Source organism: Devosia pacifica, assembly GCF_014652635.1.
Classification (GTDB): domain Bacteria; phylum Pseudomonadota; class Alphaproteobacteria; order Rhizobiales; family Devosiaceae; genus Devosia; species Devosia pacifica.
The window spans coordinates 565,610-622,643 of the sequence record NZ_BMZE01000002.1; the positions used below are offsets into that span (position 1 = coordinate 565,610).

General features: G+C 61.0%; 56 protein-coding genes (2 of these 56 cut by a window edge). 21 read left to right on the top strand and 35 right to left on the bottom strand.

What is annotated here, in order from left to right; genetic code table 11:
• From IE127_RS09870 to thpR, 5 genes are all read right to left on the bottom strand, one after another.
• Nucleotides 1–260 carry the 5' portion of an HNH endonuclease family protein gene (locus tag IE127_RS09870; RefSeq protein WP_189425510.1) on the bottom strand. Its footprint begins 79 nt before the window's first position, so 260 of the gene's 339 nt are visible here — the first part of the coding sequence; it begins with the start codon at nt 258–260; its stop codon lies beyond the left edge, outside the window.
• Nucleotides 261–361: 101 nt separating this feature from the next.
• Complete coding sequence (gene rlmN / locus IE127_RS09875) at nt 362–1,567, bottom strand: dual-specificity RNA methyltransferase RlmN (protein WP_189425511.1); 1,206 nt, start codon at nt 1,565–1,567, stop codon at nt 362–364.
• Nucleotides 1,568–1,645: 78 nt separating this feature from the next.
• Complete coding sequence (locus IE127_RS09880) at nt 1,646–2,155, bottom strand: invasion associated locus B family protein (protein WP_189425512.1); 510 nt, start codon at nt 2,153–2,155, stop codon at nt 1,646–1,648.
• A gap of 89 nt (nt 2,156–2,244) precedes the next feature.
• Nucleotides 2,245–2,784, bottom strand: a complete 540-nt coding sequence (locus IE127_RS09885) for an invasion associated locus B family protein (protein WP_189425513.1) — start codon at nt 2,782–2,784, stop codon at nt 2,245–2,247.
• A gap of 207 nt (nt 2,785–2,991) precedes the next feature.
• Nucleotides 2,992–3,531 (bottom strand): RNA 2',3'-cyclic phosphodiesterase, encoded by a 540-nt coding sequence (gene thpR, locus IE127_RS09890; RefSeq protein ID WP_189425514.1) that lies wholly within the window; start codon nt 3,529–3,531, stop codon nt 2,992–2,994.
• 231 nt (nt 3,532–3,762) lie between these two features.
• On the opposite strand from thpR, the gene IE127_RS09895 reads away from it, so the two are divergent.
• Together IE127_RS09895 and IE127_RS09900 are read left to right on the top strand one after the other, a co-directional pair.
• Complete coding sequence (locus tag IE127_RS09895) at nt 3,763–4,488, top strand: Bax inhibitor-1/YccA family protein (RefSeq protein ID WP_189425515.1); 726 nt, start codon at nt 3,763–3,765, stop codon at nt 4,486–4,488.
• 75 nt (nt 4,489–4,563) lie between these two features.
• Nucleotides 4,564–5,064 (top strand): GNAT family N-acetyltransferase, encoded by a 501-nt coding sequence (locus tag IE127_RS09900; protein WP_189425516.1) that lies wholly within the window; start codon nt 4,564–4,566, stop codon nt 5,062–5,064.
• Here IE127_RS09900 and IE127_RS09905 read toward each other — a convergent pair.
• From IE127_RS09905 to acnA, 4 genes are all read right to left on the bottom strand, one after another.
• Complete coding sequence (locus tag IE127_RS09905) at nt 5,061–5,531, bottom strand: GNAT family N-acetyltransferase (RefSeq protein WP_189425517.1); 471 nt, start codon at nt 5,529–5,531, stop codon at nt 5,061–5,063. The genes IE127_RS09900 and IE127_RS09905 overlap by 4 nt on opposite strands.
• A gap of 6 nt (nt 5,532–5,537) precedes the next feature.
• Nucleotides 5,538–5,927, bottom strand: a complete 390-nt coding sequence (locus IE127_RS09910; protein WP_244640091.1) for a DUF2794 domain-containing protein — start codon at nt 5,925–5,927, stop codon at nt 5,538–5,540.
• A 300-nt stretch (nt 5,928–6,227) separates the two neighbouring features.
• Nucleotides 6,228–6,959 (bottom strand): DUF1223 domain-containing protein, encoded by a 732-nt coding sequence (locus tag IE127_RS09915; RefSeq protein ID WP_189425519.1) that lies wholly within the window; start codon nt 6,957–6,959, stop codon nt 6,228–6,230.
• Between the two features lie 135 nt (nt 6,960–7,094).
• Nucleotides 7,095–9,773 (bottom strand): aconitate hydratase AcnA, encoded by a 2,679-nt coding sequence (gene acnA / locus IE127_RS09920; RefSeq protein ID WP_189425520.1) that lies wholly within the window; start codon nt 9,771–9,773, stop codon nt 7,095–7,097.
• A gap of 191 nt (nt 9,774–9,964) precedes the next feature.
• Between acnA and ccmA the strand changes: the two genes are divergently transcribed.
• From ccmA to IE127_RS09945, 5 genes are all read left to right on the top strand, one after another.
• Nucleotides 9,965–10,558, top strand: coding sequence for a heme ABC exporter ATP-binding protein CcmA (ccmA, locus tag IE127_RS09925; RefSeq protein ID WP_373297320.1), 594 nt, complete (start codon nt 9,965–9,967; stop codon nt 10,556–10,558).
• A complete protein-coding gene (gene ccmB, locus IE127_RS09930; RefSeq protein ID WP_189425522.1) occupies nt 10,555–11,223 on the top strand; it encodes a heme exporter protein CcmB in 669 nt (222 codons plus the stop codon). Before ccmA ends, ccmB begins: the two co-directional genes overlap by 4 nt.
• Before the next feature lie 64 nt (nt 11,224–11,287).
• Nucleotides 11,288–12,043 (top strand): heme ABC transporter permease, encoded by a 756-nt coding sequence (locus tag IE127_RS09935; RefSeq protein WP_189426085.1) that lies wholly within the window; start codon nt 11,288–11,290, stop codon nt 12,041–12,043.
• Nucleotides 12,043–12,207, top strand: a complete 165-nt coding sequence (gene ccmD, locus IE127_RS09940; RefSeq protein ID WP_189425523.1) for a heme exporter protein CcmD — start codon at nt 12,043–12,045, stop codon at nt 12,205–12,207. The genes IE127_RS09935 and ccmD overlap by 1 nt, the downstream gene beginning before the upstream one ends.
• The gene (locus IE127_RS09945) at nt 12,204–12,746 is read left to right on the top strand and encodes a DsbE family thiol:disulfide interchange protein (RefSeq protein WP_189425524.1); all 543 of its coding nucleotides are present in this window, start codon (nt 12,204–12,206) and stop codon (nt 12,744–12,746) included. The genes ccmD and IE127_RS09945 overlap by 4 nt, the downstream gene beginning before the upstream one ends.
• On the opposite strand, the gene IE127_RS09950 is transcribed toward IE127_RS09945, so the two are convergent.
• Nucleotides 12,743–12,976, bottom strand: coding sequence for a DUF1674 domain-containing protein (locus IE127_RS09950; RefSeq protein WP_189425525.1), 234 nt, complete (start codon nt 12,974–12,976; stop codon nt 12,743–12,745). The two genes, IE127_RS09945 and IE127_RS09950, sit on opposite strands and share 4 nt — an antisense overlap.
• A 107-nt stretch (nt 12,977–13,083) precedes the next feature.
• Between IE127_RS09950 and htpX the strand changes: the two genes are divergently transcribed.
• The 8 genes from htpX (at nt 13,084) to IE127_RS09990 (ending at nt 23,327) form a co-directional block, all read left to right on the top strand.
• The gene (htpX, locus tag IE127_RS09955) at nt 13,084–14,049 is read left to right on the top strand and encodes a zinc metalloprotease HtpX (RefSeq protein ID WP_189426086.1); all 966 of its coding nucleotides are present in this window, start codon (nt 13,084–13,086) and stop codon (nt 14,047–14,049) included.
• Between the two features lie 9 nt (nt 14,050–14,058).
• Entirely contained in the window at nt 14,059–15,360 is a 1,302-nt protein-coding gene (locus IE127_RS09960) for an RsmB/NOP family class I SAM-dependent RNA methyltransferase (protein ID WP_189425526.1), read from the top strand.
• A gap of 120 nt (nt 15,361–15,480) precedes the next feature.
• On the top strand, nt 15,481–17,127 hold the full coding sequence (locus tag IE127_RS09965) for a heparinase II/III family protein (protein WP_189425527.1): 1,647 nt from the start codon (nt 15,481–15,483) through the stop codon (nt 17,125–17,127).
• A 64-nt stretch (nt 17,128–17,191) separates the two neighbouring features.
• Nucleotides 17,192–18,784, top strand: coding sequence for a bifunctional phosphoribosylaminoimidazolecarboxamide formyltransferase/IMP cyclohydrolase (purH, locus tag IE127_RS09970; RefSeq protein WP_189425528.1), 1,593 nt, complete (start codon nt 17,192–17,194; stop codon nt 18,782–18,784).
• Between the two features lie 100 nt (nt 18,785–18,884).
• Nucleotides 18,885–20,228 (top strand): lipopolysaccharide biosynthesis protein, encoded by a 1,344-nt coding sequence (locus tag IE127_RS09975; RefSeq protein ID WP_189425529.1) that lies wholly within the window; start codon nt 18,885–18,887, stop codon nt 20,226–20,228.
• Complete coding sequence (locus IE127_RS09980; protein ID WP_189425530.1) at nt 20,229–21,404, top strand: GNAT family N-acetyltransferase; 1,176 nt, start codon at nt 20,229–20,231, stop codon at nt 21,402–21,404.
• Between the two features lie 92 nt (nt 21,405–21,496).
• On the top strand, nt 21,497–22,906 hold the full coding sequence (gene leuC / locus IE127_RS09985; RefSeq protein WP_189425531.1) for a 3-isopropylmalate dehydratase large subunit: 1,410 nt from the start codon (nt 21,497–21,499) through the stop codon (nt 22,904–22,906).
• Between the two features lie 4 nt (nt 22,907–22,910).
• A complete protein-coding gene (locus IE127_RS09990; RefSeq protein ID WP_189425532.1) occupies nt 22,911–23,327 on the top strand; it encodes a metallopeptidase family protein in 417 nt (138 codons plus the stop codon).
• Between the two features lie 9 nt (nt 23,328–23,336).
• Here IE127_RS09990 and IE127_RS09995 read toward each other — a convergent pair whose 3' ends face one another.
• Complete coding sequence (locus tag IE127_RS09995) at nt 23,337–23,729, bottom strand: hypothetical protein (RefSeq protein ID WP_189425533.1); 393 nt, start codon at nt 23,727–23,729, stop codon at nt 23,337–23,339.
• Nucleotides 23,730–23,801: 72 nt separating this feature from the next.
• Here IE127_RS09995 and IE127_RS10000 point away from each other — a divergent pair, with 72 nt between their 5' ends.
• Both IE127_RS10000 and IE127_RS10005 read left to right on the top strand, forming a co-directional pair.
• Entirely contained in the window at nt 23,802–24,398 is a 597-nt protein-coding gene (locus IE127_RS10000) for a DUF4893 domain-containing protein (protein WP_189425534.1), read from the top strand.
• 57 nt (nt 24,399–24,455) lie between these two features.
• Nucleotides 24,456–25,679, top strand: coding sequence for a GGDEF domain-containing protein (locus tag IE127_RS10005; protein ID WP_189425535.1), 1,224 nt, complete (start codon nt 24,456–24,458; stop codon nt 25,677–25,679).
• On the opposite strand, the gene IE127_RS10010 is transcribed toward IE127_RS10005, so the two are convergent.
• The 7 genes from IE127_RS10010 to IE127_RS10040 all read right to left on the bottom strand — a co-directional run bounded on the left by IE127_RS10010 (nt 25,649) and on the right by IE127_RS10040 (nt 31,494).
• Entirely contained in the window at nt 25,649–25,957 is a 309-nt protein-coding gene (locus IE127_RS10010; protein WP_189425536.1) for a hypothetical protein, read from the bottom strand. The two genes, IE127_RS10005 and IE127_RS10010, sit on opposite strands and share 31 nt — an antisense overlap.
• 99 nt (nt 25,958–26,056) lie before the next feature.
• Nucleotides 26,057–26,860, bottom strand: a complete 804-nt coding sequence (locus IE127_RS10015; protein ID WP_189425537.1) for a COG3904 family protein — start codon at nt 26,858–26,860, stop codon at nt 26,057–26,059.
• On the bottom strand, nt 26,857–28,242 hold the full coding sequence (locus tag IE127_RS10020; protein ID WP_189425538.1) for a hypothetical protein: 1,386 nt from the start codon (nt 28,240–28,242) through the stop codon (nt 26,857–26,859). The genes IE127_RS10015 and IE127_RS10020 overlap by 4 nt, the downstream gene beginning before the upstream one ends.
• 222 nt (nt 28,243–28,464) lie before the next feature.
• Nucleotides 28,465–29,178: a purine-nucleoside phosphorylase gene (deoD, locus tag IE127_RS10025; RefSeq protein WP_189425539.1), complete on the bottom strand. Its 714-nt coding sequence runs from the start codon at nt 29,176–29,178 to the stop codon at nt 28,465–28,467.
• 81 nt (nt 29,179–29,259) lie between these two features.
• A complete protein-coding gene (locus IE127_RS10030) occupies nt 29,260–30,318 on the bottom strand; it encodes a D-TA family PLP-dependent enzyme (RefSeq protein ID WP_189425540.1) in 1,059 nt (352 codons plus the stop codon).
• On the bottom strand, nt 30,318–31,097 hold the full coding sequence (locus IE127_RS10035) for an SDR family oxidoreductase (protein WP_189425541.1): 780 nt from the start codon (nt 31,095–31,097) through the stop codon (nt 30,318–30,320). Before IE127_RS10035 ends, IE127_RS10030 begins: the two co-directional genes overlap by 1 nt.
• Before the next feature lie 4 nt (nt 31,098–31,101).
• Nucleotides 31,102–31,494: a RidA family protein gene (locus IE127_RS10040; protein ID WP_189425542.1), complete on the bottom strand. Its 393-nt coding sequence runs from the start codon at nt 31,492–31,494 to the stop codon at nt 31,102–31,104.
• Between the two features lie 187 nt (nt 31,495–31,681).
• On the opposite strand from IE127_RS10040, the gene IE127_RS10045 reads away from it, so the two are divergent.
• Entirely contained in the window at nt 31,682–33,142 is a 1,461-nt protein-coding gene (locus IE127_RS10045) for a M81 family metallopeptidase (RefSeq protein ID WP_189425543.1), read from the top strand.
• 51 nt (nt 33,143–33,193) lie between these two features.
• On the opposite strand, the gene IE127_RS10050 is transcribed toward IE127_RS10045, so the two are convergent.
• The 7 genes from IE127_RS10050 to IE127_RS10080 form a co-directional block, all read right to left on the bottom strand.
• Complete coding sequence (locus IE127_RS10050; RefSeq protein ID WP_189425544.1) at nt 33,194–35,146, bottom strand: beta-N-acetylhexosaminidase; 1,953 nt, start codon at nt 35,144–35,146, stop codon at nt 33,194–33,196.
• 57 nt (nt 35,147–35,203) lie between these two features.
• A complete protein-coding gene (locus IE127_RS10055; protein ID WP_189425545.1) occupies nt 35,204–36,097 on the bottom strand; it encodes a MurR/RpiR family transcriptional regulator in 894 nt (297 codons plus the stop codon).
• A gap of 25 nt (nt 36,098–36,122) precedes the next feature.
• Nucleotides 36,123–37,202, bottom strand: a complete 1,080-nt coding sequence (locus IE127_RS10060; protein ID WP_189425546.1) for an ABC transporter ATP-binding protein — start codon at nt 37,200–37,202, stop codon at nt 36,123–36,125.
• A gap of 89 nt (nt 37,203–37,291) precedes the next feature.
• Nucleotides 37,292–38,470, bottom strand: coding sequence for an extracellular solute-binding protein (locus tag IE127_RS10065; RefSeq protein WP_189426087.1), 1,179 nt, complete (start codon nt 38,468–38,470; stop codon nt 37,292–37,294).
• 142 nt (nt 38,471–38,612) lie between these two features.
• Nucleotides 38,613–39,455: a carbohydrate ABC transporter permease gene (locus IE127_RS10070; RefSeq protein WP_189426088.1), complete on the bottom strand. Its 843-nt coding sequence runs from the start codon at nt 39,453–39,455 to the stop codon at nt 38,613–38,615.
• Nucleotides 39,456–39,547: 92 nt separating this feature from the next.
• Complete coding sequence (locus tag IE127_RS10075; RefSeq protein ID WP_189425547.1) at nt 39,548–40,435, bottom strand: carbohydrate ABC transporter permease; 888 nt, start codon at nt 40,433–40,435, stop codon at nt 39,548–39,550.
• Nucleotides 40,432–41,601, bottom strand: coding sequence for a Gfo/Idh/MocA family protein (locus IE127_RS10080; RefSeq protein ID WP_189425548.1), 1,170 nt, complete (start codon nt 41,599–41,601; stop codon nt 40,432–40,434). The genes IE127_RS10075 and IE127_RS10080 overlap by 4 nt, the downstream gene beginning before the upstream one ends.
• A 333-nt stretch (nt 41,602–41,934) precedes the next feature.
• On the opposite strand from IE127_RS10080, the gene IE127_RS10085 reads away from it, so the two are divergent.
• From IE127_RS10085 to argC, 3 genes are all read left to right on the top strand, one after another.
• Nucleotides 41,935–43,101, top strand: coding sequence for an MFS transporter (locus IE127_RS10085; RefSeq protein WP_244640092.1), 1,167 nt, complete (start codon nt 41,935–41,937; stop codon nt 43,099–43,101).
• A gap of 100 nt (nt 43,102–43,201) precedes the next feature.
• Entirely contained in the window at nt 43,202–43,690 is a 489-nt protein-coding gene (locus IE127_RS10090; protein ID WP_189425549.1) for an SRPBCC family protein, read from the top strand.
• 54 nt (nt 43,691–43,744) lie between these two features.
• Nucleotides 43,745–44,692, top strand: a complete 948-nt coding sequence (gene argC, locus IE127_RS10095; protein WP_189425550.1) for an N-acetyl-gamma-glutamyl-phosphate reductase — start codon at nt 43,745–43,747, stop codon at nt 44,690–44,692.
• 69 nt (nt 44,693–44,761) lie between these two features.
• Here argC and lpdA read toward each other — a convergent pair whose 3' ends face one another.
• The 10 genes from lpdA to IE127_RS10145 all read right to left on the bottom strand — a co-directional run.
• Complete coding sequence (gene lpdA, locus IE127_RS10100; RefSeq protein ID WP_189425551.1) at nt 44,762–46,171, bottom strand: dihydrolipoyl dehydrogenase; 1,410 nt, start codon at nt 46,169–46,171, stop codon at nt 44,762–44,764.
• A 112-nt stretch (nt 46,172–46,283) separates the two neighbouring features.
• Nucleotides 46,284–46,730 (bottom strand): hypothetical protein, encoded by a 447-nt coding sequence (locus IE127_RS10105; RefSeq protein WP_189425552.1) that lies wholly within the window; start codon nt 46,728–46,730, stop codon nt 46,284–46,286.
• A gap of 163 nt (nt 46,731–46,893) precedes the next feature.
• Complete coding sequence (gene odhB / locus IE127_RS10110; RefSeq protein ID WP_189425553.1) at nt 46,894–48,249, bottom strand: 2-oxoglutarate dehydrogenase complex dihydrolipoyllysine-residue succinyltransferase; 1,356 nt, start codon at nt 48,247–48,249, stop codon at nt 46,894–46,896.
• Between the two features lie 21 nt (nt 48,250–48,270).
• Nucleotides 48,271–51,270: a 2-oxoglutarate dehydrogenase E1 component gene (locus IE127_RS10115; RefSeq protein WP_189425554.1), complete on the bottom strand. Its 3,000-nt coding sequence runs from the start codon at nt 51,268–51,270 to the stop codon at nt 48,271–48,273.
• A gap of 160 nt (nt 51,271–51,430) precedes the next feature.
• On the bottom strand, nt 51,431–52,339 hold the full coding sequence (gene sucD, locus IE127_RS10120) for a succinate--CoA ligase subunit alpha (protein WP_189425555.1): 909 nt from the start codon (nt 52,337–52,339) through the stop codon (nt 51,431–51,433).
• Between the two features lie 81 nt (nt 52,340–52,420).
• A complete protein-coding gene (sucC, locus tag IE127_RS10125; protein WP_189425556.1) occupies nt 52,421–53,614 on the bottom strand; it encodes an ADP-forming succinate--CoA ligase subunit beta in 1,194 nt (397 codons plus the stop codon).
• Between the two features lie 17 nt (nt 53,615–53,631).
• Complete coding sequence (locus IE127_RS10130; protein ID WP_189425557.1) at nt 53,632–54,216, bottom strand: hypothetical protein; 585 nt, start codon at nt 54,214–54,216, stop codon at nt 53,632–53,634.
• Between the two features lie 23 nt (nt 54,217–54,239).
• Nucleotides 54,240–55,202 carry a malate dehydrogenase gene (gene mdh, locus IE127_RS10135; RefSeq protein ID WP_189425558.1) on the bottom strand — a complete coding sequence of 321 codons (963 nt, stop codon included), beginning with the start codon at nt 55,200–55,202 and terminating at the stop codon, nt 54,240–54,242.
• Nucleotides 55,203–55,304: 102 nt separating this feature from the next.
• Nucleotides 55,305–56,459: a cell division protein ZapE gene (gene zapE, locus IE127_RS10140; RefSeq protein ID WP_189425559.1), complete on the bottom strand. Its 1,155-nt coding sequence runs from the start codon at nt 56,457–56,459 to the stop codon at nt 55,305–55,307.
• A gap of 10 nt (nt 56,460–56,469) precedes the next feature.
• Nucleotides 56,470–57,034, bottom strand: the 3' portion of a protein-coding gene (locus IE127_RS10145) for an AprI/Inh family metalloprotease inhibitor (RefSeq protein ID WP_189425560.1). It continues 65 nt past the right edge of the window; only the last 565 of its 630 coding nucleotides appear in the window; its start codon lies off the right edge, out of view — the gene reads right to left on this strand; the stop codon is at nt 56,470–56,472.

The following is a 57,034-nucleotide window of genomic DNA, read 5'->3' on the forward strand; positions in this document are numbered from 1 at the left end:
CAGGCGATGAACCGTGCAATTTCCGGATCGGCCTTCAGATCCTCGACATTCGACAGACGATTGGCCAGTTCCGCCTCGGAATATCGTGCGTGGATCGCGCTATGGCAGATCTGGTGGAGCAACACCGTTCCCAGATGAGTGCCGCCTTTGAGGCGAGGCGTTAGATGATGTCTGGTCGAGCGCGCGCCAGGCGGGATCGGACGGTCGCATAACGGGCAGACCGGATCATGGGAGCTATTCAAAGCTGATGCTGAGGACATCCGAACCTCGAAACCACGTCGTTCCGATGAATACGTCAGCCAGCCGCGAGTCGATCATGCGATGTCGCAGCCAACCCGGTTCGAGTGGCGCCTGTAATGGTTCAGGCGGCGCCGAGGGCTTCGCGTTCGCGACGGCTCAGACGCTCACTTTCCGACTTGAGCTGACCACACGCTGCAAAGATATCGCGCCCGCGCGGTGTGCGGACCGGGCTGGCATAGCCGGCGCGATTGACGATATCAGCGAAGCGCTCGATCCGTTCGGACGAGGAGCAGGCATAATTGCTGCCCGGCCACGGATTGAAGGGGATCAGATTTATCTTCGCAGGAATACCGGCAAGCAAACGCACGAGTTCTCGTGCATCGGCGTCGGAATCGTTGATGCCGTCGAGCATCACGTATTCGAAGGTGATGCGCCGCGCGTTCGACAAACCTGGATAGTCGCGGCAGGCCTGAAGCAGATCCTTGAGCGGCCATTTCTTGTTGATCGGTACCAACACATCGCGCAGATCATCCCGCACAGCGTGCAGGGAGATTGCGAGCATGACACCGATCTCGCTGCCGGTCGGCTCGATCTTCGGCACGACACCAGATGTCGACAGCGTGATGCGCCGCTTCGACAAGCCAAGCCCATCGCCGTCCGAGGCGATCAGCAAAGCCTGCTTGACGTTATCGTAGTTATAAAGCGGCTCGCCCATGCCCATCATCACGATGTTGGTGATGGCGCGGGTCTCTCCGGAAGGGACCAGACCGTCCGTCGGCCGCTCGCCCCCGGGGAAATCCCCTAGCCGCTCACGTGCCATCAGCACCTGTCCGAGGATTTCGCCGGGTGTGAGGTTGCGCACCAGCTTTTGTGTGCCGGTATGACAGAATGTGCAGGTAAGGCTACATCCGACCTGCGAGGAGACGCATAGCGTGCCCCTGTCAGACTCGGGGATATAGACGGTTTCGACTTCCACCGCCGGCATGTTCGGCTGCGCTGGATCGCGGAAGCGGAACAGCCATTTGCGGGTGCCATCAACCGAAACCTGTTCGGACGCAATTTCCGGGCGATCGAGGCCAAAGCTGTCCTTGAGGCGCTGGCGCGTCGGCTTGGCGATGTTCGTCATTTGGTCGAAATCGGTGACCCCGTGGACGTACATCCAGTTCCAAAGCTGGCTGGCGCGCATGCGCACCTGTTTGCCTTCGCCAATGCCAGCCTCTTCGAGCCTTGTGGCAAGCTCGGATTTGCTCAATCCGATCAGCGAAGGGCGTGAGCCCGAATTGGGTCGCCGCGCGACGGCGTGGTCGAGATTCAGCGCGATGCTCATGGCACAGCTCATCCGATGTCTGGGATCAAGCGCCGCCAATAGCACATGGAGTGCTAAAGCGCAAAGCCGACCGAATCATCAGCATTCCGAGCTGATCGCCTGTGATGCAGCAGTGGCGCCCGACAGCGAAAACGTCTGGGTTATGTCCTCACCGGCGGCACTGGTGACAGAAAAGCTTATGGTCGAGCCGGCCCGGATCGCGGACGCCATGGTTTCGGAGCGCGCCGCATCGTCAAGCCATGCCGCATCCTGCTCGGTGAACAGCACAAAATCCTGCCCGCCAACACTAGCGGTGGCCGGCGCATCGGCCGACAGCGCCGTGCCGGCCACGAGATTGATCTCGTTCTCGACACCCGCGCCCGGGCGATGCGTGACATAAAGATAAGCCTGCGAATATTCAGCAGGTGTCGGCTCGACCGAGGTCGCTTCCGTCATCGCAAAGCAGATTGGCTCACCATTCTGCGTTGCGGCATAGGCGGACCATTGCTGAAAATCACCCAGAAGCCGCACACTTTGGGCCGCAGCTGGCACCATCAGCGCAACCGCCGCCGCGCCGGCGACCATGATCCGCAGTCGAAGTCTTGTCATTGCCATCTCCTTTGTGCCGACACGGGTATCGGCACAAGCACGCAATGCGGTCAAGCGCGATGGGGTTGCCGACAGCGTCAGCTTGCGGCTCAGTTGGCTGTCACACCCATGCCGCAGGCCTCGTCGATCGCATCCATCGCGTCGGCGGAGCCGCTTAGCGAATAAGTATCGGTGGTATCGGTGCCGCGTTCTGAGCGCGCACGAACCACGAGGCGCGAGCCGGCACGGAAGGCGCGCACGAACGGGGCCTCATCGGCTGTCGAGGCGAGCCATGCGGCCTCGCCCTCGATCACCATCGGGTACGCGGTTCCGTCGACGGCAGCGCTGGCATTGGCATCGGTGGTGTTGAGCGGATAGCCGACAAGCGTCTGCACTTCGTTCGGAACGCCCATGCCCTTGCGATGAATGATCAGGAAGTGAATCGGGCCGCGATTGACATTGCTCGGTTCGCTACTGCCGGGCTGGCTCGAGATATAGCAGATCTCGCCGCTATCGTCGGTGCCCTTCCAGGCTGTCCATTGGCCGAAAGTGCCGAGAGACTGCGCCTGTGCCATAGCAGGCAGGCTCGACAGGCTCATCAGCGCGCATGTCATCAGACCTGTGATCATTCCACGGGTCGAATACCTCATCCCATACCTTCCTTTTCTGCAGGTGCGGTTCCGGAGCAGCGTCCCGCAAGCATGCTCCAAACATGGTTACCAATGCGTCAAAGGGCCCCGCATTTTGACTTAAATGCCGAAATGACGAGCAAAGTTGTCCGCAATTTGGCGCAGTGATGCAACACACCGCGACTTCGCGCAATTGCGGTAAACACCACGTTAACAGCCCGGCGCTGACTAGGCCGCCAGCGGATAATCCTGTTCCACAACATAAGGTCCGCCGCCGACGGAATCCTTGCTCGAAAACAGGACAAACCGACCGACTTCGAAGTTCAGCGGCATGAACTGACCGGCATTGGCGATATAAGCAGCGATATCGAATGCTGAGGTGCCACGCAGGCGAGCAAGCGTGACATGCGGCACAAACTTGCGCCGTTCCGGTTCGAGCCCGGCCTTTTGCAGCATGCGTTCATGCGCAGCCTGCAGGCGAGCCAGACTTTCGTTGGGCTCGATTCCGGCATAAAGCGCCCGCGGCTTGTCTCCGCCGAACACTCCCAGATGGGTTAGCCGAACCGAAAAGGCGAGGGAGTTGGACAGGCGGTCAAGGCTGTCCGCCACCTCGTCGGCCGTGTGATTGTCCACATCCCCGATGAAGCGCAGCGTAATGTGGTAGTTTTCGGTATCGATCCAGCGGGCGCCATGCAGGCCGCCGCGTTTGAGCGAGAGGGCGAAGGCCACATCGGTTGGGACCTCGAGACCGGTGAAGAGCCTGGGCATTGGGTTGATCTCCCTCGTCCGGCGAAGCACTGCGGCCCAGCGCCGCAGCACCAATTCGCGAATCAACGCTAGCACAGCGCAAACGCTTTCACAGGCACCATGCAGTCATATGAACACATGGATGCGATAGCGTCCGGTTATGCTTGTAAAGATCGGAGGGGGTCTCCATATTGTGGACCGTATAGTCCGTCCTAGACCAACAGGGCGCTCTTCCACGCGAAAGGAGCTGAAATGGCTGAATTCGACCGTCAGACCCTCAATGCGCGGGCCGGCTCGGCCGCGGCCATTGACCAGGGTCTGCGCAGCTACATGCTGTCTGTCTACAACTACATGGGTATTGGGCTGGCCGTCACAGGCCTCGTGGCCTGGTTCGTCAGCCAGTGGGCGATGTCCAGCCCCGGCAATGCCGAGCTAATCTACGGTAGCCCGCTGTCCTTCGTGATCATGTTGTCACCGTTGGCTTTCATTCTGGTGCTGAGCTTCGGTATCAACAAGCTGAGCGTCGGTGCAGCGCAGGCCGTATTCTGGACCTTCGCCGCGGTAATGGGGCTGTCGCTGTCCTCGATCTTCCTCGTTTACACCGGGGCTTCGATTGCGCGCGTGTTCTTCATCACCGCTGCAACGTTCGGCGCGATGAGCCTTTTCGGCTACACGACGAAGCGCGACCTGACTTCGATGGGCCACTTCCTGTTCATGGGCCTGATCGGTCTCGTGATCGCGATGGTCGTGAATATCTTCATGCAGAGCTCGGCGCTGCAGTTCGCCATTTCGGTGCTCGGCGTTCTGATTTTTGTCGGCTTGACTGCCTATGACACACAGAAGATCAAGGAGAGCTACTCGGAGAGCTTTGGTCGTGACACCCTTGCAAAGGGCGCGATCATGGGTGCTCTGACACTCTATCTCGACTTCATCAACCTGTTCATGATGCTGCTGCATCTGTTTGGCAATCGCGAGTAGCGATCGCTGATTTGGTTGGACGCATCTGGGGCCGCGGTCTAAAAAGACCGCGGCCTTTTTGCATGGAGTTTCGGCGTGGCGTCTCGAGTTGTCCTCAATGCGTTCTCCTGGGAACACGTGCCCGCGATCACGACGCTTTATCGTCATTACGTCGAAACATCCGTCGCGACCTTCGACCTCGAGCCTCCGGGCGAGCGGGCCATGGCGGACAAGTTTGGTGCCATGGTCGAGGCGGGGCATCCGGTCATCGTTCTCGAGGTCGATGGCGCGCTGCGCGGATATGCCTATGCCTCGACCTATCGCCCGCGCCCGGCCTACCGCTTCACCTGCGAGGATTCGATTTATATTCATCCAGAGGCCGTTGGTCAGGGCCATGGCACGCTGCTTCTCGATGCGCTGATCGAACAGTCGCGCACTGCAGGCTTCAAACAGATGATCGCCGTGATAACCGCCGGTTCATCCGGCTCGATCGCGCTGCATGAACGCTTCGGGTTTCATCATATCGGGCGACACGAAAAGCTCGGGTACAAGTTCGACAGCTGGCACGATATCGTTCACATGCAGCGCGCCCTTTAGGCGGGCGGAGCCAACTGCTTGCTCATGGGTGTGCCTTGCTTCGGGGTTCCTTCACCGGTGATCGTCCATCCGATCGAGAGATAGAACGGCAACGCCGTACGCGTGCTGAACAGGCGCGCCTTGGAAACCCCATGTGCAACCATATCCGCCTCTAGCGCCGACATGATCGCCTTGCTCACGCCCATGAAGCGAAAGTCGGGATCGACATAATTCAGAGTGACTGTGTCGCGAAGAGACGAGCCGAGACCGGCCCTTTTGCCCTCTATCTCCGCTATCAGCAGGGTGACCTCCGGGTGATCGAGCATTTCGACGAACTTTGAAGGTCCGCTGTCGCCTGCCCAGGCCTCTATGGCGGCGGCATTGCCTGAATGATCGGGGGAGCAGAGCCGGGCAATCGAGCGCAGGCGCATATCCGCGAGCGCCGCACAATCATCGAAGACGGCGTTCCGCACGCGCACCTGTGTCATATGCTGCTAGTCGACCAAGGCGACCTTTGGTTCCAGCGCGCGCAGAACCTGGGTCAGATCATGTCCACGCTTGAGAATACGGCCCTGCTGGTTAAACACCATGTACTGACCCTGCCTGTTGCGCAGCCGCGGGTTCTTTTCAACCACGAAGAGCGGGCGCTCTGAGACGCGCGCGTAAATCGAGAACAGAGCCCGGTCCTTGAGGAAATCCATGGCATAGTCACGCCAATCGCCCGAGGCCACGTTGCGCCCGTAAACCGCTAGGATCTGCATCAGTTCGGTACGATTGAAGCTGACAATCTGCGGTGCTTTGGAGGTGTTCGCCGGTGGACGATCACTCGAGTGAACCAGAGCCAGTCCAGATGGTCCGGTTGTCGCTGCCCGCCGATCCGCCAAACGTATGCCTCCCTTTAAGTCTCGCCCGATCATGATTGCGACAATTGGATGTCGATGCAAGCCCAATGAGCAGCGAGGGCAAAGCGCTGCACAGGGACGCGGAAAACCCTATTTCCGCCAGATTCTGTCCCTTATCACGCCAGATTGCAGCGGCAGCATCTGAGTATTGCCTCCAGTGGCTGGCATTCAAGCCGACCGAGCCCCCAAACCAGGCTTGGGTGCCAGCCGCCCCTAGAGTTGACCTAGTCAGTCAATGCTCCCGTCTCTCCCCCAGAGACGGGAGTTTTTCTTTCGAGGCTGTCAGGGGTGAAAGAGTCCTGCGCCTAGGATGCGTCCCGGCATGCCTTCGTGATCCTGCTGCACGAGAACGGCCAGCCCGTTCGTATCGCCGGCTAGCATTTCCCCAATCGGCATGCGGATCATTGCGCCGGCCCCCGGCTCCCATGTGCCCATGGGATGAACGCCGGTGACGATCTGGCTATAAAGCATCGACTTGCCGGCATTTTCCCCCCGCTCGATCGCAACCTTCGCCTGATCGATATAGGTAACGAGCCAGATCATCGCCTTCTCGAGCCCGGCCTGGCCGGGAATGGAGATCGCCAGCATATCGTTTTCAAGGCTCAGGTGCACCGGCAGTTCGAGGCGCGCAGCTTCAAGCGCAGAGTGGACCTCGCCCGCGCGCGAACCGACGACATCCGTCGTTCCGTTGACGACAATCTGCGGCGTATAGATCCGAGACGAGCCGCGCCCTGCAGCGTAGTCGCGCTGGCGATCGGAATTGGCCTCGGTCCCAAACGTGTCGGGCCAGCCGATATAATCCCAATAATCGACGTGGAAGGCTAAGGCGACGATATCCTCGTGCGCTGCAAGCTCGGTCAGTAATTTGTCCGCCGGCGGGCAGGAGGCGCAGCCCTGGCTGGTGAAGAGTTCGACAACGGCGCGCGGGGTTTCACGCACCTGCATCGCCACTGATGGGGCGCAGAGCAGAGACCATAGGCCGAGGCCGAGCAGCAGGGAGCGTGCGACTGTCATAAAGCGGTTCTAGCAGCACGATTGGGCCACGCCAGTCACTTCAGGGTGAGAGCAAAGGCAAATCTCGAGGCGTTGCAAAAAAATCGAGGCCGCCCCGGGGGACGGCCTCAAAATCAGATGTCACGCCAAGCGTGATCAGGCAGCGACAAGGCTGCGCAGAACATAAGGCAGGATGCCGCCGTGCAGGTAGTAATCCAGCTCATTGGCGGTATCGATCCGGCAAAGGGTCTCGACCTCACGTGAGCTGCCGTCGGCGCTGGTGATCTTCAGCACCACGGTTGCGCGAGGCGCGATGCTTTCAATGCCTTCGATCGAGACCGTCTCGGTGCCGTCGAGACCTAGGCTCTGCCAGCTGTCGCCTTCGTTGAACTGCAGCGGCAGCACGCCCATGCCGACGAGGTTCGAGCGGTGAATGCGCTCGAAGCTCTGGGCGATGACGGCGCGCACGCCGAGCAAATTGGTGCCTTTGGCTGCCCAGTCGCGCGAGGAGCCGGTTCCGTATTCCTTGCCGGCAAAGATCACCAGCGGGGTATCGCTTTTCTGGTAGGCCATTGCTGCATCATAGATCGGCATCTGCTCGCCATCGGGGCCCTTGGTGAACCCGCCTTCGACGCCCGGCACCATCTGGTTCTTGATGCGGATATTGGCGAAGGTGCCGCGCATCATCACCTCGTGATTGCCGCGCCGTGCACCGTAGGAGTTGAAGTCCTTCGGCGCCACCTGATGGCTGGTGAGGTATTTGCCGGCCGGCGTTTCCGACTTGAACGAGCCGGCAGGCGAGATGTGGTCGGTGGTGATCGAATCAAGGAAAAGGCCGAGGATGCGGGCATCCTTGACGTCGGTCACCGGCTTCGGAGTCATTTCCAGCTCTTCGAAGTATGGCGGGTTCTGCACATAAGTCGATGTCGAATCCCACTGATAGGTTTCCCCGCCTTCGACTTCGATACCCTGCCAATGCTCGTCGCCTTTGAAGACGTCGGAGTAGCGCACCTTGAACATTTCAGGCGTCACGAACTGGCGAACGATATCGGCAACTTCGTGGTTGGTCGGCCAGACATCCTTGAGATAGATCGGCTGACCATCCTTGCCAGTGCCGAGCGGCTCGGTGGTGATGTCGATCTTCATCGAGCCTGCCAGAGCGTAGGCTACGACCAGCGGCGGCGAAGCGAGGAAGTTTGCCTTTACGTCTGGATTGACGCGACCTTCGAAGTTGCGGTTACCCGAGAGCACCGAAGCGGCAACAAGATCGCCTTCCTGCACAGCCTTTGAGATCGCCGGCGGAAGCGGACCCGAGTTACCGATACAGGTGGTGCAGCCATAGCCGACAAGGTTGAAGCCGATGGCGTCGAGGTCTTCCTGCAGGCCCGAAGCCGTCAGGTAGTCGGTCACGACCTTCGAGCCGGGCGCCAGCGAGGTCTTCACCCATGGCTTGCTGTCGAGCCCGAGTTCGCGGGCCTTGCGGGCAACAAGGCCCGCCGCAACCAGAACCGAGGGGTTCGAGGTATTGGTGCACGAGGTGATAGCTGCGATCACCACGTCGCCGTGGGTGAGCGAATAGTCTTCGCCCTCGACTGCAATTTCCGGATCGTCGGATTTCGAGAACTCTTCACCCAAAGCCTTGGCGAAGCTGGATTTGGCTTCGGTGAGAACAATGCGGTCCTGCGGGCGCTTCGGGCCGGAGATCGAGGGTACGACAGTCGTCAGATCGAGTTCGAGCGTATCGGTGAACACCGGGTCTTCCGAGCCGGTCTCGCGGAACATGCCCTGTGCCTTGGCGTAGGCCTCGACCAACGCAACGCGCTCAGGCGTGCGGCCGGAGGTCTTGAGGTAGGTGAGGGTGTCTTCGTCGATCGGGAAGAAGCCGCAGGTGGCACCATATTCCGGGGCCATGTTGGCAATCGTTGCCTGGTCCTCGAGGCTGAGATCATCGAGGCCGGGGCCGTAGAATTCGACGAACTTGCCGACCACGCCCTTCTTGCGCAGCATCTCGGTGACAGTAAGCACGAGGTCCGTCGCGGTGACGCCCTCGTTGATGCGGCCCGTGAGCTTGAAGCCGACGACCTGCGGGATCAGCATGGTGATGGGCTGGCCGAGCATTGCGGCTTCAGCCTCGATGCCGCCGACGCCCCAGCCAAGAACCGAAAGGCCATTGACCATGGTGGTGTGGCTGTCAGTGCCGACCAGCGTGTCGGGATAGGCGACAGTCTCGCCGTTCTCTTGCTTGGTCCAGACCGTCTGGGCCAGATATTCGAGGTTCACCTGGTGGCAGATGCCCGTGCCGGGAGGAACAACGCGGAAATTGTCAAACGCCGACTGGCCCCAGCGCAGGAACTCGTAACGCTCGCCGTTGCGCTCGTATTCGCGCTCGACGTTCTGCTCGAACGCCATTGGGGTGCCGAAGCTGTCGACCATCACGGAGTGGTCGATCACGAGGTCAACCGGCACCAGCGGATTGATCTTTTCCGCTGCGGCGCCGAGCTTCTTGGTCGCATCACGCATCGCTGCGAGATCGACGACGGCAGGCACGCCGGTGAAGTCCTGCATCAGAACGCGCGCCGGGCGGTAGGAAATCTCATGGTCCGACTTGCGCTCGGTCAACCAGGCGGCAACGGCCTCAATATCGGCCTTGGTGACCGTGCGCCCGTCTTCGAACCGCAACAGGTTCTCGAGCACCACCTTCATGGCGTGCGGGAGCTTCGATACACCCTTCAGGCCGTTCTTTTCGGCCTCGGGAATTGAATAGTAGGTGTAGGTCTCGTCACCCACCGTGAGCGTGGATTTGGCCTTGAAGCTGTCGTTGGAAGTGTCGGTCACGGTTCCGCCCTTGGGTTGATTTGCTGCTGGTCCCCAGGCTCCCGAAATCCCCGTTTTCCGCGGTGTTCCGACAGCCACGCTGGAATGACTCCAATCTATCGCGCTTATAGAGAAAGACGAATGGGCTTGCCAGTGCGGACTTGGCTCCAATACGAGATGGGGTCATGACGCTGCGGCAAGACTTGAGACGCTTGAGCCTTTGCGCGACGGGCCTGAGCGGTGCCCGCGGCGAACGCATCTTGTTTGCGAACCTCGATCTTAAGGCGGAGGCCGGCACCGCCTTGCTGCTTCGCGGCGCCAATGGCGCGGGCAAGACAACGCTCTTGCTGATGCTCTATGGGGCCATAAGACCGCTGGCAGGGCAGATCGTATGGTCCGGACAGGATCCTGAAGGTCCGCCCTTCATTCACCTGTTCGGGCATCGTGCGGCGGTGCGTGCGCGGCTCGCCGTTCTCGAGACGCTTAACTTCTGGCGTGATGCCAACGGCGGCACGAAAGACTGCGTCGAGGCGCTGGAGCGCGTCGGCCTCGGTGGTCTCGGCAGCCTCGATGCAGGTTATCTATCCGCCGGTCAGACGCGACGGCTGAGCCTTGCGCGGCTACTGGTCGCCCCGCGTCCGGTATGGCTGCTTGATGAGCCGACGGCCGCGCTTGACCCCGATGGTGACCGGCTGGTCGGAGAACTGATGGCCGAGCATCTCGCCGCCGGTGGGCTGATCATAGCCGCGACCCACCTGCCGCTCGCGTTCGTCGGCACCTCGTCAGAGATCAGGCTCGACGGATGAGGCGGGCCTTTGCTGCGATCATCGTGCGTGACATCCGGCTGGCGCTGCGTGCGGGCAGCGATGCACTGACGCTCGTTCTGTTCTTCGTGATGATTGGCATCGTCGTGCCCTTCGCCATCGGCCCGGATCGCGTATTGCTGGCGCAGCTTGCCCCGGCGATCGTCTGGATCGCGGCGTTTCTCGCGAGCCTTATCGGGATCGACAGGGTATTCAGGGACGATTTCGAGGACGGCACGCTGATGCTGCTGCGGCACGGGACTTTGCCGATGGAACTGGTGGTTCTCGCAAAATTGATCGTTCACTGGCTGCTGACGGCGTTCCCGCTGATCCTTGCAACGCCGGTGCTGGCGGTGCTGCTGGCGATGGATCCCGGCGCGTTATGGCGCACCGTGATATCCCTGATTCTGGGAACCCCCGGGCTGGCCGCTCTCGGTGCCATTGGGGCCGGGATAACCGTCAGCCTCAGGCGCGGCGGGCTGGTGGCGCCGGTTCTGGTGCTGCCGTTCGCGATACCGATACTGATCTTCGGCGTCGGCGCCATTGCCAGCGGCATAGGACCTGACCTCACCGGGTCCGCCCGGCTACTGCTTGCGGCGATCAGCCTCATGCTGGTGGCTATCGCCCCGTTTGCTGCGGCCCTTGCAGTGCGGGCGGGCGAAGATTAGAAACCGGCAGGCCCGCTGCAATGGTGCGCCGGCCTTCAGCCGCACGAAAATCGCGCCGATGACGATGTCACACAGCCAAGACAGGCCCGGCTTCTGGACGCGCCTTTCCAATCCGGGCCAGTTCCTGATCTGGAGCCGGCCGCTGGTTGTGCCGCTGGTGGTGGTAACGGCCGCGGTGTTTCTCGTCGGGCTTTGGTTTGCGCTCGTCAATTCGCCCGAAGACTACCAGATGGGCGATACGGTGCGGATCATGTACATCCACGTGCCGACTGCCTGGCTGAGCCAGTTCGTTTATGCGGTGATGGCAGTATCCGCGATCGGGACGCTCGTCTGGCGGCACCCGATGGCCGATGTTTCGATGAAGGCTGCGGCGCCCCTCGGTGCGACGTTCACGGCATTGGCGCTTTATACCGGCTCGCTGTGGGGCCGGCCGACCTGGGGCACTTTCTGGGAGTGGGACGGGCGGATGACATCTACCCTAGTGCTGCTGCTGATCTACCTGGGCATCATCGCCCTGTGGCGGGCGTTCGAAGATCCGCTGCGGGGCGCACGGATGGTGGCGATCCTCACACTGGTCGGCGCGATCAACATCCCGATCGTCAAATTCTCGGTCGACTGGTGGGCAACGCTGCATCAGCCTGCAAGCGTACTCAGGGCCGACGGACCAACGATGCCGGGCTCAATCCTGACACCGCTTCTGATCATGTTCGGAGCCTTCACGCTCCTGTTTATCGTGCTGCATCTCGTCGGCATGCGCACCGAGGTGCGTCGTCGCCGGATCGCGAGCCTCGAGCGCCGGCTGGCGCAACGAGGGGCGTGATGGCGTTCGATCTCGGCCCACATGCGGTCTTTATCATTGCCGCCTATCTCGGCGTCGCAACCGTTGTCGCCGCGCTGATCGGCTACAGGACATTCGAAGCGCGGAGCGTTTCGCGTCGGCTAAGTCTGCTCGAAGAGGCGAGCGGGCGAAAGCGGGCGCAATGAGGCTACTGCTTGTTCTGCTGCCTCTTGTCGTTTTGTCGGCCCTTGTCGGGGTCTTCGCCTTGTCGCTCGACCGCGATCCAGGGCTGGTGCGATCCGTGCTGATCGACAAGCCGGCGCCGGCGTTTTCGCTTGCTGCGGTCGAGGGGCTGGCAGTGCCCGGCTTCTCTGGTGAGGATCTTGAGGGGCAGGTCAGTGTCGTCAATGTGTTCGCCAGCTGGTGCGTGCCCTGTCGCGCCGAGCACCCATTACTGGAACGGCTAAAGGCCGAGACCGGCGTCATGTTGTTCGGGCTCAACCACAACGATACGCCAGACAATGCGACTGCATTTCTCGACGAACTCGGCAATCCTTATGACGCGGTCGGTGCCGATCGGGACCGCCGGGTGTCGATCGACTGGGGCGTTTACGGGGTGCCTGAAACTTTTGTCGTCAATGCTGACGGAATCATCACCTTCAAGCACGTCGGACCGATTACAGAGCGGTCCTTGCGCGAGGAGGTGCTGCCGGCGATCGCGGCTGCCGGTGGTGAGACCAGCTAGAAGTCGCTGGTTAGCCCCTTGATTTCCCAGTCGCCGTAGCGCCCCGGCTCGAGCCCGCCGCGGCCGCCGCGCTCGGGTTCGCGGTCCTGGGCCCGCGCATCGATTTCGGCACGACGAGCCGCCGCCTCCTCAAGCGCACGCTCTGCGGCAGGGCTTAGCTTGCGCGGTGGCGCAACGGGGCGCTCTTCACTGTTTGCAGTGGCACGCGTGCTATCACTATCGTCCTGCATTTCGCCAGCCTCTTATCGATTTCGTGCTGCGCCCGCGCTCTTGCATGGAACCTTGGGCGGTACAACATATTTGGCATTCGATCGGGCTCAGTCCAGAGGCACAGATGCTGAACGCTTTACGTACCACGGTCCTGCTTGCGGGGATGACGGCCCTTTTCATGGTCGTCGGCTACTTCATTGGCGGCACGGGCGGGATGATGATTGCCTTTGGCATCGCCGTTGCTACCAATGTGTTTGCCTACTGGAACTCCGACAAGATGGTGCTGCGCATGCAGAATGCGGTGCCTGTCGAGCGTTCGCGTGTGCCCGAACTTTACCAGATGGTAGAAGTGCTGGCGGACCGGGCCGGTTTGCCGATGCCTAAGGTCTACGTCATCCAGTCGGATCAGCCGAACGCTTTCGCCACCGGGCGCAATCCGCAAAACGCTGCCGTTGCAGTCTCGACGGGGCTATTGCGTCACCTCGATACCCGCGAAGTCGCGGCGGTCGTCGCTCACGAGTTGGCGCATATTCGCTCCCGCGATACTCTGACGATGACGATCACCGCGACCCTTGCCGGTGCCATTTCGATGCTGGCGCAGTTCGGCCTGTTCTTTGGCGGCGGCAATAATCGCGATAATCCGCTCGGCGGGTTTGGCGCGATCCTGATGGTATTCCTTGCGCCGGTCGCGGCGATGATGGTCCAGATGGCGATCAGCCGGACGCGGGAATATGAGGCCGATCGTGATGGTGCCGAGATCTCCGGTGACCCGCTGGCCCTCGCATCAGCCCTCAACAAGATTGCGACGCTTGCCGGCCGGCAGGTCAATGTCGGAGCCGAACGCAATCCGGCGCAGGCGCATATGTACATCATCAATCCGCTCTCCGGCGCCCGGATGGACAATCTGTTTTCTACCCACCCGGACACCGGTAATCGCATTGCAGCGCTCAAAAAGCTTGCAGATACGCTGCAAACAGGTCATCCGCAGCAGCCGAGCGCACACGCACGCCCGGCACCGTCAGGTGCGGGCTGGCGCGTGCCGAGCAGTCGCGATGGATCGGGTCCCCGGGACACTGGCGGGCCGTGGGGATAGACACAGGTTTTGGCTAAAAAGAATGAACCGGCGGGGCTGACGCTACGCCTTGAAGCGACAGCACGGCTGCGGGCGATCCTGGCCGGTGATCAGTTCACGCCGATTACCGCCGATACTCTGGCCGACAGCCGCGACCGGGCGCTGGCCAATCGGCTGGTCACCACGGCATTGCGCCGGCACGGCCAGATCAATCTGATGATCGAGGAACTGATGGAGCGCGGCCTGCCGAAACGAGCAGGGAGCTTTGAGGCCGTGCTGCGGCTCTCGCTTGCGCAACTGGTGTTCCTGCCTGACCTCGGGGCGCATAGCGCGATTCACCTGGCAGGCGAATGCGTCAAGCGAGACCGCAAGGCACAGCACCTTCTCGGGCTGATGAATGCAGTGCTGCGCAGTGCCCAGTCGAACGCCGCGCGCTACGCCGAACTGCCCGAGCATCTGCTGCTGCCGGAGCATTATCTGAGCCGATGGCGTGATCGTTACGGCGAGGATGCGGTTGATGCCAGCATTGCGGCGCTGCTCGACGGTGCGCCGCTCGACCTCACGCTGCGCGAGAATGACGAGACATTGGTCGAAATGCTCGCAGCGCGCCGGTTGATGGCGGACAGCGTGCGCGTGGTCTCGCGAGACCGGACCGTGGCCGACATGCCCGGCTACGCAGAGGGGCAATGGTGGGTGCAGGACGTCGCCTCAGCGATTCCGGCTCGACTGATGAAGCTCGATGCCGGCGCACGGGTGCTCGACATGTGCGCGGCCCCTGGCGGCAAGACCATGCAGCTCGTCAAGGCGGGTTATGCGGTCACGGCGCTCGACAATGATCGGGTCCGGGCCGTGCGGCTGCGCCAAAATCTCGAGCGAGCGGGGATGAGCGCAGAAATCATCGAGGATGATGCTGCAACTTTTGCACCGGAATCGCTCTATGACGGCGTTCTGCTCGATGCACCGTGTTCGGCGACCGGCACATTCCGCCGGCATCCGGAGGTCCTGTGGCGCGTCGATGCCGGAAGCATTGTGCGTCGCGTTGCAACGCAGCGCGCGATGATCGCCAATGCCTTTCGCTGCTTGAAGCCGGGCGGGGTGCTGATCTACTGCACCTGTTCGCTGGAGCCGGAGGAGGGCGAAAGCCAGCGCGCCTGGATGGGCGACATGTTCGGCGATCTCGAGGCCCTGCCGATCCTCGTCGACGAAGTGCCCGGCCTTCCAGAGGCTGCCATGCAAGACGGTTCGATCCGCACCCATGCCGGCATTGCTGCCGGACATTTCGATGGTGGGATGGACGGATTCTTTGTCACGCGTCTGCGCAGAAGCCGGTGACTAACTCGGCTTTGTTTCCTGTGCGGGCTTGATTCAGCCGCCACGATCAGTCTGATGCTTAACCAAGCGTTACGCCGGACCGTCTAATGGTCGGAATACCGTGGCGCGGAAGGTTTGCGAGTGTTGAGAAAATTCGGTCATCGGTGGCGTGGGCGGGGCCTACGCATCCTTGACGGCATCGTCACGACCCCGCTGGTCCGCTGGACCTGGGCGGGGCTTGCCGAGGATACGTTCGTGGCGGATCTCATAGAGTTCCGGCCGAGCGATCCGGAAGCAGTGCGTGACATGATGGCCGGCCGATATCTACTGGGCACTCGCCTTGTCGATACTCACGGGCTGTCGCCGTTCGCGGTTGAGGTCGAGAACGAAGAGTGGGAAGCCGATCTTCACGCCTTCGGTTGGCTGCGGCATTTCCGTGATGTGCGGGATCCGGCATTGCGCGCCTTTGCCAGAACCCTGGTGCTCGACTGGATCGGGCATGAGGGCCAATACGATTCCTTTACATGGTCGGCGGCGATTACCGGCCAGCGCGTTCTCAACTGGCTGCGGCATCTGGAACTGCTGCTCAGCACCGCAACGCCGGATCAGGCTACCGCCATCAAACGCTCGCTTGGGACCCAGGTGCAAAGCCTTCGCCGTCGCCGCCCGTTCTTGACCGATCCCACCGATCAGTTGATGGCCGCAGCAGCGCTTGTTGGCGCGGCGCGGTGTGATCGCGACGAGAGCGTCGAGGAGGTCGATCGGCGGGTCGAGCGGCTGAATGGCGTGCTTCGTGAGCAGATCGACGACACTGGCATGCATCTCAGCCGAAGCCCGGCCCGGCAGCTGCAGGTGCTTGTCGAAATTTCAAGTCTCAGGCGGTCGCTTTCCGGGGACCGCACGGATCCGCGCGTCGAACTGGCGGAGATCGTTGAGCGCATGCATGGGTGCCTCGCCGCCTTGACTCTCGGTACCGGTGAGCCGGTCTATGCCAATGGAACGGGGCAGCTTGCGCATGACACGCTGATAGCTCTGCAATCAAGCACAGCGCCGCGTGTGCGCGGCAGTGGCGTCTTTGGTGGATATGCCGTCCTTCGCGACGGACCGGCGAGCCTTGTGGCTGACTCAGGACGCGTGCCACCCCCCGGCTTTGGTGAAACCGCGCATTCGGGTGCCCTTGCTTTCGAATTCAGCCATGGCCCGGAACTCGTCATCGGTAATTGCGGGCCCGCGCCGCAAGGTGTTCCGGTCGATCCGGAAGCGTTTCGCCAAGGCCTGGCGCATTCGGGCGTGACAATCAATTCGGAAGATGCCTATCCCATCACGGCGCGCGGTCCTTACGCCGGCCAGCCGCAACTTGATGGAAACCAGCCAACGGTTTCCATCGATATCGGCGAAAACCTCGCAGTGCTCGCGACCGATGCCTACGCCGAACGCTTCGGTGTGACGCTCGAACGCAAGCTGACACTGATCAACGAGGGGACGACGCTGGTCGGGCAGGATCGGATGATCGGCTCCGGCAGGGCGCGCGCCCATGGTGAGTTGGCGGTGCGGTTTCATCTTGCACCAGGAACTGTCGTGCGGCGTGGCAGCAGCGACGGGATGGTCCGGCTGATCCTTGCAAGCGGGATATCGTGGACGCTGCTTTGGGAAGGGGCCTCGCTTCACGAGGACGATAGTCTGCGCCAGTCTGCCTCGCGCGGCTTTCATCGCACCCGGCAGATTATCCTCGAGGCGCCGGTGGTTCCGGACGGTGAAATTGCGTGGGTGCTGACGCGCGAACAGTAGGTTTGCCTTGCCCGATGCCGCATGCTAGCGAGCGCCCATCCAATTTGAGCGGAAGGCGAGCGGAATGACGGTGGACAAGACGGTCAGTATCAGACGGGCATTGTTGTCGGTTTTCGATAAGGCCGGAATCGCGGAGTTTGCCGAACGCCTCGCGCACCATGGTGCCGAACTCGTTTCGACCGGCGGCACCCACAGACTGCTCGCCGAGGCCGGCCTGGCGGTGCGAGAAGTCTCGGAACTGACCGGCTTTCCGGAAATGATGGACGGCCGCGTCAAGACGCTGCACCCGAAAGTGCATGGCGGGCTTCTGGCGATCCGCGACAATGAGGAGCACCAGAGGTCGCTTGCTGATCATGAGATCGGCGCGATCGACCTCGTGGCGGTCAATCTCTACCCTTTTGAGAAGACGGTCGCCAGCGGCGCCGACTACGCGACCATTATCGAAAACATCGATATTGGCGGTCCTGCGATGATCCGTTCCGCCGCCAAGAACCATGCCGATGTCGTGGTGGTCACGGATCCTGAGGATTATCAGGCCGTCCTGTCCGCCATCGATGCCGAGGGTGGCGTGCCCTATCAGCTTCGCCAGCGGCTGGCCGCAAAGGCCTATGCCCGTACTGCGGCCTATGACTCGGCAATAGCGACGTGGTTCGCGCGCGAACTAGAGACGAGCGCGCCGGACTATCGCAGCTTTGCCGGCCGCCTGCGCCAGGAGATGCGCTATGGCGAGAATCCGCACCAGTGGGCGGCATTCTACGAAACCGGTGATACGCGTCCGGGTGTGGCCAGCGCCCGCCAGGTTCAGGGCAAGACACTCAGCTACAACAACATTAATGATACGGATGCTGCGTTCGAACTGGTCAGCGAGTTCGATCCCGCCGATGTCGCGGCCGTCGCGATCATCAAGCACGCAAATCCCTGTGGCGTGGGCCTCGCAGCCGACATCAAAACCGCATACACCAACGCCCTTCGCTGCGACCCGGTCAGCGCCTTTGGAGGTATCGTCGCTCTCAATCGTGAACTCGACGCAGATGCCGCCACCGAGATCGTCAAGATCTTCACGGAGGTGATCGTTGCGCCAGGCGCCAGCGAAGAGGCGATTGCGATTGTTGCCGCGAAAAAGAATCTGCGGCTCCTCCTCACCGGTGGCGTCGCGGATCCGAAGGGCGAGGGGATCACGGTGCGCTCCGTCGCGGGCGGGTTGCTGGTGCAGAGTCGGGACAATCGCAATGTCGATGATTGCGAACTCAAGATTGTCACCAAACGTCAGCCGAGCGCGCAGGAAATGCGGGATTTGCGGCTCGCCGCAAAGGTCGCAAAGCACGTCAAATCCAATGCCATTGTCTACGTCAAAGACGATGCAACGGTTGGGATCGGCGCCGGACAGATGAGCCGTGTCGACTCAACACGGGTGGCACACCGCAAGTCTCAGGATGCAGCGGAGGCAGCGGGCCTCGAAGGGGCGCTCACGGCGGGCTCCGTGGCCGCGTCGGATGCCTTCTTTCCGTTTCCGGACGGGCTCGAAGCGCTGGTTGCCGCCGGCGCCACTGCTGTCATCCAGCCGGGCGGTTCGGTCAACGACGATAAGGTCATTGCCGCAGCCGATGCCGCCGGCATTGCCATGGTCTTCACCGGCATGCGGCATTTCCGGCATTAACCATCGCCGCAGCTTCAGGGCTCTTCAATTCATCCAGTAGGAGAAGTTTTTCTGCCGGCATGAGATAGAGAATCCGGGCCGGGGTCGGCCTTGGATTCAGATGCTCAAGATATCGGATGATCTGTCCTCATTGATGAAGGCGGGGCTTTCGCGCTCCGTAACGTCGCTGCTGATCAAGGTGGCGACGGCGGGACTGACCTATCTTGCCCTCATCGTTCTGTCCCAGACCTTGGCGCCGCTTGAATACGGCCACTATGCCATCGGGCTTTCGGCAGCAACGCTTCTGGCTGTGCTTGCCGGGCTCGGTCAGCAAAGCGCCATCCTGCGGCTGTGGCCGGAACTGTCACAAACTGGCGCGGGCGGATCGGCCCATGCGGTCTTGCGGGCGGGGGCGACCCTTTCCTTGATTGGCGCCCTTGTGCTCGGCGCGCTGCTGGCAAGCGGAGCACTAGTCTTTTCGGGCGCCAGCGGCTCAGGGATCACGGGCGTTGGATATCTCCTCGCAGCGGCAGTCCTCGTACTGCCGCTGACCCTTTCGGACTATTTCTCGTCAGCTCTGCGCGCCCAGGATTCCGTCTGGGTGGCGCTCGCGCCGCGCGACCTCGCCTGGCGGGCGGCTCTGCCGGCGGTCTTTCTCGCCTTGTTCATGATCGGCGCGCCTGTTGGCGGCACAGCGGCCCTGCTCATTTGTGCGGCCTTGCTGGTGATTTGCCTTGCCGTGCAGGTGGCATGGGCCAAAAGGCGAGGCTATGCGCTTGCGTTCGCGCGCAGGTCTGCCCTCAAGCCCTATATCGAAACTCATGGCCTTCGCAGCCGCTGGTTTCTCCTCGCTGCCGCTGTCGACGCGATCTCGCTCAATGCGGATACGCTGCTGGTCGGTTGGCTGGCCGATGAGGCCAGCGCGGCACTCTATTTCAACGCGTTTCGCACCGCCGGGTTGATGACGCTGTTCAGCTATTCGGCGACACTGGTCGTCGCGCCGATGCTTTCACGGCACTACCATGCGCGGGACCTGCGAAAGACCCAGGCCACAGCGGTTCTCTCCGCTGCGCTCGGCTTCGGGTTCTCGTTGGTCTGCCTGATGACCTTCGTCCTGTTCGGTGGGCCCATCCTGTCCCTGTTCGGACCTGAATATGTCGATGGTCTGCCGATCCTGATCATTCTTAGTATCGGCTTTCTTGTAGACGCCTCGACCGGATCGGTGCGCACCACAATGCTTGTTGCCGGCCGGGAGCAGCTTTACGTGGGGATCATGACTGCGGCCGTGCTTGGCTGTGTGCTGCTTCAGGTGTTGCTCATCCCCAGCCTCGGGGTGTGGGGCGCGGCGATTGCCAGTTCCGCAGCGCGCATCGCTTCACAGATTGTCCTTGGCATTGCCTGTGCCCGGTGGACGGGCGTCGACACCACCATATTCGGCATCTTCAAGCTGCGGAGCATGATGTAGATGGTACAGCTGATGTCACCTCCGGCTCATGGCGAGACCGTATCAGATGTTTCTGATGCCCATGCTCTGACGGTAAGCCTTCTCGAGGGCATGTCGGCACTTGAAAAGCTTGAGACCGAGTGGCGGGCGCTCGATGAGCGTGCAACGCCCGAATCCGTGTTTCAGAGTTTCGAGATGGTATCGGTCTGGTGCCGACACTTTCTCGAAGACGGGCAGTTGCGCATCGTCGCGGTTCGGCTTGCGGGCCGGCTTGAGCTGATTGCGCCCTTTGTTGTGCGTCGCAAGGCCTGCATTACCGGCGCGCAACTGGTTGGCGCACCAGTCAGCCAGTACTCAAGTTTTGTTCATGCTGATTCGCCGGATGCGGAGCGACTGATCCGTTTGGCTGTGTCGGCAATCGCTGCGTCCGGTCTCGACTACCTTGTGCTCGATGGCGTCCCGGATGAGACGCCGCTGGCGGATCATTTGCGGCATCTCGGCTCGAAACCGGTCAATGCGCGTTCCGCGCCCTATCTTTCTTTACCCGGTGATCACGACCAGACGGACCACATGCGCCGCCGGTCGCGCGGCTTTGGCAAGAAGATGCGTGCTTTTCGCCGACAGCTGGAAATGGAGGGGCCTGTCGATTTCAAGATCATCGGAGCTGGGGCGACGGCCGCTGCCGCACTCCATAGCGCCCTCGCGCTCAAGCGAGAGTGGATGGTGCGCGAAGGCCTCATCTCGACGGCCTTGATTGATGCGGGCATGATGGCATGCCTTGGCGATATCGCGATGAGTTGTGCCTGTTGCACAATCATGTTGATGACCCATTGCGGTCGACCCGTAGCGGCTCGGCTTGGCTTCGAGCGCTCAGGGACGTATTTCGCCTATCTGAGTTCTTATGATCAGTCGGTGGCTGCGGCCTCGCCTGGGCGGCAACTCATGGATTGGTCAATCCGCACAGCCCGACAACGCGGCGTAGAAACGTTCGATTTCCTGCCGCCTGCCGGTGAGCACAAATCGCTCTGGACCGACACCGCGCGCCGTGTCGAGGATCACATTGTTGCGTTCTCGTTCAAGGGACGGGTTTGGGGGGTCTTGAGTATTCAGCGGTTGAAACCCCATATCCGCTCCGTCTGGCATCGCCTGCCGGATCCGCTCAGGCGGTTCTTCGCCGCACGAATGCTCAAGATATGAGTGGGCGCTCGATCGGTCCGCTTGGCTTGACCGCCATGCAAGACTGGTCGTAAACCTCCCCGAATAACCCCAAACCCCGATGATAGTTAGCCATGAGCACGACACCACGCACGCTGTACGACAAGATCTGGGATGATCACCTGGTTGCCAACAATGAAGACGGCACCTCGCTGATTTACATTGATCGTCACCTCGTGCACGAAGTGACGAGCCCACAGGCCTTTGAGGGCTTGCGCATCAACAACCGCACGGTTCGCGCGCCCTTCCGGACGCTGGCTGTCGTTGATCACAACGTACCCACCTCGGACCGCAGCGCCGGTATCGACGACCCGGAAAGCAAGATCCAGGTTGATACGCTCGCCCGCAATGCCCAGGATTTCGGCGTCGAGTATTTCAACGAACTCGATGAGCGCCAGGGGATCGTGCATATCGTTGGTCCAGAGCAGGGGTTCACCCTGCCTGGTATGACGATCGTTTGCGGTGACAGCCATACATCGACCCACGGTGCGTTCGGCGCCCTTGCGCACGGCATCGGCACCTCTGAAGTCGAACATGTTCTGGCGACCCAGACGCTGATCCAGCAAAAGGCCAAGAACATGCTGGTGCGGGTGGACGGCGCGTTGCCGCCGCACGTCACCGCCAAGGACATCATTCTCGCCATTATCGGCGAGATCGGCACGGCTGGCGGCAATGGCCACGTTATCGAGTTCGCAGGCGAGGCCATCCGTTCGCTTTCGATGGAAGGCCGGATGACCGTTTGCAACATGACCATCGAAGGCGGTGCACGCGCCGGGCTTATCGCGCCTGACGAGACGACGTTCGCCTATGTGAAGGACAAGCCGCGCGCGCCCAAGGGGCAGGCCTTTGAGATGGCGCTCGAATACTGGAAGACGCTGAAGAGCGATGAGGGCGCACATTACGACAAGGTGGTTGTTCTCGATGCCGCCAATCTGCCGCCGATCGTCTCCTGGGGCTCATCTCCGGAAGACGTCATCTCGGTAACTGGCGAGGTTCCCAACCCCGACGAGATCCCCGACGAGAACAAGCGCGCCAGCAAGAAGCGGGCGCTTGAATATATGGGGCTGAAGCCGGGCACCAAGATCACCGATATTGAACTCGACCGGGTATTTCTCGGCTCCTGCACCAATGGACGTATCGAGGATCTGCGTGCGGCAGCGAAGGTAGTAGCCGGGCGCAAGGTTGCCGAACGCGTTAGCGCGATGGTGGTGCCGGGCTCCGGGCTGGTGAAGGCACAGGCTGAAGCTGAAGGGCTCGACAAGATCTTCAAGGAGGCAGGCTTTGACTGGCGCGAACCGGGCTGCTCCATGTGCCTCGCCATGAATGCCGACAAGTTGCGCCCGCAAGAGCGCTGCGCGTCGACCTCAAACCGCAATTTTGAGGGACGCCAGGGGTTCAAGGGACGCACGCACCTGGTCTCGCCGACCATGGCGGCCGCCGCTGCAATTGCCGGTCATTTCGTCGATATTCGCGAGTGGCAGTAATCAGATGAATGCATGGAGCGGGCGGCAGGCTCCCTCGCTCGAGGACTTTGAAGAGATGGCGCTGGCGGCCCTCGAGGGGTTGCCGGCGCCATTTCGCGATCTGGCTCGTGAAGTGACCTGTGTCGTTGCGGACTTCGCCGAGGACGAAGTGCTCGAGGAGATGCAGATGGACAGTCCATTCGAGTTGATGGGGCTATTCGTCGGGATCGGCATGGCTCACGATGGCGCAGCGCCCGTGACCGGCCAGATGCCGAATCAGGTGTTCTTATATCGCCGGCCCATCCTGGACTATTGGGCCGAGAACGAGGACACTTTGAGCGATGTAATTACCCATGTCCTCATTCACGAAATCGGCCACCATTTCGGATTCTCGGACGATGACATGGAAGCCATCGAGGCCGACGCCGAAACCGAGCATTGAGGCCGAGCCTCAACCCTCCCGGTAGTCCGTGTCACCGCCGGTGCCGCTCATCGGGCCGGCCGCAGGCTTCTGGGCCGCGTCGGTGGTGACGCGATCCGCTTCGTTTCTCGCGACGAATTCAAAATCATCGCCTTGAGCGCTGGCGGGGTCATCGTTTACGCGAATTGCCAGCCCGCTTTCCTCCAGCGCGTCGAACCACTCCTGCCAACTGACCAGTCGATATCCGCCAACCGCCCGGTCCGGACCTTCGTTGGCGTCCGCGTTTAGGGCGTGCTGCCCGAAGGTGATCTGCAGATGGGTACGGGTGTCATTGACGTCCGGCGTTTCCATCAGCATCGGGTTGCCGCCACGCGCGATGGCCCATTGGCGGATCTCTTCGTGATCAGTCAGCGTTTTCGGCATATAAGTACTCCTTCAAGCGTGTTGCTGGCACAACGTGCACACACAGACGGTGTTCCGGCGGGAGGGCTCTCTATGCTGTTCAACAGATGTCCGGCGTTGTTGTTGGCGCTTGCCGTCAGTGCGTCGCCAGCCGTGGCGCTTGAGCCGTGCGATCCAGCGGACATCGTTCTCTCCGATCGGGACAAGGCGCGGCTTGCCGATCTTGAGACGTCGCGCGTTCGCGGTCTGGCCGCGGCGCTTGCGGCGGAGCATCCCGGGGACCAGGCGACGGTCTCGGAGCTTTATTCCGAAGGATTAGCGCCGCTCGGCGAGCTGCCATCGGGGGCGTATCAATGCCGCACCATCAAGCTCGGCGGTATCACTCCATTGGTGGTCTACGATTTTTTCACCTGCGAGATCGCCGAGACCGGGGCCGGATACGAGATCCTGAAGACCAGCGGCTCACAGCGTCTGTCAGGTGAACTGAAAGCTTCGGGCGACGGACTGCTCTATCGTGGGGCTCTGCATTATTCTGATGAACAGCCGAGAGCTTATGCAGGCAAAGGCGATCGCGATCAGGTGGGGTGCCTGTTTCGAGCGCGGGAGGGGGAGAATACATACGTGCTCGAGCTACCCGATCCCGTTTTCGAATCATTTCATGATGTACTGGTGTTGATTCCTGCCGACTGATTAACGTCCTTTTCGGGTTCAAGGGCTTAAGGTCTTTTCAAGCACGGAAAGATCTTTATGAGCGCCGCCGCATTTGTACTGACCATCAACCTGTTCGTCGCCGGCATTTTCGCCGTCGCGTTCGCAGTCGTTGGTGCATATCAGCGGGAACACAAATCCGCGTTCTGGCTGGCGGCCTGCTACGGTCTGGGTATTTTCAATGCCGGGCTGGAGTTCATCCTGCCGTATCAGCAGGACCCGCGCCTTGTCGGCATCGGCATTCATTTCATTCTGACGCTGGCGTTCACATTCTGCGTCGCCGGCTTGACAAAGCACTATTCCGGCCGGGCACCACTATTGCTTCTGGGCCTTCTGGCGAGTGCCTCGCTTTTGCTCATCATCGAGATCATCGATTGGCCGCGCGACAGCCTTGCGCGGATGATGCTCTATCAGCTGCCGTATTCGGTATTCGTAGGGCTCGCCGGGCTGCTGGTGTTGAAGCAATCGGGCCGTCGCAAACTCGATGTGGCGCTCGCAGTTGTGTTCTGTTTCAGCGCCATACAGTTCCTGTCAAAGCCCTTCCTCGCCCTTTATATCGGCGGATCGGGAGACAGTCCGCAAGCCTATCTCGCATCCACCTATGCCGCGTTCTCGCAGATGCTGGCCTCGTTCTTCTTGATCACGGTCGGGTTGTTGATTGTGCTGATCATGGTGCGCGATGTGCTTCAGGACATGACCGTACGCTCCGAGACAGACAAACTCTCCGGTCTTTTCAATCGCCACGGGTTCGAAGATCGCGCGGAATCAGCAATCGCTGCGCTGCGACGAGCCGGACTGGAAGGCACGGTGCTCGTTGCTGATCTCGATCACTTCAAGCAGGTCAACGACCGTTTTGGGCACGCAGCAGGCGATCAGGTCATCGTGTCGTTCGCGCGCACCCTGAAGCATGCGGCGGGAGAGCACTTTATCGCGGGGCGCTTGGGCGGTGAGGAATTCGCGGTGTTCCTGGGCGGCGTCGACAGCCGTAGTGGTCATATGTTCGCCGAGAGCATACGCCACGCTTTCGCAGCGCGCCAATGGGACACGCCAATCAGCACGACTGTCAGTATCGGCGTGGCCCAGATGCTGCCTCAGGACAGTTTGGCAGATCTCGTTCGCCGCGCAGACGCAGCGCTTTATGCCGCGAAGCGAAACGGCCGTAACCGGGTTTGGGTACACCCTTCAACCAAGGGTCCCACAGAAAAGACAGGCGATGAGCCGATCGAATTCGCTCAGTTCAAACGGCTGCGCTCGACGAATTGATAGTTCCCGTCAGAGCCCGGGGTGATTTCCAGTGCGAGGTTCTGCCTGTCGAGTTCGGCCAGCCACACCGTCCACGAGCAGGGGCTCATGCCATCGTCGACGTTCACCTGGCGCTTGATCGGTGTCTGGCCGAACTTGAGGCATAGTTTCGAGCGCTGGCTGCCAAATCGGTCTCGAACCCGCGCGATAGCGGGCGTACCCTTCCGATCGGCCACCCAGTTTTGGATGTCTCGATGATTGACCAGCGTGCGCGTGTGTCTCGTGCTGTTGAATTCCATGATGTCCTCCTCCTCACCGACCACCACTCTGAAGGTGGTATTTGCCATTAGTGCAAGCAACGCCGGGAAGTGGCACTGGTTGCAGGAAAGCAGGAAAATTTACCTGCTTGAATTCGACTCTTCTTCGAGGCTGGTCACGAGATTGAATCCGGTCATCTCCTTCTCGGTGAAATAGTGGAGTCGATCCGGTGGCGTCTCCAGCGCCAGCAGCCACATTTCGGGATCTACCCCCGTCATTGTCAGGTGCCGGGTGATGCGGGCCGTGGTGCGCTGGGCCTCGGACATAGCGATCCCCGCCGCTTCAAGCATTGCCTGGGGATTGCCTGTAATCGCCGCCGCATAGACCTGATGAACGCCAATGGCGGATTGCGGCGAAGCGATGCGCTCAGCGCCCGAAGCAAAGACTATCGGGCAGGCGGATGCGCACAGGGCCCCGGCCGGCACACGTGTCGCATACCCCTTTTCGTGTATCAGCGTCCCCATCTCGAGCGCGTCAGAGACGGAGCCCCCCGGAGAATCGAGAACAACGGTTTCCACATACTCGCCGCGCGCCGCGATCTCTTCAGCGAAACGCGCCGCAGAGCCCTGGTCCATCGTACCCGTGAGCCTGAGTTCGCCCTGGCCTCCAAGGGTGATGGAAAGCGGCTCCTCAAGCAACTCGGGCGCCGTGGTGATTTCGGGGCGTGGGCCGGTATTGCCGCCATCCTGGCTGGCGGGCGGCAGGATCGGCTGGGCCTCTGGCAGCGCCTCTGGAGGCGTGGTCGCCATCAGTTCGCGATAGTCGATGTAAAGTACGGACGCGGTGCCGGCGAGCAGCGCAAAGAACGCCGTCCGCATGATGGCGCCATCGTCTATTCTCGAAAGCCGGTGGAGAAATCCCCGGCGTGACGCGGTGCTGCTCATGATCGGCTCGGCGTGTCGCCTCGCTTGCGGGACGCCGTGGCGATGGGCGTTACCACGGTGCCATCCTCCCGGCGCTCGCCCTGAGGCTCAATACTCGACTCTGGGGCGACACGCATGTCTCGACCTGTCGCCGCGTCCGGTTCTCGATCTTCAGCAGGTGAGGGCGGCTCTTCGTCGATCGCAGCTTCCGGCGGCGCTCCATTGAGTTGACGGTACAACGAAAGCGCTCGGATCATCTCCGCTGCGGTCATGGTATCCGCCTCTTCCATCGCTTCTGCGTCGCGGCGCATGACGTCGTTGACTACCATCAGCACGAGAACCAGCACCACCGGCAGCAAGTCGATCGAGATGGCGCCGGCCCAGGAGGGGACGAAATCCGACCAATACCGGATAACGGCTTCACCACTTGACAGCGGCACAAAGCGCTGCACTTCGACGCGCGGTTCGGCGAGGATCTCGTCCGCGGCCCGGCTGAGCGCCGAAGCCTGGGTCGCAACCGATTCGCGCACCGTTGCCATCACCTGGTCCTGCCGTTGGGCGAGATCAGCCGTGCCGCCATCGGCAACCGGGGCGATGAAGCCGGCCGAGAGGTCAGAGGCAGCGCGCTTGACCGAAGGCGCAACGCTGGTCTGCTCCAGCGCAGAAATCACGGCTGTCAGTTCCACGGCTTCGGACGAAAACTGATCGGCACGAGGATCGATATCACCGGGCGTCGACACCAGTTCGCGCATCGCGGCAAGGCGCGCGCTCCCCTGGTTGAACAGCGCCTCGACGTCCTGGCGCGATCCGGTGATGGTGGCCGCCAGTTCATCCATTTGCGCCGACATCTGTGTCAGCAATTGTACAACGCTGCCTGATCCCTGGGTGCCGGTAAGGGCGCCGCTCTCACGCTCGTTCGCCGCAAGGCGGGCAAACCTGTCGGAGGCGCGCTGAACATCCGGCAACAAGGACTGCGCAGACAGGGCGTTGGCATGGGCGCGATCAAGATCTTCGGCATAACCCTGCAGGGTTACGGCCATATGCTGCTCGAGTGCCGCCGATCCGGCGAGCGCTGCCGCATTGAGCCAGGAGCTCATGGCAACGATCATGACGCAGCCGACGGCCATCACGCAGAACAATGCGATGCGCTGCAGTCCGCCGACGACCAGCGGGACGAAGCGCAGCATGAAGGTCCAGAAGGCGTAAATCGCCACCGCGACCGCGGCCGAGTAGATCACGGCCGCTGCAAACACGAAGGTTGCGCTGCCATCGAGCAGGCCGCGAACCCCGAGATAGGTGTAAACGCCGGAGGCAAGCGCCAGAACAGCCAGCGCGAACCGCGAGACGGTCTCGGTCGCGCGCAACGTATCTGACAGACGAATGGCGTTGTTCTTCAAACTCATGCGGGCAACCCCCGTGCAGCTCTGTTAAGAAGAACTTAACACGGACAAGCTGGCGGGAAATGGGCGGCATCGCGGGAGGGTTAAGGCCGGCGGTGACGATCGCGTGAAGTGCTTCACGCTCATCCGGTGTGTCAGCCAAACTAGCAGCTTCACCCTTGGACAGGCCTGCCCGTAGTGTCACAACCCTACATGGGCGGCAGGGCCAGCAAGTCGATGGCCTGGTCAGCTGTCGATCGCAACGTCGAGCGCGAGTGTTACCATGTCACGCAGTGAAGTCTGGCGCGCGTCGGCATCGATTTCGTCGCCGGTGATCAGGCAATCGGTCATCGTGCAGATGGTCAGCGCCCTGACGGCAAAGCGTGCCGCGAGGGTATAGAGCGCCGCAGCTTCCATCTCGACGCCGAGTATACCGTGGCTGGGCAGCAGCCCGTAACCCTCGAGACCCGGTTCACGGTGATAGAAAAGATCCGAGGAGAGCATGTTACCCGCATGATAACGCATGCCCGCCTGCTCGGCCTTTTCGACTGCGTCGCGCAGCAGCCCGAAATCGGCGATCGGCGCGAAATTGAATGGGTCGAACCGGCCTTTGACGATCGAGCTATCGGTGCTTGCCGCCTGCGCCAGCACCAGGTCGCGGACTTTCACCTTGGCATTGAGGCCGCCACAGGTGCCGACCCGTATCAGCGTCTTCAGCCCATAGGTGTTGATGAGTTCGTGCACATAGATGGCGAGCGACGGCTGCCCCATGCCAGTGGCCTGCACCGAAACCGACTTGCCCTTGTAAGTGCCGGTATAGCCGAGACAATTGCGAACGGAGTTCACCAGTTTCGGTGATTCGAGGAAGTTTTCGGCAATCCACTTGGCGCGCAGTGGATCCCCCGGCAGCAGCACGGCGTCAGAATAATCGTCGGGCTTGGCATGGTTATGTGGGGTCACGGTACCTCCTCCTGTGTTCTTCGCGTTGGCGAATCGTGACCCAGCGTGCCTGGGCTGTCCAGAGTTTTCGCCGGCGCCGTCTCAGGTCAGCTTTCCACGGGCGGCCACAGGTACCGTCTCGACCACCTGATCGCCTGACACCAGGTTAACCTCATTGAAGAGGTTTGAGACAACACAGGCGTGGTTGGGGATGATGCGCAGCACATCGCCGATCGCCGGCTTGGTGTCGCACTTCGTGAGATCGATAACCCCGTGTTCCTCACTGAGGGTGCTGATTTCGGCTTCAGGGTAGCCGATGATGTAGCCGTACCCCCCAAGGCCCGGAGCATCGCTGCTAAGGGCTTTAGAGCCCGCGTCAATGACGGCGCGTGTCTCTGTGGGGCGGGAGACGACGGTCGCCAGCACTGTCAGGGCGCAATCCTCAAGTGTGCCCATCCCGAAGTTCACCTGCATGCGATCGAGGTAGATATAGGTGCCGGGGCGGTGCTCCGTCGCAACCGTGTTGGCGTGAGCGTTCCAAAGGTCCGGCGTGCCGCCGTTGGAGATGATGCGCAGCGGTAGCCCGGCGTCTTCGATCAGCGTCTTGGCCGTTGCGAGCCACTGCGCCGCTTCGGCGTAGCCACCGGCCGCGGGATAGGTCATCAGTCCGGCAAACGATAGCCCGGCGGCCTTATCAATGTGTTGCGCCAATTCCAGCGCCGCCTCTGGCGTCTGGACGCCGCAGCGGCTGCCGCCAGTGTCGCATTCAATGAGCACGTCGAGTGGCTTGTCCGCGTCGGCAAAAGCCTGTGACAATCCATCGACAACCTGCGAACTATCGGCGGTGACGCGAATTGTGATGCGCTGCGTCAGGGCACGCAAACGCTTCAACTTCGAAGCGCCGATAATGTTGTAGGGCAGAAAAATATCGCTGATGCCGGCATCCGCCATCACCTCGGCTTCACCGAGCTTTTGGACGGTAATGCCGATAGCCCCAAGTTCAAGCTGGCGTTTGGCGAAGCGCGGCAGCTTGTGCGTCTTGATATGGGGGCGCAGCCGCACACCGTGGGCATCGGCATAATCTTGCGTACGCTTGAGATTGGCTTCGACGCGCTCAAGGTCGATCAGGACCGCCGGCGTTTCGAGATCTAGTGCGCGCATTAGTTCTCCTTGCGCAGGACATCATCGACAAAGCGGGTGTTGCCGGCGGTGAGGCCGGCATCGACCGGCAGCACAGTGCCGGTTATGCCCGAGGCGGCCTCGGACGCTAGAAACAGGGCAGCATTGGCCACTTCATCCGGCACCACCATGCGGCCCAAGGGATAATGCGGAAGCACCGCATCCAGCAGCTCGGGATTGCGGTCCAGCCTGTGGTCCCAGGCCGGGGTTCGTACAGATCCGGGGCAGATGACATTGGCGCGGATATTGCGGTGACCGCGTTCGACGGCAATGGCTTTGGCATACGCAATGAGCCCGGCCTTGGCGGCGGAATAGGCGGGATTTCCGTAATGTCCGATGCCGTTGACCGAGGCGATGAAGACGAGCGCGCCATGTCCGCGCTCCGCCATTGCGGACACGATCGGGCGGGTCATCGCATAGGCGCCCGTCAAATTGATCGCGAGTTCGGCTTCCCACGTGGCAATATCGATCATCTCAAGCGTTTCGGCACGGGTAAATCCGGCGTTCGAGACGACGATATCGGGCGCACCGTTCTTCGCGACATCCTCGGCGATTGCTGCCTCAGTTTCCGCGGCATCGGAAAGATCGAAAGCCAATGCGCGCTGCAAAGGCAGATCCGCGAGTGCATCGAGACTGCGATCTGCGCCGATGACCGCGGCGCCGGCGGCGCTGAACCGCGCCACCAGATGTTGACCGATACCACCGCCTGCGCCGGTGACGAGAACGGTGCGGCCATCAACACGAAACGGATCGTTGCCCATCTGCTCAGGCCTTTTCGGGAGCCTTATAGGCCACGCAGTCGATCTCGACCTTGCAATCGACCATCATGCTGCTTTGAACGCATGCGCGGGCAGGCGGGTGCTCTCCGAAATAGGATTTGTAAACGCCGTTGAAGCTCCAGAAATCCCGCGGATCGTCGAGCCATACGCCGACACGCACCACATGTTCGAGCCCGTAGCCGGCCTCCTCGAGGATCGCGATGACGTTCTTGATGGTCAGGTGCGTCTGCTCGACGATGTTCGAGCCGACGATCTCGCCATCCTTCATTGGCGTCTGCCCGGAGACATACAGCCAACCATCAGCTTCGACGGCGCGCGCGAATGGCAGGTTCTGGCCGCCGGCTCCGGACTTTTCCGCACCATAGCGCTTTATCGACATCGTACTCTCCCAATGTAACTGAGTTTCAGAATGAACGGAGTATAGGCCATGTTTTGCGCGAATTGGCAGGAGTTTGCCGGTAAATTCTGTAAATTTATTGCGTGAAACGCTCAGGGGCCCATGCTAGCCTTCGGCTTTGAGGATAGTGTCCGCGGGAGGAGGCGGGCGCAACAAGGGATTTGTCAGCGTGCGCATTTTCACGGCCGCTCTTGCCACCGAGACCAATACATTCTCGCCAATCTGCGTCGACAGGTTGGCGTTCGAGGCCTCGCTTTATGCCCGGCCGGGAGAGCACCCGGAGACACCGACCCTGTGCACGGCCCCGATTACCGTCGGACGCAGGGTTTGCGCGGAGCGCGGCTGGACGCTGATCGAAGGGACTGCTGCCTGGGCGGATCCGGCGGGTCTCGTAAACCGCGAGGCCTTCGAGGGGCTGCGCGACGAGATACTCGGGCAATTGCAGGCTGCGATGCCGGTAGATGCGGTGGTTCTGGGACTTCATGGCGCCATGGTCGCCGCCGGTTATGATGACCCGGAAGGGGATCTGTTGACGCGGGTGCGCAACATTGTCGGGCCTGACATCCCGATCGGCGCTGAACTCGATCCGCACAGCCATTTGACGGCCAAGCGTGTCGCCGCGGCAAATGTCTTCACGGTGTTCAAAGAATTTCCACACACGGATTTTGTTGAGCGGGCCGAAGATTTGTGGCGGATCATCGCTGCACGGCTCGACGGCGCTGTGAAGCCGGTGATGAGCGTATTCGATTGCCGGATGATCGATGTCTTTCCGACATCACGCGAGCCAATGCGCAGTTTCGTCGATCGTTTGCACGTGCTTGAGCGCGAAGAGCCGGGGGTTCTTTCGATCTCGGTGATCCACGGCTTTCTTGCGGGCGATGTTCCCGAAATGGGGACCAAGGTGCTGGTCGTCACCGATGACGATCGGGAAAAAGGCGCAGCTCTTGCCGAAAAGCTTGGCCGGGAACTTTATTGTCAGCGCGGCACCTTCATGATGCCGCAAATCGACGAGAAGGCCGCTGTAGCGGAAGCCATGGCACCAGCCGAGGGGCCGGTGGTCATCGCCGACATGTGGGATAATCCAGGGGGCGGGACGGCTGGCGACGCCACCGTGGTCCTCGGTGAACTGATCGCGCGCGGTGCGACTGATGTAGCCGTGGGCACGATCTGGGATCCGATTGCGGTGCAGATCTGCTTTTCGGCAGGCGTCGGCGCAGAGATACCGCTGCGCTTCGGCGCAAAATCGGCGCCCTTCACTGGTCAGCCGATCGACAAGCTGGTCCAGGTGAAAAAGCTCGTGCGGCAGGCCCAGCAGCGGTTCGGTGACAGCATGGTGCCAATCGGGGACTCGGCGCTCGTGAGCTTTGATGGCATTGAGGTCATCCTCAACACAACGCGCGCGCAGAGCTTTGATTACTCATTGTTCGAAGCGTTCGGGATCGAGCCGCGCAATAAGAAGATCCTGCTGATCAAGTCGACCAACCATTTCTACGCCTCTTTCAAGAGGATCGCCGCGAAGATCCTTTATTGCTCCGCCGGCAGGCCCTATCCCAACGATGCGCGGGTCACGCCCTATCGCAAGGCGCCAAAAGACATCTGGCCGATGGTGAGCGACCCGCTCGCCGAATAGCAGACGGGCAGCATCATGATGCTGCCCGCCAAGTCCGGGATCTGATTGCCGTCAGACGACCGGGTCTGCCCAATGCCCATAAAGGTTCGGCATCAGCGCCGCCATGCCGGAAAAGCGCTGCCAGGACTTATTGGCGTGTGCCGTCCAGCCGGTCTCGGCAATTGCCGATAAACGCGGGAACACCAGGCGATCGAACAAGGTCCGGTCCATCATGTGCTCGGTCCAGATACAGGCCTGAACACCCATCAGATGGGCCCTCTGTTCTTCGTTCCAGCCTTCTCCCGGCTGGAACATGTAGGTTTCTTCCGGCCCCGACCATCCGGCCCATGAGGCCCCTGGTTCCGAGAATCCCACACCGTTGGCCATATCGAGATAATAGTGCTGTCCAGGGGCGATGACGATGTCGTAGCCGTCCTGCGCGAGCTCCTTGTTGATCTCGATGGACTTCCAGCCGACGAGGTAGCTGTTGGCCTTATCAATGCCGCCACCCATGGCAGCTTCCTCCCAGGCGCCGGTGATACGACCCTTGCTGGTGAGGAATTGCTGCACGCGCTTGAGAAAGGCAGCCTGAAGTTCCGCCGGGCCGCTGCCCCCGATCTTCTCGTTCATCGCCCGGGCCATTGGCGAGCCTTCCCATGCTCCCTCCGGCACCTCGTCGGCGCCGACATGGAAGGTCTTTGAGGGGAACAGTTCGAGGAGTTCGCTGAAGGTCGTTTCGATGAACTCGTAGACCGGCTCATGCGCCGGGTTCAGGCAGGCATTGGGGAAGTTCTCGTGGAAATAGTACTCGCCGGTCTCATCGGGATCCGCGAGATGCGGCAAGGACATCAGCACCGCAAAGCAATGGCCCGGCACATCGATCTCGGGCACGATTTCGATCCCGAGCCGGCCTGCCTTTGCGACGATGTCACGTATGGCTGACTTGGTATAGTAACCGCCTGTCGGCGCCGCACCCGAACCGAGCAGTGGCGGGATCTTCATGCCATAGCCGCGCCAGGCGCCAATCTGCGTGAGCTCAGGATAGGCATCGATCTCGACGCGCCAGCCTTCATCATCGGACAGATGCCAATGCAGCCGGTTGAGCTTGTTCCAGGCTAGCACATCGACGAACCGCTTGACTTCATCGCTGGTAAAGAACTGACGAGACACATCGAAATGGCTGCCGCGCCAGCCATGAGCCGGCTGATCGACAATCTCGCCTGCCGCCGGGAACGTGTAAGTCAATTTGTGGCGCCGCGCGCCGCGCAGGATCTGGCCGAGTGTGATCAGCCCGTAAAGCCAGCCGGCGTGCCCCGAGGCGGACACGGTGATTGGGTTTGAGGAAAAGTCGATGCGGTAGCCCTCTGCGGGCAGGCTCTGATCGACTTCTAGACTGATCGGGATGCCGCCCTCGGCTTCCGAGCGGCAGATCGACTCCGTGGGGAACAGCGCCAGCGTGATTTCGCGGAACGACTCGATTGCCCCTTCAGCGCCGCTCTCTCCTTTTGGTGCAAGACCCTGGAGGACCTCGCGCGCGCCGCTGACGCTTACCTGGTTGGGCCATGGCACGACACTGATCGGGGCAGTGGCCTTGCCCGGTCCTGGCACTGGCAACGGCTCTGTCCCGCGCCGCAGCGGCGCATTATCCCCGGTCATCGTTGTGGGAATGACGTCGATGGGCAGCGTGCCACCCTTTTCAAACTGCAACCAGGCAGTTGTTGCGCCGTCGCTCCAGTGATTGAGGCTGCGCGACACGTCAGTCGTCGAGAATGACCAGCGATCGCCCGGCTGGAGTGTGAAGCTTTCTGGCGGGGCGACCTCAACAAAGTTCGAGCGGCGCGAAACCAGCTTTGCGCCTTCGAAGCCGGCGTTGCGCTCGACTCGTGTCGGTGCCGTCATGCACAGGGTAAAACCGCTTATCGGCGCATCGGACACATTGGTGACAACGAGCTCGTATGTCGGTGCGGTAGAGCCCGCGTCACCGGTCCAATTGGTCGCGAGTGTCACGTGTTGGCGCGTGGACATGGTCTTCCTCTTCCTGGCCATCTGGCATTTCAGGGACTTGTCGAATGTGATTGTTGGTCAATCGCCCAATGGCTGGGCGTCATCTTCATCGCGGGTCAGAACCAGCTGGTGCTTGATGCGGCGCATGGCCCCGACGGCCGTTGCTCCGAGCCGCGTGGCTGTTGTTTGCGCGAGGATGTCGAGGAGCGCCATGAAGGCGTAGCGGCCGGTCGAGGGCTTAAGGATATCGGCGTGCTCTCGCCGATCGACGGTCAAAAGGATATCGGCTTCCTCTGCCACCGGCGACATCGACCGCGTGATAACGATGCGCGTATGGCCATATTCTCCGGCGGCGGCAAGAGCCCTTGAAAGACCGAGATTGTTGCCGCTGAGCGAAAATCCGATGATGACGGTCCCGTGTGGGGCGCCTGCCGCGCGCATCAGCTGGGTCTGGTGATCGACGGAAGCGGCGACCTTCAGCCCCAGCCTGAACAGGCGGGTTTCCGCCTCGATAGCCATCATCGAACTGGCGCCGCCCGAACCGAACGAGAGGATATGTTCGGCTGAAACGATCGCCCCGGCTGCCTGCTCGATCGCCTCGGCATCGAGAGTTTCAAAGACTTGATAGATCGTCGCCTGAATGTCTGTGACGATGCCGTGGCCGATTTCGCGGGCGGTCTGCGGGCCCGCCGGCGGCGTCAGGTAGCGCGAGCCGATATAGCGCGACTGTGCGAGCCTTACCCGGAAATCGGCATAAGAGCGGCAGCCGAGGCGGCGACAGAAACGTGTGACCGTTGGCGGCGAAACATCGGCGAGGCGCGCAAGATCAACAATCGACAGATTGAGGACGGAATCGACATCCGCCAGCACAATGTCCGTCAGCATCTGCTCGGAGCGCGTGAACGCATCGCGTTCGTTATGCAGCATGCCCACGAGATCGGGCGCCGTATCTGATGCAGAGGTGTCCATCATATCGATTACGGCGCCGGTGGTCGGTTCAGCGCACTGCCTGTCCGCTGGAATCGAACAGGTGCACATCGGCCTTGTTGAAGCCTATCGAAATCGGCGTACCTTCTTCGGCGCCTGGCTCGCCCTCGAACAGGGCTATGAAGGCTTCTGAACCCGGCACATCGGCATAAAGGATGGTGTGGATCCCGAGATGCTCGATCAGATTCGGCGTGATCGAGAGTGAGAAATTAGACTGCTCGAGCTTCAGGTGCTCAGGCCGTATCCCAAGAGTGACCTCTTCACCGGCAAGGCGCGGCGCATTGCGCTCCAGCGCCATTGTGCCGAGCTCTCCGAGATCGATCTCGACCTGCCCGTTCGCCGATTGCGTGCAGCGGCCCTTGATGAAGTTCATCTTCGGGCTGCCGATAAAGCCGGCGACAAAGATGTTGTCGGGGTGGTGATAAAGCTCGAGCGGCGAGCCGACCTGCTCGATCTCACCAAGCGAGAGCACGACGATCCGGTCGGCCATGGTCATGGCCTCGATCTGGTCGTGCGTGACGTAGATCATGGTCGATCCGAGGCGCTTATGCAGCTCCATCAATTCGACACGCATCTCAGAACGAAGGGCCGCGTCGAGATTGGACAGCGGTTCGTCGAAGAGGAAAATCTTTGGTTCGCGCACAATGGCGCGGCCGATGGCGACGCGCTGGCGCTGGCCACCCGACAGGGTGCCGGGGCGCTGCTGCAAGCGCTGATCGAGCTGCAGCACCTTGGCTGCGGCATCGACGCGTTTGTCGACTTCGGCCTGCGGCAGCTTTTCAACGCGCAGCGGGAAGGCGATGTTTTCGAATACAGTCATGTGCGGATAAAGCGCATAGGACTGGAAAACCATGGCGATGCCGCGTTTGACCGGCGGCAATTCGTTCACACGGTTGCCCTCGATATTGATATCACCCGAGGTCACCTCTTCGAGGCCGGCAATCATGCGCAGCAAGGTCGACTTGCCGCAGCCCGACGGACCGACGAAGACGATGAACTCGCCCTGAGTAACGTCGAGATCGACACCTTTGATGATCTCGGCATTCGCGAAGGACTTGCGAATGTTGGAAAGGGTGAGGGCGCTGGCCAAGACAGCCTCCGTGCAGCAGGCGCGGTATCACGCGCACAATCATCATGACAGGTGCGCCCCGCCGCCAGTGGCGGCGGGGCGCGGACAGATCACTTGAAGCGTTCAAGCTCGCTTGCAGCGCGTTCGAGAGCCTCCTGCGGCTCGGCCTGGCCGGTCACCACAGACTGCACCATTTCAATCATGGTGTTCTGCAGGCCCTGGTAGTCGGTGAACAGGGGCTCAGGGCCACCATATTCGATCGACTCGATGAACGGCACCCAGGTCGGGTCCTGCTCCATCATGGTGGTCACTTCCGGCAGCGGACGCAGCGGGGTGAGGCCGGCGCTCTGCTCGTATTCCCACTGGCGTTCCGGCGAGGTCAGGAACTTGGCCAGTTCGATGGCCTTTTCCTCACGACCCGTGCCGTTGAATACGGCCAGCGAGTCGGTGATCAGCAGCGTGCCTGGGCCTTCAGCGTCCGGGCCGAGCGGGAGCGGAGCAACGCCCCAGTTGATGCCGGCTTCGGTGGCCAGCTGGCCTGTCGAGATGGCGCCGTGAACCATGCCAAGGCTGCCGTCGAGGAAGATTGCGCGCACTTCATTCTGCTCGTAGGCCGTCGGGCCTTCTTCAGAATACTGCGTGATTTCCTGGATGGCTTCGAGTGCTGCCAGAACCTGCGGGCTGTTGAGGACGATATTGCCCTCATCATCGATCACCTGGCCGTTATTGGTGTAAACCCAATGAAGGAACTGGTGCATGGTGTTGTCGAAGGTCTTGGCAACAAGGCCAAAGCCGTCAGCGTCGGTGTTTTCCTCGATCTGCCTGGCGAAGTCGATTTCTTCTTCCCAGGTTGTCGGAGCCGTCTCCGGGTCGAGGCCGGCTTCTTCGAACAGGTCCTTGTTCCAGAACAGGGCCTTGGTCGAGAATGCGACCGGTACGCCCCACTGGGTGCCGTCGAAGCTGACGGTTTCCGGTACGTAATTGTAGTAAGCGTCCTGCTCTTCCTGGCTCATCGGAATCTCGACGATGAGGTCGTTGAGTGCGAGCTGCTTGAGCGTGCGCGAGCCAACATAGGCGAGATCGACCGGGCTGCCGGCGGCGGCGAGGGTGGTCACCTTATCCTGGCACTGGCCCCAGCCGACGGCCTCGGTGGCAACAGGCCAATCCGGATTCTGCTCTTCCCACTCTGCGATAAAGCCTTCCCAGGTCGGATCAACTTCGTCACCGCATACGGTGAAGCTGAGTTCCTCAGCCTGGACAGCACTGGTGACGCCGGCGGTACCGGACATCAGGACCAGAGATGCGAGCAGGAGTTTGCTGGTGTTTTTCACTATTAGTCTCCCTTGATTTCAACAACCCGAAGGCTGCGTTCCCCGGGCCGCTTTCAGTCGGTCGCGGCCCTGACCTTTCGCGGTGCGCCTGTGGCGCCCGCTATTGCTTGATGGCGCCTGCCGTGAGGCCGGCGACCAGATATCTCTGCAAGAAAACGATGACGACCATCACTGGCAGGATGCCAACGAAACTTGCTGCCATCAGCTCGTTCCACAGCACTTCCTGCCGGCCAAAGAACCCGAACAGACCAACCGGCAGTGGCATGTATTCCGTCTTGGAATTGAACGTCAGGGCGAAGATGAACTGCTGCGCATAGGCGCCGATGAAGGTCATGATCGAAATGACGACGATACCGGGCATGGCGAGCGGCAGGATTACGCGGCGCAGCGTATAGAGCCGGCTTGCGCCATCGGCCCATGCAGCTTCGTCGAGCTCGCGCGGAATCCGCATCAGGTAGGTGCGCAGCAGCCAGATCGACGAGGGAATGAGAAACGCGGCACCGGGGATGATCATTGCCCAGTAGGTGTTGAGAAGGCCCAGCGAACGCATCAACCGGAACAGCGGGATCAGCAGCACTGCGCCCGAGAACATGTTGACCGCAAGGAAAGCCCCCAGCATCACGCCGGCGCCGGTAAATTCGAAGCGCGCAAACGCGTAAGCTGCGGGCACCACGATGGCGATCACCATCAGCGTTATGACACTCGAGATGAAGAACGAGTTGAAGATGTGCAGACCGAGCGCGGGCACACTGTTCCACATGTCGAAATAGGCCTGGAATGACCCATTCTCCGGAATGAAATTGTACGGCGTCGAGAACAGCTGCGCCAGAGGCTTCAGCGAGACCAGAAAGCCCTCGATGAACGGTGCCAGCACGAAGATCAGGAACAGGGCTATGCCGGCGTATATGCCAACCACCTCGTACCAGGTATAGCGATCGATCATCGCCTTCTGGCTGCGCGCCTTGACCTTTGCCGGCGCTTTCTGCTCGGCGGAGGCAGTTGCAGTGGATTCGCTCGCGCTACGGGCCAATTCGGTCATCGTATCTGGCCTTTCGAGAGTTGGCGTACGGCTCGGAAATAGACGATGCAGAACAGTGAGACGAAGATACAGATCACGACTGCGCGGGCGGCACCCTCGCCATACCGGAACGAGCCGATCGCCGTGCGATAGGTGTCGATGATCATCGTCGTGGTCGACCCGGACGGGCCGCCCTGCGTCAGGATCCAGATGATGTCGAACGAGTTGAAGGTCGCAATCAGGCTCAGCAGCGACATGGTCAGCATGGCCGGCACCATCAGCGGCAGGGTCACGCGGCGGAAGCGGTACCAGCGGCCGGCGCCATCGGTCCACGCGGCTTCATAAAGATCCTTGGGGATCGATTGGAGCGCCGCCAGCAGGTAGATCGTGACCATGGGGACACCGATCCAGACGTCAGTAACGATTGTCGCCCAGAACGCCGTATTGCCATAGGCAAGGAACGGTAGTGGGCTATCACGAAGGCCGAAATTCTGCAGAAGTCCGGAGATCATGCCGAACTGACCGTTATACATCCAGCCCCACATGAAAATGCCGATCGCCATTGGCACGACCCAAGGCGGCATGGTGAGGATGCGGAAAACGGTCTGGCCAGGCACGGCTGCGTTCAGCAGGACTGCGCCGCAGGTGCCGATGATCATTTTCAACGCCACGGAGAAGAAGGTCCACACGAAGGTGCGGATGATCACTTCCGTGAAGTTGCCGGCGCTGAAGATGCGCTCGTAGTTTTCCCAGCCAATGAAATCGTAGGTCGGGCGCAGCGCAGCGTTCGTAAACGACAGGACAATGGTATCGAACAGCGGGTAGGCGACGATCGCGAGAATGTAGAGGGTTGCTGGGAGCAGCAAACCCAGCGCGAATAGGGTTGCGCTCTGCGACCTCGTCATGCTCGCCTCCGTGCCTGTTCGCCCTTCAGGGCTTCATCGAAACGCTGCCATATCGGCGCCATGTCGACAACACTGCGGGTGCGCCGCGCTTCGTCCATGGCCAATGCCAGCAGGCCCGCTTCCAAAGCGTCGATTACCGAGACTGGCAGAGGCACGCCGTCCGTCAAGTGCTTGCCGATATCTTCGGCCATCTGCTCGTCGGCACCATAGTGCGCTGAAAGGTCCGAGGTCTGGTAGGTTTTATCGACAAGCCGCTTGGATGTGCGCGCGTCAGTGAGCTTGAAATAATTGCGCACGAAATCGCCTTCAGCCTGACCTTTTGCGCCGAGCACCGCAAAGTGACGGAAATCGTCCGGCACGTTCATGTTGGTGTGAAAGGACAGCGCGGCGCCGTTTTCGTATTCCACAAGCGCAGTCTGGAAATCGATAATGTCGCCATCGCCGTCAAAGACCTTGTCGCTTCCTTCCCAACCGGAAGGCTTGCGATGGTAGACCTCGAGGTCGTTGATGCCGTCCTTTTCAGGGGCATTTTCAGGGATGAAGGCTTTGCGGCCGCCAAAGCTCGAAACGAAAGCCGGGCGGCAGCCCATAACGCCGTTGTAAAGATCAAGATCGTGGCAGCACTTCTCGAGCATAAAGCTGCCGGAATATCGCTCGTACCGGCGCCAGTCGCGCTGGAAGAAGGCGCCGTGGTAGGGCGGGATCGTCTCGGAGGCTTCAATCGAGACAACATCGCCGATTGCGCCCTCGGCTTGAGCCTTGCGCAGATCGACATAAAGCGGGGCATACCGAAGCACGAGACCAACCATGATTTGATCCGCCGGATGCTGGCCGATCAGGCCCGCCAGCTCCAGCGTCTCCTCGATGGTGGTCACGACGGGCTTTTCAGAGAAGATCTTTAGGCCGCGATCGAGGCCGATCCGCAAATGCTCGAGATGCATATGGTTGGGCGAGCCGATCATCAGCATGTCGAGCTGCTCGGCATCGAGCATTTTCTCGAGCGTCTCGTAAGACGAGCCGATCTTCACGCCATGCTGTTCTGCATAGTCTTTGCCAGCCGGTGCGGGGTCGACATAAGCCGCCACTTCGAAGCCCGGCACCATTTGGGTGAATACCCGGGCGAGATAGCCGAGCCGAAAACCAAGGCCGACAATACCAACACGCATACGTTAGGCTCCCTCGTAGACGTCCCCTCAGACGCCTCATCGTGTAAACGATTTTCAGAGGTTAGGATTGAGCGCGTGCCCGAGTCAACTCCTAATTGCAACCATTCTAATACCAGTGCATTCGCCGGCGCAAGGCGGTCTCAAGCTGGAGATTTCGCCCAAAAACTGGGCTTGATGCGTAGAGTTGCAGCAGAGGTTTTGCGCATAACTTGATGGGAAGACGTGCATCGGGTTTACTTTGGTATTGTTTCGGTGGTTTGATCTGTGGGCGCTAATACGACAAAATGTGAAAATCCTGAACATGCCGACCGCAATGTAATGAGGCCCCAGCTCATGTCCGATCGCCTGGTTCAGCGCCTGACAATGCTGGTGTTTTTCTTGCAACCGCTGGCTCTCGGCAGCTGGCTTGTGCGTATCCCGGATGTGCAGGACAAGCTCGATCTCGGACCGGGAGCATTGGCCGTTGCGCTGCTGGGTCTGCCGTGTGGGACATTGGCCACCCTGCCGTTTGCAGGGCCGCTGATCGGGCGGATCGGGGCGCGTACAGGCATCATTGCGGGGTTCGTCTACTACTGTGTCGCGATCAGCCTTCCGGCATTCGCGAGCGACAGCACCCAGCTCTTTGTTGCGCTGGTTTTCGCCGGGTCCTCCGTTTCGTTTGTCGAGCTTGCTCTCAACGTCAAGGCGGATCGGGTTGAAAAGGCCACGGGCCGCATGATCATGACCACTTCGCACGGGTTTTGGTCGCTCGGCATAATGGCCGGCAGCCTTATCGGGTCGGGCTTTGCCGCGATCGGGCTTGCAGCCCACTGGGCAGTCCTGCTGGTAGCCGCAATTTCCCTGCCGCTTGGGGTTGCGAACGGTGTTGTGTTGCCGCGTTATCCTGCCGAGGAAGCGCCGGAGGTTGAAGGCGGTGGCAAGCGCTCCGCCTGGAGTCCACCAAGTCTTGCGCTGCTCGGGATCTGCCTGTTCACGTTTGGCGTGACGATGACCGAAGGTGCCATGGCGGATTGGTCAGCGGTCTTCCTGCGGGAAACGTTCAGTTCGGATGGCGGGCAGGCCGGTCTCGGCTATTCTGTGTTCGCCTTCATGGTGGCGGCAGGCCGGTTCTGCGGCGACTGGTTGCGTGCACGCTATGGGGCAGTGACGCTCGCACGCGGATGCGGGGTTTTTGCCTTGGCCGGCGTGACGCTGCTGATTGTGTCGCCCAATGTTGCGGTGGCGATGGTCGGCTTTGCGGTCGTGGGGGTCGGCGTTTCCGTTGGATTTCCGTTGGCCGTCACCGCTGCAGCCGCGCTTGGAGACCGTGCCGCCTCTGCCAATGTCGCGGTTCTCTCCTTCATGGCGCTATTGGGATTTCTCGTCGGACCGCCTGTCATCGGGTTCATCGCCGAGCATTTCGATATGCGGGCAGGGCTCGTCGCGTTGCTGCCGGTCTTGCTGGTCAGCCTGCTGCTCGCGGGCAGGCTGCGGTCGCGCAAGACAGGCATGACCTCGTAAGCTGAGCCACCTCCGGCACGCTCGGATGTCGCTTCAGTCGAACAAACCCACGTTTTCGACGTTCTGTAACAGGGACTGGTCCTGGGCAAAGGAGAATCGGGTGTCGAACGAAGCAACACTGGAAGCCAAGGTTACACATCATTTTTCCGCGGATCCGGACACCATATTCATGGCGCTGACGCAGGAAGAAACAGTGCGGCGCTGGCATCACGCTTGGCTAGGCGCAATGGGCTTGCCGGACGAGGTGGTGCGCTGCGATGTCGATGCCCGAGAAGGTGGCAGTTTTGAAATGATCGGCAGACGGGATGAGGACGAAATCCGGCACGCCGGTCGCTTCGAAGTCCTCGACCGGCCGAAGCGGCTTCGATTCAACTGGTCTGTCGGAAGCGCCTCGACTGAGGGTGGCTCAACCGTCACCATAATCCTTGAGACGGCGCCGGACGAGGACGGAACGAACGCCACTCTTTACCAGGAGCTTCCCAATGCCTCTGAGGAGGCAGCCGCTCAAGCCGAACAGGGCTGGCTCGCCATGCTCGGCGCTATCGACGGCACGCTGCGCAAGATGCCACAACCCGACAGCGACGCTTGACCGGGGGATGCCTCCGGGCCATCTAGCGGGCATGATGAAACAAGAGGGTGCGAGATGGCAAAGGTCTTCATCGACGGCGAGGCCGGGACGACGGGATTGCAGATACGCGATCGGCTCGCAGCGCGTTCCGATCTCGAGGTCGTCTCGATCGCGCATGAGAAGCGCAAGGATCTTGAAGAGCGGCGGCGGCTGCTGAACGAGGCCGATATTGCCATACTGTGCCTTCCGGACGATGCGGCGCGTGAAAGCGTGTCGTTGATCGAGAACGAGCGCACGCGGGTGATCGATGCTTCCACCGCTTTTCGAACCGCTGATGGCTGGACCTATGGCTTTGCCGAAATGGCGGCAGGACAGGACAGGGCTATTGCTGACGCTAAGCGCGTGTCGAACCCCGGATGCTGGCCCCAGGGGGTAATCGCGACTGTGCGCCCGCTGATCGAGGCTGGGCTGTTGCCGAAGACCTATCCTGTGACGGTCAACGGTATTTCCGGCTATAGCGGCGGCGGTCGCACGATGATCGAGGATTACGAGGCCCGGGCCGATGCGGCACCCCGCTTCATGCCGTATGGGCTGGGTTTCAACCACAAGCATCTGCCAGAGTTAAAGCGCTATGCCGGGCTTGCAGGCGATCCGCTGTTTGCGCCTGCGGTCGGCGCCTTTGCGCAGGGCATGCTGGTCTGCGTGCCACTGCAGCTCGGGCAGCTCGAGAGCGTACCGAGCGCCGGCCAGCTCCACGAAGCGATCGTCGACTACTACGCCGCCATCAATGCGGGTTTCGTCAGCGTAGCGCCGTATGAGGCGATTGAGAAGTCCGCCGATCTCGACCCGCAAAAACTGAACGGTACAAATGAAATGCGTCTTTACGTCTTCGGCAATGACAGCCGGGCGCAGGCGCTGCTGGTCGCGGTCTACGACAATCTCGGCAAGGGCGCCTCGGGCGCGGCCGTTCAGAATCTTAATCTGATGCTTGGGGTCGATCCGGCGACGAGCCTTGCAGCCTGATTGGCAAGCACCAGAATGCGGTAATTAAAGGACTGCCAAGCATTGCTCGGCAGTCCTTTTTGTATGCGTTTAGATGTGAATTGCGCCGTCGCCGAGAGCCAGTGCTGCTTCACGCACGGCCTCAGACAATGTCGGGTGCGCATGCGTTGTCCGCGCAAGGTCCTCGGATGCCCCGGAGAATTCCATCAGCGTGACCAGCTCATGGATCATCTCGCCGGCGTTCTTGCCGATGATGTGCGCGCCGAGAACACGATCGGTCTCGACATCGGCAAGGATTTTCACGAAACCCTGCGTGGCAAGCATGGCCTTGGCGCGGCCATTGGCGGTGAACGGGAACTTGCCGGTCTTGTAGTCGATTCCTTCCGCCTTCAGTTCGTCCTCGGTCTTACCGACCGATGCCACTTCGGGATTGGTGTAGACGACCGACGGGATGGCGCCATAGTTGACGTGCCCGGCCTGGCCGGCGAGCAGTTCGGCGACCGCGATGCCCTCGTCCTCGGCCTTGTGGGCCAGCATCGGACCGGCGATGACATCGCCAATGGCATAGACACCTTCGACAGAGGTCTGGTAGTGCCGATCGACCCGCACCCGCCCCCGCTCGTCGAGGGCGACGCCTGCGTCTTCAAGCCCGAGCCCATCGGTATATGGCTTGCGCCCGATTGCCACGAGGGCGACGTCAGCAGGAAGAGCCTGCGCATCACCGCCCTTGGCGGGTTCAATGTTGACAGCAAGCTGTCCGTCTTCGCCGCGGTCTATGCCGGTGACCTTGCTCGACAAATGGAAAGTCATGTTCTGCTTTTGCAGCATGCGCTGGAAGTTGCGCGCCACTTCGCTATCCATGCCGGGCAGGATGCGGTCGAGATATTCGACGACCGTGACCTTGGCACCAAGACGAGCCCAGACTGAGCCGAGCTCGAGCCCGATGACGCCGGCGCCGATGACGACCAGCTGATCGGGGACCTTGTCGAGCGCAATCGCGCCGGTCGAAGACACGATCTGCTGCTCATCGATCTCGATGCCGGGCAGGCTGGCTGGCACCGAGCCGGAAGCGATGATGATGTTGCGTGTCTCGATCTCGCTCGCGTCACCAGACTCGGGAGTCACCGACACCTTGCCAGCGCCAACGACCTTGCCGGTGCCCTGAAAGCCGGTGATCTTGTTTTTCTTGAACAAATAATCGATGCCCCCGACATTGGAGGCAACGGTATCGTCCTTGTGCTTCATCATCTGCGGCAGATCGAGCTTGGGAGTGCCGACATCGATCCCAAGCTGCTTGAAACTGTGGCCGGCTTCCTCGAACATTTCCGAAGCGTGCAGCAGGGCCTTTGAGGGAATGCATCCGATATTGAGGCAGGTGCCGCCATAAGTCGGCCACTTCTCGACGACCGCTACCTTCATGCCGAGCTGTGCCGCCCGGATCGCCGCGACATAGCCGCCGGGCCCACTGCCGATCACGGTGACATCGAATTTCTCAGCCATAGCATTGCCCCTGATTTGCCTGTAGGTGCCGCGCCCTGCGGCGCTTTGATCGTCTGATCCGGTTTAGCTCAGCCGCCTCGCCGGAGAAAGTGCCTATTGCCGCCTGCCGGCTCTATTGCCGCGTAACAGCGCGTGCCTCTTCGAGCAGATCCGGCATCCTGTTGTCGATATCGAGATCCTGACTGGTGACGTCCTCGATGAACTCGCTGCAGAACGCCGATTTGTCGGCGGCGGCGTTATAGGCGCTCATGATCTGTGTGCCGCTATAGGTTTCGGCTTCTTCGACCTGTTCGGGGGCTGCCCCGCCAAGGCGCTCGATAACCCGGTCGGCAAGATCCAGATAGCTGACATTGCGCAGGTACCAGTTGTCGGCAGCCTCGAGATAAGCACCGTCGAGGCCTGTGGTTTCGTAGCAATGGGTCGACATAACGGAGACGATGGTTTCTGTGCCGTGAAACGCCAACAGGCGGTCGATCAGCCGGTTATCGTCCTGCGCCATGGCAAGGCAGCTGGTGGTGCCGGCAAGCAGCACACCCAGTGACAGCGAGCGAAGATGCATGAAGATACTCCAATGTTCAGTCTGCCGCGACTTCACGCTTTGATGCTCAACAAAACCCTAACAGGACGAAATCGTGAGGGAATGTGAATAGCTGCCGCACAGAAAAGGACTTCGGGTGTGGAAAAGACAACGGCCCGCCGGAGGCAGGCCGTTGCAGCGTCAGCTAGAGATCCAGCACCAGACGCTCGGGCGCCTCGAGGCTTTCCTTGACGCGCACCAGGAAGGTCACGGCCTCTTTTCCGTCGACGATGCGATGATCATAGCTGAGTGCCAGATACATCATCGGGCGAACGACGATTTCGCCGCCGACGACCACAGGGCGTTCCTGGATCTTGTGCATGCCGAGAATACCCGACTGCGGGGCGTTGAGAATGGGTGTCGACATCAGCGAGCCATACACGCCGCCATTCGACATGGTGAACGTGCCGCCCTGCATGTCAGCCATCGCCAACTGCCCGTCGCGCGCCTTCTTGCCAAGATTGCCGATTTCCTTTTCGATTTCAGCAATCGACTTGGAGTCGGCGTCGCGGACCACCGGAACAACAAGCCCCTTGTCGGTACCAACGGCCACGCCGATATGGGCGTAGTTCTTGTAGATGATGTCGGTACCGTCGATCTCGGCGTTAACGGCCGGAATCTCCTTGAGCGCTTGCACAACAGCCTTGGCGAAAATGCCCATGAAGCCGAGCTTCACGCCGTGCTTTTTCTCGAACAGCTCTTTGTACTGGCTGCGCAGGTCCATCACCGGCTTCATGTCCACCTCGTTGAAGGTGGTGAGCATGGCGGCGGTGTTCTGAGCATCCTTGAGGCGGCGCGCAATGGTCTGGCGCAACCGGGTCATCTTGACGCGCTCTTCGCGCGCATCGTCTTCGACGGCGACCGGTTCGCGCTTGGCTGGGGCAGACTTGCCGTCCTGCTGCTGCGCCTTGGCCTCGGGCCGCTCAGCCGGGGAGGCGTCGACGGTGCCGGGGACGGGCGGCACGGGGGCAGGCGCTTCGGATTTGTCGCCACCATCGCGCAGGGCTGCCAGCACGTCTTCCTTGAGAATCTGACCGGACTTGCCCGATCCGGACACATCGCTGTCGGAAAGATTGTTTTCCTCCATCAGCTTGCGCGCAGAGGGTGACGGACCACGATCGGACGGTTCGGCTTCGGCCGGTGCCGGCTGCTCGTTCGCATCCGGGGTGGCAACCTGCTGGCCAGCGGTCGCGTCGGGCTTTTCCTCGGGCGCTTCCTTTTTGGCTTCTGGCTGGGGCGCGCTTTCACTTTTGGCACCAGCGCCGTCACCGCCAATGGCGCCGAGAAGTGCTCCAACGTCTACCGTGTCGCCGGGATTTGCCGAGATCGCCTCGAGAACGCCGGCGGCCGGTGCCGGCACTTCGACGGTCACCTTGTCGGTTTCGAGTTCAACCAGCGGTTCATCAGCGGCGACATTATCGCCCACCTGCTTGAACCATTGCCCGATCGTAGCTTCGGTGACGCTCTCTCCCAGCGTCGGCACGCGGATTTCTGTCGACATGTTTGATCCTTTGTCTGTGCCTTAGTCGGCGAAGGCGTCGTCGAGGAATGCCTGCAACTGCGCCAGATGCGTCCGCATCAGGCCGGTTGCGGTGGAGGCCGACGCCGGCCGCCCCACATAGCGAACACGCTGGCCCGTACGGCCGAGCTGGTCAAGAACCCACTCGACATAGGGCTGGATGAAGGACCATGCGCCCATGTTCTTGGGCTCTTCCTGGCACCATACCACCTCTGCGTTGGCGAAGCGGTTGACCTCGTCGAGCACTGCCTTGGCCGGGAACGGATAAAGCTGCTCTACGCGCAGCAGGTAGACATCGTTGATGCCACGCTTCTCACGGTCCTCCAGGAGGTCATAATAGACCTTACCCGAACACAGGATCACACGGCGGATCTTGTCATCCGCGGCAAGTTTGATCGAGGTCTTTGCGGGGCCGGGGGTTTCGGCGTCGTCCCAGAGCAGGCGGTGGAAACATGAATCCTCGCCCATTTCCTTGAGGGTCGAAACAGCCTTTTTGTGACGCAGAAGCGATTTCGGCGTCATCAGGATCAGCGGCTTGCGGAAGTCACGGGTGACCTGCCGGCGCAGCACGTGGAAATAGTTCGAGGGCGTCGTGCAGTTGGCGACTTGCATGTTGTCTTCTGCGCAAAGCTGCAAGAAGCGCTCGGGACGTGCCGAGGAATGCTCGGGTCCCTGACCTTCATAGCCGTGTGGCAGGAGCATCACGAGGCCGGACATCCGGAACCACTTGCGCTCACCCGAGGAGATGAACTGGTCGATCACCACCTGCGCGCCGTTGACGAAATCGCCGAATTGGGCTTCCCAGATGGTCAAAGCCTGCGGCTCGGCCAGCGAATACCCGTACTCAAACCCGAGCACCGCTTCTTCCGAGAGCATCGAGTTGATGACCTCGTAGCGGCACTGGTCCTCATTGAGGCTGTTGAGAGGGGTGTAGGTGGCGTCGTTGGTCTGGTCGTGGAGGACCGAGTGACGCTGGCTGAATGTGCCGCGTTCGACGTCCTGCCCGCTCAAGCGGACAGGGTGACCCTCGGTGACCAGCGTGCCGAATGCCAGAGCTTCAGCGGTTGCCCAGTCGATGCCCTCACCGGACTCGATCATCTGCTTGCGGTTGTCCATGAACCGCTTGATGGTGCGATGAATATTGAAGCCTTCAGGCACACGCGTCAGACGTTCGCCGATATGCTTGAGGGTTTCGACCTCAACACCGGTGTCGCCGCGGCGCGGGCCTTCCTGTTCGGCCTGCTTGAAGTTCTTCCAGGCGCCGTCCAGCCAGTCCGCCTTGTTGGGGCGGTAGTCGTTACCGGCTTCGAACTCGGCTTCCAGCCGTTCTTTCCACGCCGTCTTGTCCGCCTCGATCTCCTCAGAGGTCATCAGGCCTTCGTCGATCAGCTTTTGCCCATAGATCTTGAGGATCGAGTCGTGGCTGCGGATCTTGGAATACATGATCGGCTGGGTGAAGCTCGGCTCATCACCCTCGTTATGCCCGTAGCGGCGATAGCAGAACATGTCGATCACTACGGGGCGACCGAACTTCTGGCGATACTCGACCGCCACCTTGGCGGCGAACACGACGGCTTCGGGATCATCACCGTTCACATGAAAGACCGGCGCCTCGATCATCTTGGCGACGTCGGTCGGGTAAGGTGACGAGCGGGAATAGAGAGGGGAAGTGGTGAAGCCGATCTGGTTGTTGATGACGAAGTGGATTGAACCGCCGGTGCGGTGTCCGCGCAGCCCAGAAAGGCCAAGACATTCGGCGACGACGCCCTGTCCGGCGAAAGCCGCATCGCCATGCAGCAAAAGCGGCAGCACGGTCGAGCGGTCAGGCCGGCCTTCCTTATCAAAATTCGCCAGGCGCCCCTCGGGGGCCATGTGCTGGTCCTGCTTGGCGCGGGCCTTGCCGAGAACCACCGGATCAACGATCTCGAGGTGGCTGGGATTGGCAGTCAGCGACAGGTGCACCTTGTTGCCGTCGAACTCGCGGTCTGACGAGGCACCGAGGTGGTACTTGACGTCGCCCGAGCCTTCGACGTCCTCCGGATAGAACGAGCCGCCCTTGAACTCATGGAACAGCGCGCGGTGCGGCTTTGCCATCACCTGCGTCAAGACATTGAGCCGGCCGCGATGGGCCATGCCGAGAACGATGTCCTTGATGCCGAGCGCGCCGCCGCGCTTGATGATCTGCTCGAGTGCGGGGATCAGCGCCTCGCTACCATCAAGGCCGAAGCGCTTGGTGCCGGTGTATTTGACGTCGAGAAACTTCTCGAAGCCTTCGGCCTCGATCAGCTTGTTGAGAATCGCCTTCTTGCCGCGGGCGGAAAAGGTGATCTCCTTGTCCGGTCCCTCGATGCGCTCCTGAAGCCAGGTCTTGGCTTCGGGATCCGAGATATGCATGAACTCGATGCCGAGCGTTCCGCAATAGGTGCGCCTCAGGACATCGAGCATTTCCGGGATCGTCGCGAATTCGAGCCCGAGATAATTGTCGATGAAGATACGACGCTCAAAGTCGGCCTCGGTGAATCCGTAAGAGACCGGGTCGAGTTCGGGCGCTGGCTCCTCGGCCTTGAGCTTGAGCGGATCGAGATCTGCGTGCAAGTGCCCGCGCATGCGGTAGGCGCGGATCATCATGATGGCGCGAATGGAGTCACGTGTCGCCTGCAACACGGCATCGGTCGAGGGGGCATGGGCACCCTCCGAAGCGGCCTTTTTCGCGACGGCCTTTTCAGTCTTGACCGCTACCTCGCCCCAGTCACCATCGAGCGCTGAAACAAGATCGCTATTGGGCGTCTGCGGCCAGTCGTTACGGGCCCAAGAGGGGCCATCGGCATTGGCCGCAACGTCCGTGCCATTGTCTTCGAGCTTCGAGAAGAAGGATTCCCAGGTGGCATCCACGCTGCCGGGATCGTTCTTATAGCGGGCATACAACTGCTCGATGTAGTCGGCGTTGCCACCGTAAAGGAACGAGGTCAGCAAGAACGTGTCGTTCTTTTCCTGTCGTGTCATTTGTTTGTGTGACGAGGCTGTGTCCTCGCCATCCTTCTCAACTCGCCGAATGTGCCGGCATCCTGTCCGGTCAGTTTGCCCCGAGTCTGACCGCTCATCCTTTGTATCGCGTTAACCCTGAGCGGGCGCCCCGTTCGCCCGCTCCTCGCCAAATCGTGACTCAGCCCTTGAGGACTTCAGAAAGCGTCGTGCCAATGCGTGCCGGCGATTTCGAAACCTTGATACCGGCCTTTTCCATCGCCTCGATCTTGTCTTCTGCACCGCCCTTGCCGCCGGAAATAACGGCGCCGGCGTGGCCCATGGTGCGGCCTGGAGGAGCAGTCAGTCCAGCAATGAAACCGGCCATCGGCTTCTTGCGGCCCTTTTTGGCCTCGTCGATCAGGAACTGGGCGGCGTCTTCCTCGGCGCTGCCGCCGATCTCACCGATCATGATGATCGATTCGGTTGCGTCATCCGCGAGGAACATCTCGAGCACATCGATGAATTCCGTGCCCTTTACCGGGTCGCCGCCGATACCGACAGCGGTGGTCTGGCCGAGGCCTTCATTGGTTGTCTGGAACACTGCTTCATAAGTAAGCGTGCCTGAGCGCGAAACAATGCCCACCGACCCCTTCTTGAAAATCGAGCCCGGCATGATGCCGATCTTGCATTCTTCTGGGGTCAGGACACCCGGGCAGTTCGGTCCGAGCAGACGCGAGTTGGACTTCTCCAGGCGGCGCTTGACCTTCACCATATCGGTAACCGGCACACCTTCGGTGATGCATACGATCAGCTCGATCTCAGCGTCGATCGCCTCCATGATCGCCGCGCCGGCGCCGGCGGGGGGTACGTAGATCACCGATGCGTTCGCGCCGGTCTTTTCCTTGCCCTCGGCGACGGTCGAAAAAATCGGCAGCGTCGCCGAAGCGTCGAGCCCCGAGGTCCAGGTTTCGCCGCCCTTCTTGGGGTGGGTGCCGCCGACCATCTGGGTGCCGAAGTAGGCCAGGGCCTGCTCGGTATGGAAGGTGCCGGTCTTGCCGGTCAGGCCCTGCACGAGAACCTTGGTGTCTTTGTTGACGAGAATGGACATGAAGTGCGGTCCTTCGGGAGCTGAATGGTTTCATGAAGCCCCGGACGTGCCGGAGGCGAGGGGCCGTATGGCCGCCTCCGGCTATTTCTTCACGGCTTCGACGATCTTTTGTGCAGCGTCATCGAGGTCGTCGGCGGAAATGACGTTGAGCCCGGACTTGTCGAGGATTTCCTTGCCTTCTTTGACGCGTGTGCCCTCAAGACGAACAACGAGCGGCACCTCAAGGCCGACTTCCTTGACGGCCGCGATGACGCCTTCGGCAATGACATCGCAACGCATGATGCCGCCGAAGATGTTGACGAGGATGCCTTTGACGGCCGGGTCGGCAGTGATGATCTTGAACGCTGCGGTCACCTTCTCCTTGCTGGCGCCGCCGCCGACATCGAGAAAGTTCGCTGGCTCTGCGCCATAGAGCTTGATGATATCCATGGTCGACATCGCGAGCCCGGCGCCATTGACCATGCAGCCGATATTGCCATCGAGCGCGACATAGGCGAGGTCGTATTTCGACGCCTCGATCTCCTTGTCGTCCTCTTCGCTGAGATCGCGCATGTCCGCCCATTCTTCGTGGCGGAAGGCGGCGTTATTGTCGAACGACACCTTGGCATCGAGAACCCGCAGGTGCCCGTCTTCCATGACGATTAGCGGATTGACCTCAAGCAGGCTCATGTCGTTTTCAACGAAGGCCTTATAGAGCGCCGGAAACAGCGATTTGGCGTCTTCAGCCGCGTCGCCATCGAGCTTGAGTGCCAGAGTGATGCTGTCGATGTTTTCCGGTGTGACGCCGGTATCGGGATCCACCGCGACCGTGATGATTTTCTCCGGGGTTTCTTCGGCGACGGCCTCGATGTCCATGCCGCCCTCGGTGGAGACAACGAAAGAGACGCGGCCCGTGGCGCGATCGACCAGCAGCGAGCAGTAAAGCTCACGCGCGATATCGGCGCCATCCTCGATATAGAGGCGGTTGACCTGCTTGCCGGCAGGACCAGTCTGCTTGGTCACGAGCGTGTTGCCAAGCATCTCGCGGGCATTGGCGACGACCTCGTCGATGCTCTTGGCAAGGCGAACGCCGCCTTTCGCATCTGCGCCCAGTTCCTTGAACTTGCCCTTGCCGCGTCCGCCTGCGTGGATCTGGCTCTTGACCACGTAAAGCGGGCCGGGAAGCGAATTTGCGGCGCTCTCAGCCTCATCGGCCGAGTGTATGGCAACGCCTTCGGCGACTGGCGCGCCATAGGTTTTCAGCAGCGCCTTGGCCTGATGTTCGTGAATGTTCACAGAAGGCTCCTTCGGGACTAGTCCAGCCGATTAGCGGCATTGAATTGTGCAACCATGCTGCCCGCGGGTGCAACCACCTCGGCGGTATCAGTGCTGCAATCGAAATAGCGGGCCATGGTCGCGATACCTCGTGCGATCCCGTTGGCCTGATCCTCGCTGGCGTCGACCACACCGACCACGCAACCGGGCGCGCCCTTGTGGCCCACCTGGCTTACGACCAGTGCCTGGGCACTACGGCCGTCGACATCGATGAAGAATCTGAGAATTGCGGCGGCAACGCCGGCATCGTCGATGCGCCACTCAATGGTTTCGCCGGGGCCGTTAAACGCGGTGAAGCTTTCGAACGAACCGCTGTCGATGCCAAAATCGACGTCGATGCGGGCATCACCCTCGCTGACGAAAACCGGAAGCCCTTGATAGCCCGGGCAGCGCGCATCAAACCCGCCGCCTTCATATTCGGCGAGAATCTCGCAGCTGTCGAAATCGAGGTTGGTATAAACGCTGTCGTCTGCAGTGGCGGGCACCACAATGCCAGCCAGAACGGCAGCGGTGAGGATGCACCTTGCCGTCCCGACCAGTCCTGAGCGCAACGCTTGAAGCACGAGGCTTCTCCAACCAATGACCCTTAGGCGAGCTTCGGCGCGATCTTCTTGCAGGCCTCGATCAACCCCTCGACCGCGGCCACCGAGTTGTCAAACGCCTTCTGTTCGGAGCCATTGAGGGCGATCTCGATGACCTTTTCGGAACCACCGGCACCGATGATGATCGGCACGCCGACATAGCAGCCCTTCACGCCATAGCTGCCATCGAGATAGGCAGCAGCAGGCAGGACCCGCTTTTTGTCCTTGAGATAACTCTCGGCCATCGCAATCGCCGAGGCAGCCGGGGCATAGAACGCCGAACCGGTCTTGAGCAGGCCGACGATTTCGGCGCCGCCATCGCGCGTGCGCTGAATGATCTCGTCAAGCTTTTCCTTGGACAACCAGCCCATCTTGACGATGTCCGTCAGCGGAATGCCGGCAACCGTCGAGTAGCGGGCGAGCGGCACCATGGTGTCGCCGTGACCGCCGAGAACGAAGGCATTGACGTCCTTGACGGAGACGCCAAGTTCTTCGGCGATGAAGTGGCAGAAGCGCGAGGAGTCGAGAACACCCGCCATGCCCACGACCTTGTTGTGCGGGAGGCCTGAGAATTTCTGGAGTGCCCACACCATCGCGTCGAGCGGATTGGTGATGCAGATGACAAATGAGTCCGGCGCATACTTGGCGATGCCGGCACCGACCTGCTCCATAACCTTGAGGTTGATTTCCAGCAGATCGTCGCGGCTCATGCCGGGCTTGCGCGGCACGCCGGCGGTGACGATGACGACGTCAGCGCCTTCGATGTCCTTGTATTCCGAGGTGCCCTTGATTTTGGCATCGTAGCCTTCGGCGGGAGCGGCCTGCGAGATGTCGAGAGCCTTGCCCTGCGGCACCCCATCGACGATGTCGAACAGCACGATGTCGCCCAGTTCCTTGAGCGCTGCCAGATGGGCAAGAGTGCCACCGATCTGGCCCGACCCGATGAGAGCGATCTTTTTGCGCGCCATAAAGCTGTCCTCGACTAGGTTGATTTTGGAGGTCGTCTTAACTCTCGGCCCGAAGCACTGCAAGTGCCCCATTCGTCTAAACCACTTGCCAACCCGAATTCATCACTCGCGCTCTACTGGCTGGCGATGCTGGCCCGTCGCGAGGTAGTCTGCGGACTGCATTTCCATCAAACGCGAGACCGTGCGTTCAAACTCGAAGGCGGTGTTATTGTCCTGACTGAGCGCATCGAGGGGGACCGAGAACCGCGCGGCGAGCTTGATGCCGCGATCGTAAAGCGTATCGACAAGCAGGATGAAGCGCTTGGCGGCGTTGGAATTAGTGCGTGAGAATTGCGGCACCCCATCTACGACAATGGTGTCGAACCCATGGGCGATGCGCATATAATCGCGAGACCCCAGCGGCTTTTCACACAGATCGCTGAAATCGAAGCGCGCGGCACCCATAGCGGCCAAAGGCACCGGGATCTGCCGGCCGAGGCTTTCAATGCTCGTCGGTTCGCCCTGTTCGCCGCCGGTCAGTCGCTCCCAAAGCCTGTCGAGATGGGCGCGTGCATCATCGGTGTCGCCGAATGCAAAGACATCCTGGCCGGCAAACTTGTCGCGTCTGTAGTCACGCGCAGCCGGCAGCGGCAGGACGCTGGCGTGCTGTTCCAACAGGTCGATAAACGGCAGGAAGAGTTGGCGGTTGAGGCCGTTTTCATACAGATTGCGGGGAGCGACATTCGATGTCGCGACCAAGACCAGCCCGCCCGCGAACAGCTTCTCAAACAAGCGCGACAGCAGCATCGCGTTGGTGATGTCCTGGACGTGGAATTCGTCAAGACACAGCAGATGCACGTCGCGCAGCAGCGGTTTCACCACAGCGGCAACGGGGTCCGTGTCGTCGCCGGTTTGCTTCGCCTGCTTGCGAAACGCGGCAATCTGGGTGTGCATCTCGTCCATGAACTCATGGTAGTGCACGCGGCGCTTTGCAGAGACTGCGACCTGCTCAAAGAACAGGTCCATCAGCATCGTCTTGCCACGGCCGACTTCACCATGAATGTAGGCGCCCCGGATTGGCTGGCGTTTTGCGCCAAACAGCCGCTTCAGGCGAGAGGCAGGTTCGCTTCGCTGCGCCAGTTGAGCGGCTATAGCATCCAGTTGCAGCGCGGCCTCACGCTGAGCGGGATCCGCTGTGAGACTGCCGCGTGCTACGCGAGACTCATAGGCCTCAGTGACCGGCCCATTGCTGGTGCGAGAGTTGTCTGGTTCAGGCACAGCGCTGCCGTCAGCGCTGCATCATCACCGACTGGCCGCCAGCCAGCGTGCCCTGATAACCGGTTCCGCTCTGGCTCATGGCCGCAATCATGTTGTTCGATTGGTCGAACAGCTGCACCTGATTGCCAACCTGCTGCCAGGAGCCCACATTGGCAAGACCCGCCACATTGCACCCAGGCGCCGACGCGCGGTAACGGGTTGTTCCGTCGCGCGCTGTAAGCGGCAGGTTAAGCCTGCACTGTCCCGAAGCCGTTGCGACCGTCCAAACGCCCTCCGGACCGGAATTGGCGGATGTCGCCAATGGATCGAGAGTGACGAACGAACCATCTGCTGAAGCTGTCTGCACGCTGGAGGAGCCGGTGGTGCCCGGCTGGCCGAGCTGGCTTTGCTGCTGCTGCGCGCCGCCGAGAACCGGTTGTCCAGATAAACTCGGTTCAGGCTGCCCCTGAACCCCGCCCAACGGCGGCAGTTGTGTCTGATTGACCGACGAGTCCTGGACAGGTGTCGCTGCCTGAGGCCGCGCGGTCGGGACCTGTCCGACCACGTTCAGATCTCTCGTGCTGGTGGAACTGCAT

Excerpts from the sequence above, each read along its gene's own strand:
- rlmN (WP_189425511.1), bottom strand. The coding sequence starts at position 1,567 with ATGAGCATCGCGCTGAATCTCGACCACGCCGTCGCGCGGCGACCCAAT.
- IE127_RS09880 (WP_189425512.1), bottom strand. The coding sequence starts at position 2,155 with ATGACAAGACTTCGACTGCGGATCATGGTCGCCGGCGCGGCGGCGGTT.
- IE127_RS09885 (WP_189425513.1), bottom strand. The coding sequence starts at position 2,784 with ATGAGGTATTCGACCCGTGGAATGATCACAGGTCTGATGACATGCGCG.
- thpR (WP_189425514.1), bottom strand. The coding sequence starts at position 3,531 with ATGCCCAGGCTCTTCACCGGTCTCGAGGTCCCAACCGATGTGGCCTTC.
- IE127_RS09895 (WP_189425515.1), top strand. The coding sequence starts at position 3,763 with ATGGCTGAATTCGACCGTCAGACCCTCAATGCGCGGGCCGGCTCGGCC.
- IE127_RS09905 (WP_189425517.1), bottom strand. The coding sequence starts at position 5,531 with ATGACACAGGTGCGCGTGCGGAACGCCGTCTTCGATGATTGTGCGGCG.
- IE127_RS09915 (WP_189425519.1), bottom strand. The coding sequence starts at position 6,959 with ATGACAGTCGCACGCTCCCTGCTGCTCGGCCTCGGCCTATGGTCTCTG.
- ccmB (WP_189425522.1), top strand. The coding sequence starts at position 10,555 with ATGAGGCGGGCCTTTGCTGCGATCATCGTGCGTGACATCCGGCTGGCG.
- IE127_RS09935 (WP_189426085.1), top strand. The coding sequence starts at position 11,288 with ATGTCACACAGCCAAGACAGGCCCGGCTTCTGGACGCGCCTTTCCAAT.
- ccmD (WP_189425523.1), top strand. The coding sequence starts at position 12,043 with ATGGCGTTCGATCTCGGCCCACATGCGGTCTTTATCATTGCCGCCTAT.
- IE127_RS09945 (WP_189425524.1), top strand. The coding sequence starts at position 12,204 with ATGAGGCTACTGCTTGTTCTGCTGCCTCTTGTCGTTTTGTCGGCCCTT.
- IE127_RS09950 (WP_189425525.1), bottom strand. The coding sequence starts at position 12,976 with ATGCAGGACGATAGTGATAGCACGCGTGCCACTGCAAACAGTGAAGAG.
- purH (WP_189425528.1), top strand. The coding sequence starts at position 17,192 with ATGACGGTGGACAAGACGGTCAGTATCAGACGGGCATTGTTGTCGGTT.
- IE127_RS09975 (WP_189425529.1), top strand. The coding sequence starts at position 18,885 with ATGCTCAAGATATCGGATGATCTGTCCTCATTGATGAAGGCGGGGCTT.
- IE127_RS09980 (WP_189425530.1), top strand. The coding sequence starts at position 20,229 with ATGGTACAGCTGATGTCACCTCCGGCTCATGGCGAGACCGTATCAGAT.
- leuC (WP_189425531.1), top strand. The coding sequence starts at position 21,497 with ATGAGCACGACACCACGCACGCTGTACGACAAGATCTGGGATGATCAC.
- IE127_RS09990 (WP_189425532.1), top strand. The coding sequence starts at position 22,911 with ATGAATGCATGGAGCGGGCGGCAGGCTCCCTCGCTCGAGGACTTTGAA.
- IE127_RS09995 (WP_189425533.1), bottom strand. The coding sequence starts at position 23,729 with ATGCCGAAAACGCTGACTGATCACGAAGAGATCCGCCAATGGGCCATC.
- IE127_RS10000 (WP_189425534.1), top strand. The coding sequence starts at position 23,802 with ATGCTGTTCAACAGATGTCCGGCGTTGTTGTTGGCGCTTGCCGTCAGT.
- IE127_RS10005 (WP_189425535.1), top strand. The coding sequence starts at position 24,456 with ATGAGCGCCGCCGCATTTGTACTGACCATCAACCTGTTCGTCGCCGGC.
- IE127_RS10010 (WP_189425536.1), bottom strand. The coding sequence starts at position 25,957 with ATGGAATTCAACAGCACGAGACACACGCGCACGCTGGTCAATCATCGA.
- IE127_RS10015 (WP_189425537.1), bottom strand. The coding sequence starts at position 26,860 with ATGAGCAGCACCGCGTCACGCCGGGGATTTCTCCACCGGCTTTCGAGA.
- IE127_RS10020 (WP_189425538.1), bottom strand. The coding sequence starts at position 28,242 with ATGAGTTTGAAGAACAACGCCATTCGTCTGTCAGATACGTTGCGCGCG.
- IE127_RS10030 (WP_189425540.1), bottom strand. The coding sequence starts at position 30,318 with ATGCGCGCACTAGATCTCGAAACGCCGGCGGTCCTGATCGACCTTGAG.
- IE127_RS10035 (WP_189425541.1), bottom strand. The coding sequence starts at position 31,097 with ATGGGCAACGATCCGTTTCGTGTTGATGGCCGCACCGTTCTCGTCACC.
- IE127_RS10040 (WP_189425542.1), bottom strand. The coding sequence starts at position 31,494 with ATGTCGATAAAGCGCTATGGTGCGGAAAAGTCCGGAGCCGGCGGCCAG.
- IE127_RS10050 (WP_189425544.1), bottom strand. The coding sequence starts at position 35,146 with ATGTCCACGCGCCAACACGTGACACTCGCGACCAATTGGACCGGTGAC.
- IE127_RS10055 (WP_189425545.1), bottom strand. The coding sequence starts at position 36,097 with ATGATGGACACCTCTGCATCAGATACGGCGCCCGATCTCGTGGGCATG.
- IE127_RS10065 (WP_189426087.1), bottom strand. The coding sequence starts at position 38,470 with ATGTCCGGTACCGCCGGCGTCACCAGTGCTGTCCAGGCTGAGGAACTC.
- IE127_RS10070 (WP_189426088.1), bottom strand. The coding sequence starts at position 39,455 with ATGATCGATCGCTATACCTGGTACGAGGTGGTTGGCATATACGCCGGC.
- IE127_RS10075 (WP_189425547.1), bottom strand. The coding sequence starts at position 40,435 with ATGACGAGGTCGCAGAGCGCAACCCTATTCGCGCTGGGTTTGCTGCTC.
- IE127_RS10080 (WP_189425548.1), bottom strand. The coding sequence starts at position 41,601 with ATGCGTGTTGGTATTGTCGGCCTTGGTTTTCGGCTCGGCTATCTCGCC.
- IE127_RS10085 (WP_244640092.1), top strand. The coding sequence starts at position 41,935 with ATGTCCGATCGCCTGGTTCAGCGCCTGACAATGCTGGTGTTTTTCTTG.
- argC (WP_189425550.1), top strand. The coding sequence starts at position 43,745 with ATGGCAAAGGTCTTCATCGACGGCGAGGCCGGGACGACGGGATTGCAG.
- lpdA (WP_189425551.1), bottom strand. The coding sequence starts at position 46,171 with ATGGCTGAGAAATTCGATGTCACCGTGATCGGCAGTGGGCCCGGCGGC.
- IE127_RS10105 (WP_189425552.1), bottom strand. The coding sequence starts at position 46,730 with ATGCATCTTCGCTCGCTGTCACTGGGTGTGCTGCTTGCCGGCACCACC.
- odhB (WP_189425553.1), bottom strand. The coding sequence starts at position 48,249 with ATGTCGACAGAAATCCGCGTGCCGACGCTGGGAGAGAGCGTCACCGAA.
- IE127_RS10115 (WP_189425554.1), bottom strand. The coding sequence starts at position 51,270 with ATGACACGACAGGAAAAGAACGACACGTTCTTGCTGACCTCGTTCCTT.
- sucD (WP_189425555.1), bottom strand. The coding sequence starts at position 52,339 with ATGTCCATTCTCGTCAACAAAGACACCAAGGTTCTCGTGCAGGGCCTG.
- mdh (WP_189425558.1), bottom strand. The coding sequence starts at position 55,202 with ATGGCGCGCAAAAAGATCGCTCTCATCGGGTCGGGCCAGATCGGTGGC.